The sequence below is a fragment of the Enterococcus raffinosus genome (assembly GCF_001886185.1).
In the GTDB taxonomy this organism is placed as follows: domain Bacteria; phylum Bacillota; class Bacilli; order Lactobacillales; family Enterococcaceae; genus Enterococcus_A; species Enterococcus_A raffinosus.
Genome location: NZ_JXLA01000021.1, coordinates 1 through 57,671 on the forward strand (window position 1 = coordinate 1; position 57,671 = coordinate 57,671).

47 protein-coding genes are annotated in these 57,671 nt (G+C 41.2%); 34 read left to right on the top strand and 13 right to left on the bottom strand.

Annotated elements, in window-relative coordinates:
• Positions 1 to 559: helix-turn-helix domain-containing protein (locus RV13_RS12125; protein WP_071875965.1), on the bottom strand; the 559-nt coding region annotated here is incomplete at its 3' end.
• A 177-nt stretch (positions 560 to 736) separates the two neighbouring features.
• On the opposite strand from RV13_RS12125, the gene RV13_RS12130 reads away from it, so the two are divergent.
• The 3 genes from RV13_RS12130 (at position 737) to RV13_RS12140 (ending at position 4,692) form a co-directional block, all read left to right on the top strand.
• Positions 737 to 1,516 carry a 4Fe-4S cluster-binding domain-containing protein gene (locus RV13_RS12130; protein ID WP_010743830.1) on the top strand — a complete coding sequence of 260 codons (780 nt, stop codon included), beginning with the start codon at positions 737 to 739 and terminating at the stop codon, positions 1,514 to 1,516.
• A 27-nt stretch (positions 1,517 to 1,543) separates the two neighbouring features.
• The gene (hypD, locus tag RV13_RS12135) at positions 1,544 to 3,946 is read left to right on the top strand and encodes a trans-4-hydroxy-L-proline dehydratase (RefSeq protein ID WP_060789554.1); all 2,403 of its coding nucleotides are present in this window, start codon (positions 1,544 to 1,546) and stop codon (positions 3,944 to 3,946) included.
• A 173-nt stretch (positions 3,947 to 4,119) separates the two neighbouring features.
• Positions 4,120 to 4,692, top strand: a complete 573-nt coding sequence (locus tag RV13_RS12140) for a GntR family transcriptional regulator (protein WP_010743828.1) — start codon at positions 4,120 to 4,122, stop codon at positions 4,690 to 4,692.
• Between the two features lie 239 nt (positions 4,693 to 4,931).
• On the opposite strand, the gene abc-f is transcribed toward RV13_RS12140, so the two are convergent.
• On the bottom strand, positions 4,932 to 6,425 hold the full coding sequence (gene abc-f, locus RV13_RS12145; protein WP_010743827.1) for a ribosomal protection-like ABC-F family protein: 1,494 nt from the start codon (positions 6,423 to 6,425) through the stop codon (positions 4,932 to 4,934).
• Between the two features lie 642 nt (positions 6,426 to 7,067).
• Between abc-f and RV13_RS12155 the strand changes: the two genes are divergently transcribed.
• The 7 genes from RV13_RS12155 to RV13_RS12185 all read left to right on the top strand — a co-directional run bounded on the left by RV13_RS12155 (position 7,068) and on the right by RV13_RS12185 (position 17,082).
• Positions 7,068 to 8,816, top strand: coding sequence for a glycoside hydrolase family 13 protein (locus tag RV13_RS12155; RefSeq protein WP_010743826.1), 1,749 nt, complete (start codon positions 7,068 to 7,070; stop codon positions 8,814 to 8,816).
• A gap of 145 nt (positions 8,817 to 8,961) precedes the next feature.
• A complete protein-coding gene (locus RV13_RS12160) occupies positions 8,962 to 9,264 on the top strand; it encodes a DUF1304 domain-containing protein (RefSeq protein ID WP_373278395.1) in 303 nt (100 codons plus the stop codon).
• Between the two features lie 108 nt (positions 9,265 to 9,372).
• Positions 9,373 to 9,873: a YehS family protein gene (locus RV13_RS12165; RefSeq protein ID WP_010743824.1), complete on the top strand. Its 501-nt coding sequence runs from the start codon at positions 9,373 to 9,375 to the stop codon at positions 9,871 to 9,873.
• A gap of 189 nt (positions 9,874 to 10,062) precedes the next feature.
• A complete protein-coding gene (gene ppdK / locus RV13_RS12170; protein WP_010743823.1) occupies positions 10,063 to 12,681 on the top strand; it encodes a pyruvate, phosphate dikinase in 2,619 nt (872 codons plus the stop codon).
• A 619-nt stretch (positions 12,682 to 13,300) separates the two neighbouring features.
• On the top strand, positions 13,301 to 14,719 hold the full coding sequence (pepV, locus tag RV13_RS12175; protein ID WP_010743822.1) for a dipeptidase PepV: 1,419 nt from the start codon (positions 13,301 to 13,303) through the stop codon (positions 14,717 to 14,719).
• A gap of 85 nt (positions 14,720 to 14,804) precedes the next feature.
• Positions 14,805 to 16,724: an OPT/YSL family transporter gene (locus tag RV13_RS12180; RefSeq protein WP_010743821.1), complete on the top strand. Its 1,920-nt coding sequence runs from the start codon at positions 14,805 to 14,807 to the stop codon at positions 16,722 to 16,724.
• The gene (locus tag RV13_RS12185; RefSeq protein WP_010743820.1) at positions 16,717 to 17,082 is read left to right on the top strand and encodes a PqqD family protein; all 366 of its coding nucleotides are present in this window, start codon (positions 16,717 to 16,719) and stop codon (positions 17,080 to 17,082) included. The genes RV13_RS12180 and RV13_RS12185 overlap by 8 nt, the downstream gene beginning before the upstream one ends.
• A gap of 219 nt (positions 17,083 to 17,301) precedes the next feature.
• On the opposite strand, the gene RV13_RS12190 is transcribed toward RV13_RS12185, so the two are convergent.
• The gene (locus tag RV13_RS12190; protein WP_010743819.1) at positions 17,302 to 17,577 is read right to left on the bottom strand and encodes a zinc ribbon domain-containing protein; all 276 of its coding nucleotides are present in this window, start codon (positions 17,575 to 17,577) and stop codon (positions 17,302 to 17,304) included.
• A 211-nt stretch (positions 17,578 to 17,788) separates the two neighbouring features.
• Here RV13_RS12190 and RV13_RS12195 point away from each other — a divergent pair, with 211 nt between their 5' ends.
• The 4 genes from RV13_RS12195 to RV13_RS12210 all read left to right on the top strand — a co-directional run bounded on the left by RV13_RS12195 (position 17,789) and on the right by RV13_RS12210 (position 22,995).
• On the top strand, positions 17,789 to 20,179 hold the full coding sequence (locus RV13_RS12195; protein ID WP_010743818.1) for a Xaa-Pro dipeptidyl-peptidase: 2,391 nt from the start codon (positions 17,789 to 17,791) through the stop codon (positions 20,177 to 20,179).
• A 198-nt stretch (positions 20,180 to 20,377) separates the two neighbouring features.
• A complete protein-coding gene (locus tag RV13_RS12200) occupies positions 20,378 to 21,286 on the top strand; it encodes a DMT family transporter (RefSeq protein ID WP_010743817.1) in 909 nt (302 codons plus the stop codon).
• Between the two features lie 88 nt (positions 21,287 to 21,374).
• Complete coding sequence (locus RV13_RS12205; protein ID WP_010743816.1) at positions 21,375 to 22,349, top strand: TMEM175 family protein; 975 nt, start codon at positions 21,375 to 21,377, stop codon at positions 22,347 to 22,349.
• Positions 22,350 to 22,446: 97 nt separating this feature from the next.
• Entirely contained in the window at positions 22,447 to 22,995 is a 549-nt protein-coding gene (locus RV13_RS12210) for a hypothetical protein (RefSeq protein WP_010743815.1), read from the top strand.
• An 81-nt stretch (positions 22,996 to 23,076) separates the two neighbouring features.
• Here RV13_RS12210 and RV13_RS12215 read toward each other — a convergent pair whose 3' ends face one another.
• On the bottom strand, positions 23,077 to 23,406 hold the full coding sequence (locus RV13_RS12215) for a hypothetical protein (RefSeq protein WP_010743814.1): 330 nt from the start codon (positions 23,404 to 23,406) through the stop codon (positions 23,077 to 23,079).
• Positions 23,407 to 23,643: 237 nt separating this feature from the next.
• On the opposite strand from RV13_RS12215, the gene RV13_RS12220 reads away from it, so the two are divergent.
• Together RV13_RS12220 and RV13_RS12225 are read left to right on the top strand one after the other, a co-directional pair.
• A complete protein-coding gene (locus RV13_RS12220; RefSeq protein WP_010743813.1) occupies positions 23,644 to 24,138 on the top strand; it encodes an Lrp/AsnC family transcriptional regulator in 495 nt (164 codons plus the stop codon).
• A complete protein-coding gene (locus tag RV13_RS12225; protein ID WP_010743812.1) occupies positions 24,135 to 25,304 on the top strand; it encodes an aminotransferase class I/II-fold pyridoxal phosphate-dependent enzyme in 1,170 nt (389 codons plus the stop codon). Before RV13_RS12220 ends, RV13_RS12225 begins: the two co-directional genes overlap by 4 nt.
• A 61-nt stretch (positions 25,305 to 25,365) precedes the next feature.
• Here the strand turns inward: RV13_RS12225 and RV13_RS12230 are convergent, their stop codons facing one another.
• On the bottom strand, positions 25,366 to 26,556 hold the full coding sequence (locus RV13_RS12230; RefSeq protein WP_010743811.1) for an AI-2E family transporter: 1,191 nt from the start codon (positions 26,554 to 26,556) through the stop codon (positions 25,366 to 25,368).
• A 234-nt stretch (positions 26,557 to 26,790) separates the two neighbouring features.
• On the opposite strand from RV13_RS12230, the gene RV13_RS12235 reads away from it, so the two are divergent.
• Positions 26,791 to 27,909: an AI-2E family transporter gene (locus RV13_RS12235; RefSeq protein WP_010743810.1), complete on the top strand. Its 1,119-nt coding sequence runs from the start codon at positions 26,791 to 26,793 to the stop codon at positions 27,907 to 27,909.
• Positions 27,910 to 27,989: 80 nt separating this feature from the next.
• On the opposite strand, the gene RV13_RS12240 is transcribed toward RV13_RS12235, so the two are convergent.
• Complete coding sequence (locus tag RV13_RS12240; RefSeq protein ID WP_010743809.1) at positions 27,990 to 29,384, bottom strand: amino acid permease; 1,395 nt, start codon at positions 29,382 to 29,384, stop codon at positions 27,990 to 27,992.
• A gap of 306 nt (positions 29,385 to 29,690) precedes the next feature.
• On the opposite strand from RV13_RS12240, the gene RV13_RS12245 reads away from it, so the two are divergent.
• Positions 29,691 to 30,668 (top strand): GumC domain-containing protein, encoded by a 978-nt coding sequence (locus tag RV13_RS12245; RefSeq protein WP_010743808.1) that lies wholly within the window; start codon positions 29,691 to 29,693, stop codon positions 30,666 to 30,668.
• Positions 30,669 to 30,684: 16 nt separating this feature from the next.
• Here RV13_RS12245 and RV13_RS12250 read toward each other — a convergent pair whose 3' ends face one another.
• Positions 30,685 to 31,650, bottom strand: a complete 966-nt coding sequence (locus RV13_RS12250; protein ID WP_060789582.1) for a helix-turn-helix domain-containing protein — start codon at positions 31,648 to 31,650, stop codon at positions 30,685 to 30,687.
• 272 nt (positions 31,651 to 31,922) lie between these two features.
• On the opposite strand from RV13_RS12250, the gene ptcA reads away from it, so the two are divergent.
• From ptcA to RV13_RS12290, 8 genes are all read left to right on the top strand, one after another.
• Complete coding sequence (gene ptcA, locus RV13_RS12255; protein ID WP_010743806.1) at positions 31,923 to 32,942, top strand: putrescine carbamoyltransferase; 1,020 nt, start codon at positions 31,923 to 31,925, stop codon at positions 32,940 to 32,942.
• Positions 32,943 to 33,057: 115 nt separating this feature from the next.
• The gene (locus RV13_RS12260) at positions 33,058 to 34,479 is read left to right on the top strand and encodes an APC family permease (RefSeq protein ID WP_010743805.1); all 1,422 of its coding nucleotides are present in this window, start codon (positions 33,058 to 33,060) and stop codon (positions 34,477 to 34,479) included.
• Complete coding sequence (gene aguA, locus RV13_RS12265) at positions 34,433 to 35,530, top strand: agmatine deiminase (protein WP_010743804.1); 1,098 nt, start codon at positions 34,433 to 34,435, stop codon at positions 35,528 to 35,530. Before RV13_RS12260 ends, aguA begins: the two co-directional genes overlap by 47 nt.
• Before the next feature lie 9 nt (positions 35,531 to 35,539).
• On the top strand, positions 35,540 to 36,469 hold the full coding sequence (gene arcC, locus RV13_RS12270) for a carbamate kinase (protein ID WP_010743803.1): 930 nt from the start codon (positions 35,540 to 35,542) through the stop codon (positions 36,467 to 36,469).
• Positions 36,470 to 36,636: 167 nt separating this feature from the next.
• The gene (locus tag RV13_RS12275) at positions 36,637 to 37,971 is read left to right on the top strand and encodes a PTS sugar transporter subunit IIC (protein WP_010743802.1); all 1,335 of its coding nucleotides are present in this window, start codon (positions 36,637 to 36,639) and stop codon (positions 37,969 to 37,971) included.
• Entirely contained in the window at positions 37,964 to 40,261 is a 2,298-nt protein-coding gene (locus RV13_RS12280) for a glycoside hydrolase family 3 N-terminal domain-containing protein (protein ID WP_010743801.1), read from the top strand. The genes RV13_RS12275 and RV13_RS12280 overlap by 8 nt, the downstream gene beginning before the upstream one ends.
• Before the next feature lie 63 nt (positions 40,262 to 40,324).
• Positions 40,325 to 41,287, top strand: a complete 963-nt coding sequence (locus RV13_RS12285; RefSeq protein WP_010743800.1) for a LacI family DNA-binding transcriptional regulator — start codon at positions 40,325 to 40,327, stop codon at positions 41,285 to 41,287.
• A 122-nt stretch (positions 41,288 to 41,409) separates the two neighbouring features.
• Positions 41,410 to 42,804: a glycoside hydrolase family 1 protein gene (locus tag RV13_RS12290; RefSeq protein WP_010743799.1), complete on the top strand. Its 1,395-nt coding sequence runs from the start codon at positions 41,410 to 41,412 to the stop codon at positions 42,802 to 42,804.
• Positions 42,805 to 42,862: 58 nt separating this feature from the next.
• On the opposite strand, the gene RV13_RS12295 is transcribed toward RV13_RS12290, so the two are convergent.
• Positions 42,863 to 43,297, bottom strand: coding sequence for a hypothetical protein (locus tag RV13_RS12295; RefSeq protein ID WP_010743798.1), 435 nt, complete (start codon positions 43,295 to 43,297; stop codon positions 42,863 to 42,865).
• Positions 43,298 to 43,361: 64 nt separating this feature from the next.
• Positions 43,362 to 45,929, bottom strand: coding sequence for a transglycosylase domain-containing protein (locus tag RV13_RS12300; RefSeq protein ID WP_060789583.1), 2,568 nt, complete (start codon positions 45,927 to 45,929; stop codon positions 43,362 to 43,364).
• 182 nt (positions 45,930 to 46,111) lie between these two features.
• On the opposite strand from RV13_RS12300, the gene RV13_RS12305 reads away from it, so the two are divergent.
• Positions 46,112 to 47,062, top strand: coding sequence for a hypothetical protein (locus tag RV13_RS12305; RefSeq protein ID WP_010743796.1), 951 nt, complete (start codon positions 46,112 to 46,114; stop codon positions 47,060 to 47,062).
• 438 nt (positions 47,063 to 47,500) lie between these two features.
• Positions 47,501 to 49,339, top strand: a complete 1,839-nt coding sequence (locus RV13_RS12310) for a fibronectin type III domain-containing protein (RefSeq protein ID WP_010743795.1) — start codon at positions 47,501 to 47,503, stop codon at positions 49,337 to 49,339.
• A 147-nt stretch (positions 49,340 to 49,486) separates the two neighbouring features.
• On the opposite strand, the gene RV13_RS12315 is transcribed toward RV13_RS12310, so the two are convergent.
• On the bottom strand, positions 49,487 to 50,023 hold the full coding sequence (locus tag RV13_RS12315) for a prolyl-tRNA synthetase associated domain-containing protein (protein ID WP_010743794.1): 537 nt from the start codon (positions 50,021 to 50,023) through the stop codon (positions 49,487 to 49,489).
• A gap of 71 nt (positions 50,024 to 50,094) precedes the next feature.
• Positions 50,095 to 51,546, bottom strand: coding sequence for a helix-turn-helix domain-containing protein (locus tag RV13_RS12320; protein WP_010743793.1), 1,452 nt, complete (start codon positions 51,544 to 51,546; stop codon positions 50,095 to 50,097).
• Between the two features lie 294 nt (positions 51,547 to 51,840).
• Between RV13_RS12320 and RV13_RS12325 the strand changes: the two genes are divergently transcribed.
• Entirely contained in the window at positions 51,841 to 52,095 is a 255-nt protein-coding gene (locus RV13_RS12325; protein WP_010743792.1) for a TfoX/Sxy family protein, read from the top strand.
• Positions 52,096 to 52,164: 69 nt separating this feature from the next.
• Positions 52,165 to 52,335, top strand: coding sequence for a hypothetical protein (locus RV13_RS21030; RefSeq protein ID WP_167325155.1), 171 nt, complete (start codon positions 52,165 to 52,167; stop codon positions 52,333 to 52,335).
• A gap of 83 nt (positions 52,336 to 52,418) precedes the next feature.
• Here the strand turns inward: RV13_RS21030 and RV13_RS12330 are convergent, their stop codons facing one another.
• Positions 52,419 to 52,787, bottom strand: a complete 369-nt coding sequence (locus tag RV13_RS12330; RefSeq protein WP_010743791.1) for a YccF domain-containing protein — start codon at positions 52,785 to 52,787, stop codon at positions 52,419 to 52,421.
• Between the two features lie 103 nt (positions 52,788 to 52,890).
• Between RV13_RS12330 and RV13_RS12335 the strand changes: the two genes are divergently transcribed.
• Positions 52,891 to 53,814 carry an alpha/beta fold hydrolase gene (locus RV13_RS12335; protein ID WP_010743790.1) on the top strand — a complete coding sequence of 308 codons (924 nt, stop codon included), beginning with the start codon at positions 52,891 to 52,893 and terminating at the stop codon, positions 53,812 to 53,814.
• A gap of 36 nt (positions 53,815 to 53,850) precedes the next feature.
• Positions 53,851 to 54,492 carry a carbonic anhydrase family protein gene (locus tag RV13_RS12340; protein WP_010743789.1) on the top strand — a complete coding sequence of 214 codons (642 nt, stop codon included), beginning with the start codon at positions 53,851 to 53,853 and terminating at the stop codon, positions 54,490 to 54,492.
• Positions 54,493 to 54,542: 50 nt separating this feature from the next.
• Here the strand turns inward: RV13_RS12340 and RV13_RS12345 are convergent, their stop codons facing one another.
• Entirely contained in the window at positions 54,543 to 55,355 is an 813-nt protein-coding gene (locus RV13_RS12345; protein ID WP_060789588.1) for a Cof-type HAD-IIB family hydrolase, read from the bottom strand.
• Between the two features lie 299 nt (positions 55,356 to 55,654).
• Between RV13_RS12345 and RV13_RS12350 the strand changes: the two genes are divergently transcribed.
• Both RV13_RS12350 and RV13_RS12355 read left to right on the top strand, forming a co-directional pair.
• Positions 55,655 to 56,509 carry a glycosyltransferase family 8 protein gene (locus tag RV13_RS12350; RefSeq protein WP_010743787.1) on the top strand — a complete coding sequence of 285 codons (855 nt, stop codon included), beginning with the start codon at positions 55,655 to 55,657 and terminating at the stop codon, positions 56,507 to 56,509.
• Positions 56,509 to 57,396, top strand: a complete 888-nt coding sequence (locus RV13_RS12355) for a glycosyltransferase family 8 protein (RefSeq protein ID WP_051095875.1) — start codon at positions 56,509 to 56,511, stop codon at positions 57,394 to 57,396. Before RV13_RS12350 ends, RV13_RS12355 begins: the two co-directional genes overlap by 1 nt.
• Positions 57,397 to 57,671 lie beyond the last annotated feature (275 nt).

Genomic DNA, 57,671 nt, shown 5'->3' on the forward strand with positions numbered 1-57,671 from the left:
ACCCGTTCTCACGGGTGGATGTGTTACTCGGGTAGTGTACGACAATAAATTTTACGACATTACTTGTTTGGTTATCCCAGTTATGATCAATCGTAGAGAAATAATGAGCAGAATCGCCAGGATAGAGCTGGTACGTTTTATCTTCAATCACCAGTGTCAAAATTCCCTCCAAAACGTAAACAAATTCTTCGCCCTGATGGGGATAAGTAGTAGGTAATTCTCGTCTTTCATGAGGCATAATCTCAATCATTTTCGGAGCAATTTTTTTATCCTGAGGCGTTCGACTTAGTTGCTTGTAGATCATGTTGTTCAATTCATGGATTACCGGCTGATCGTAGCCACGTATGATGGGTTCTACTTCTGTTTCTTCTTCAAAAAAATAATTCATTCGTACTTCAAATAAAGCTGCGATTGTTGATAAATGTTCCACTGCAATAGTGGTAATTCCTCGTTCGAATTGAGACAAGAAGCCCGTTGACAATCCAGTCGCTTCGGAAAGCTGCTTAAGAGTCATTCCCCGTTCATTGCGCAGACTTTTTACTTTTTCACCGATATTCATTCATTTACTCCCTTACATCTTTTTCGCTATTTTTAGTATACCCGAAAAAAGATCAAATTCCTAACCATCATTTAAATGAAAAATACAGATAAAAAAACCCGAAATGTTCATTATTGTGAATTAAGCGCTTGCAAGTGTTGACGAAGGACTTTATAATGAGAGATGGGAGGGAAGCACGTGAAAAAGCCTACGATATTTAATATACAAAAATTTTCGACCCATGACGGGCCAGGTATTCGTACAACGATTTTTTTCAAAGGGTGTCCCATCAGATGTGAATGGTGTCACAATCCAGAGAGCCAAGTGTTTGCACCAGAGGTTATGTTGAATAAATATGGGAAAGAGGAGCTGATTGGAAAAGAATACTCCATCCGCGAATTGGTAAAGAAAATTCAAGCAGATCAAATTTTTTATGATCAATCTGGCGGAGGAGTGACATTTTCCGGTGGAGAAGTGATGGCGCAAAATATGGATTACGTCATCGAGCTTGCGAGTGAATGCCAACGATTGGGGATTTCTGTAGCAATCGATACGTGTGGTGTTGCACCAACTGAGAATTATCGCCGGATTTTACCCTATACGGATTTATTTTTGTATGATCTAAAGTTCATAAATTCACATGATCACCAACTATATACCGGTGCAGGGAATCAATTGGTTTTAGAGAATTTACGTTTCTTATCGGAGCAGCAGGCAGAGATCAATTTACGCTTGATTTTATTAGACGAAATTAATGCAGAGGAAGTGGATGCGAAAGCAATCATCGATTGGTTAATAATTGAAAAAATTCATGTGAGTGAAATATCGCTCCTTCCATATCATGATTTCGGTCGGGATAAGTATGAGCGCTTGAAGCGGGTTTGTACACAAAATTTTATCAAACCTGCGGATGAAAAAGTAGAAATGGTAAAAAAAGTCTATCAAGAAGCTGGCTATCAAGTGACGATCGGCGGCTAAAAATAGTTTAAAACAGGAGGAAAAGCAATGACTGAATTAACACTGGAACCAACAAGAAGGGGAAGTACAGAGCGCATTAAACGATTGCGGGAAATCAGTGACAAAGAATGTACACCGAGTATTTCGATGGAACGAGCAGTTTTGCTGACTGAAGCATACAAAAAGTGGGAAGGCAAAGTTTCCGCACCGGTTTTACGTGGGTTGGCCTTCAAGTATATTATGGAGAATCGAACAAACTACATTGAAAAAGGCTCACTGGTTCTCGGTGAAAAGGGAGACAAACCTTGGGCGGCTCCGACTTTTCCTGAGCTATGCTGTCACACGTTAGAAGACTTCGATAATATGCACAATCGTGAAAAAGTTTTCTTCCGTGTAAGCGAAGAGGATCGTCGAATCCAAGAAGAGGTAATCATTCCTTATTGGCATGATCGTGCGATGATGACACGGATGAATCGTTTACTACCGGAAGAATGGCACTTATTGTTTGATGCAGGATTATATACAGAGTTTTTGATGCAGCGGGGACCAGGCCACACTGTAGCTGATGGAAAAATGTATCAAAAAGGATTCGCCGATTTTAAAGCAGACATTCAACAAGAAATTGATCAACTAGATTATAACAACGATATGGAAGCGTTAAATAAACGAGAAGAATTAGAAGGAATGAAATTAGTCTGCGAAGGCATGATCATTTATGGGAAACGTTATGCTCAACAATGCCGCGATTTAGCTGAAACTGAAAAAGATCCACAATGGAGGCAAGAATTGCTGGAGCTAGCTGAGGTCTGCGATGTCGTACCTGAACATGCGCCGCAAACCTTCCGTCAGGCGATTCAAATGTACTGGTTTACTCATATCGGTGTCACAGTAGAAATGAACAATTGGGATGCTTATTCTCCTGGAAAGCTAGATCAGCATTTAGAACCATTTTATGAAAAAGATATTGAAGAAGGGCGTTTAACTAGAGAAGAAGCTCGAGAATTATTAGAAAATCTGTGGATTCAGTTTAATAATCAGCCAGCACCACCTAAAGTAGGCATCACGCTAAAAGAAAGTGCGACCTATACCGACTTTTGTAATCTTAACACAGGAGCATTACGCCCCGATGGAACGAGCGGGGTGAGTGATGTCAGCTATCTGATTCTAGAAGTAATGGATGAAATGAAGCTGCTTCAGCCAAGTTCAAATGTTCAGATTTCTCGCAAATCACCGGAGAAATTTTTACGTGAAGCGCTAAAGGTTTCTCGCAAAGGCTGGGGACAGCCTGCGATGTACAATTCAGAAGCCATCTTGGCTGAATTAAGCTATTTAGGAAAATCGGTGGACGATGCCAGAGAAAGCGGTATTTGTTCAGGCTGTGTAGAGGTTGGTGTAGCAGGTAAAGAAGCCTATGTGTTGACTGGCTACCTTAATATTCCGAAAGTATTTGAATTAGCAATGAATCGTGGTTACGATCATTATACGGATAAGCAAGTAGGAATCGATGTAGGAGATTTCACGAAAATGAAAACCTACGAAGAAGTCTTTGAAGCTTTCCATAAAGAATTGCAGTATGTAGTGGATGTGAAAATCGCTGGGAATAATATGATTGAGAGAATGTACATGGAATTCATGCCAGTTCCTTTACTTTCAGTGATGTCTGATGATTGCATTTCAGTTGGTAAAGACTATAATGCTGGTGGTGCTCGTTACAACACAAGTTACATTCAATGTGTGGGGATTGCAACGATCACTGACTCATTAGCCGCGATAAAACACAATGTGTTTGAAGAAAAAACGATGACAATGCAGGAATTATTAGATGCATGCGAAGCGGATTTCGAGAACTATGATGAAATCTATGACCGAGTGTATAACGAGACTCCTAAGTATGGGAATGACGATGAATATGCAGATACTCTACTACGGGATGTAGCAGAATCTCTGCAGGAAGTAATCGCAGGACGTCCAACGCCGAAGGGCTCGAAAACAGTGGTTGAATTCTTACCGACGACTTGTCACGTATACTTCGGTCAAGTCATGGAAGCTTCACCAAATGGTCGACATAAGGGGATTCCATTACCAGATGGTATTTCACCAGAGAAAGGGGCTGACCGCAATGAACCAACAGCGGTAATCAAATCGGCCTCAAAAATCGATCAAACCAAAACAGGTGGAGCCTTATTGAATCAGAAGTTTACTCCTAGTGTAGTGGCAGGGGAAGAGGGAATTACCAATATGGCCTCACTGGTTCGTAGTTACTTTGCGTTAGATGGTCATCATATTCAATTCAATGTAATCAACCGCGAAACTTTGCTAAAAGCGCAAAAACATCCGAAAGAGTATGAGAACCTGATTGTACGCGTCGCAGGATACAGTGATTACTTCAATAATTTGGAGAAAGCCTTACAGGATGAGATTATCTCAAGAACCGAGCAGGCGTTTGGTTAAAGAATCGTTTTATTAAGTCAGAGAAAAAAATTCTCTGACTTTTTATAGTCCACTATAAAAAAGATGAGCGAGAAAATAAAGAAAAATAAGAACCATTTTACTGTCTAAGACTGAATGGGAGCTTTCTGATATAATTAGTTAACTAGATATTTTTGAGGGGAACTGATTTATTTATGGAGAGTGGGCCAAAATACGAAAAACAAAGTTTAAGTGATTTAGTTGTTTCCCATTTAAAAAACCGAATTTTATCAGGGACATTAAAAGGCGGCGACCGATTAATTGAAATGGAAATCTCCAATCATTTTAATATTAGTCGCGCTCCAGTAAGGGAAGCCATGCGTATCTTAAGTGAACAAGGGTTGATTACATTTTCTCCTCGTAAAGGAAATCAAGTGATTGAATTGAAACCAGCTGAAATATTGGAAGTTTTTGAAATTCGTACATCACTGGAAACGCAAATCTTACGAAAAATTCTTAGAAATCAAATGCTTAGCGAGGAAGATTTTCAACAGCTAACGGAGATTGCAATGGAGATGAAAGATGGAGAAGAGCGTTGTCGAAATGAGGAAGATAAAGCTTTTTTATTAAATGCATTGGATCTTTCTTTTCACAAGTATCTTTGGAATCTATCCGGTAGTGTGAAAAGGACTCAAATACTCGAGAGCATGTTTTATCAGCTGCTTATTGCTATGAATGAGGATTTGACCTCATTGGGTATCCTTGAAAAAAATCGAAAGAGCATTTAGCTTTTGTTGAGGTCTTACGGAAGAATGAACAGTCTATGGTGGTTCATTCGTTTCATAAGCATATTCAAGAATATGTGAGAGCAACCCTTCCTAACGAAGAAAAAAATTTCTGCTTGGATTGTTAACTAGTTGGCAGTCTGAACGAGCCCGTTCTGCTATAATCCGCCGTAGCTGGATAACCTCTACTTTAAATGGACAATTTTTAAAAAAGGAACCGCCCTTTTTCGGGACGGTTCCTTTTATTTTTTTAAAGCAATTTGCTGAGCTTGGATCGTTTCCAGGAAGGTTTGATCGTGTTCGACAATCAGCATCGTAGGTTTGATTTGCAGCAGGAGTTCTTCCAGCTGCTTTTGATTGAAGACATCGAGATAATTCAACGGCTCATCCCAGATATAGAGATCCGCTTGCTGAGCAAGGGATTTCGCTAATTCCACTTTCTTTCGTTGTCCCATACTCATTTCTTCAATGCGGTTTTGAAAAACATTTCGTTCCATGCCGAGTTTTCGCAGATTATTTAAAAAGGCAGAATAATCCAACTGATTTTTTTCAGCGAAGTCTTGTAAATTCCCGCTATTGTTTTCGTAGTTTTGGCGTACATAACTGACTCTAGCAGATGGTCGAAGAAGCTCACCGTCGGCCTCTCCTTCAAAGGTACCTAATAGGTAATGAAGGACACTGGATTTTCCTATCCCGTTTGGTCCAGTTAAAGCAGTGATTTCTCCACGTTTCAATTCAAAAGATAAGGGAGCAAAAAGTGGTTCCTGGTCCGCATATCGAAGTGTTAGATTATCTAATTTTAGTAATTGTCCATGTCGGCTAGGCTGATAGTTCATCGTTAAGCGATCAACATCTTCCAAGTCTTTTAAAAGCCCTTCTTTGGCTTCGATTTGATCATACATTCGCTGTTCGATTGTTTTGGAACGCTTCATTGTGCGCGCTGCACGAGCGCCAATGAAGCCAGTATCGAAAATACCGCCGCTGCCCTTTTCGGAGGGCTTACCGTATTTGTCGGTTTCACGAGAGCGAGACCATTCGGCTTTTTCAGCGGCTGTTTTCTTCAAACGACCCACTTCTTTTTTGATTTTTTTATTTTGAGCCAATTCAAATTCATCTCGTAGTTCTTTTTGTTCTTCGTAAGTGGCGAAATTTCCTTGGTAGAGCACTAACTGACTTTTTTCAATCGCTAAAGTGTGGTCGGTTACTTGATTTAAAAATTGACGATCATGGCTGACGACGATAAAGCCATCTTTCCGTTGCAAATACTCCGCAACATGCTGGCGACCCTGCAAATCCAAATGATTGGTTGGTTCATCAATTAATGGGAAAAAGTTCTCTTGAGTAAAGAGCAGTGCTAATAAAACCTTGGTTTGTTCGCCTCCAGAAAGGGTTTGGTACGGCTGCCATAAAATCTGCGGGTCTAATTGAATCAAGTTCATTTCCCGTTCCAATTCCCATAATTCAAAATCAGCCAGTTCCAGTAAGGCATAATAAGTCAGCTGTTCAGGCTCCTCAACAGCCGCTGGAAAATAGACCGGCTGCAGGGGAAACTGAATTTCTCCCTGATAGGCATGATTCCCTAGCAATAGCTGCAGTAATGTTGTTTTTCCGCGACCGTTCCGGCCAACTAAGCCCAATTTCCAGCTGCTATCAATTGTCAAATTAGCGTCCTCAAATAATAAATCTACTTGCTTGTCAAAGCCAAAGGTCAAATGTGTAATTTTAATTGTAGACATAAAAAATCCCCCCTCTTTGTTTCACTATGGAAACAAAAAAATCCGTTCCAATTTCAGGAAAGGACTAGGGGGTGGGTGGTAGCCTTTTTCTGAGTCGACTGCTAACAGCTAACTCATTGCTTAAGAATTCATTTTTCAAAAAGTGAAAAATGATTCTATTTTCTTGTGCACGCCATTCTGCTAAAAAGATTGTTCGCTACATTCACGAAAGGGTCATTTCCTTCTCATATGAAGCAAACTGCGAAAAGCATAACTGGCAAAAAAGAGACCTTCCCTTGAAACCCTAAGCCAATCCTGAAAATTTGCCCACTAATCCCTTTGATATACGTTAATCTAAGATTAGCTTGCAACTTCCAACATTCGCTTAGTTTTTCAATGGCATGATCCCTCGTTTCAATAATAATTATCTTTATTAAAGCAAAATTTACTGGCTTTGTCAAAAAAATACGGACGCAGCCGCTTCCCCAAACATGCTACGCCCTGGAGTGATCCTCGATATACGAGGCGAAGAAAAATTTATTCTTCTATTATTATAGTAGCATATTTTGGCTAAAAAATGGTTTTTGAACACTTAGGAATTGATTAGAGTGGAGGAGCTATTAGAAAATTTGGTATAATCGATCCAGAAATGGAGGTGGAGGGATGAACGATGCAGGAATTTATCATCGTCCCGAGAGTGAGTATGCGTTTCTATATAACAAAGACGTGATGCGGATTCGCTTACAAACCGCTCGTAATGAGATAAAAAAAGTGGGGTTAATCAGCGGCGATTTTTACACTTTTGCTGAAGAAAAATGGTACAAAAAGAATGAGCCCATGACCAAAACATATACGACAGATACCCATGATTATTGGGAAATTGAAGTTACCGCCCCTCATCGGCGTTTGGCGTATGCATTTTGTATTACAGATTATTCTGGCGATCAGGTTTTTTATACGGACCAGGGAATTTTTGAGAATGAGGAAGATCGGTTGGAGCGTGACTATTTATATTTCCGAATGCCTTATTTTCAAGAGATTGATCGATTTAAAGTGCCAGATTGGGTAGCTAAAACCGTTTGGTACCAAATTTTTCCAGAGCGCTTTTATAATGGCGATCCCTCTAATGATCCAGAGGATGTTGCTGCTTGGGGAAGTGAAAAACCAACGCGAGAGAATTTTTTCGGGGGAGATCTGCAGGGGATCATTGATAAATTAGATTATTTAGAGGATTTGGGGGTAAATGGGTTGTATCTTTGTCCGATTTTTACCTCGCCTTCGAATCACAAGTATGATACGGTAGATTACTATGAGATTGATCCGCACTTTGGAACGAAGCAGCTTTTTCGTGAATTAGTGGAAAAGGCTCATGAACGCGGCATTCGTGTGATGCTGGATGCGGTTTTCAATCATTTAGGGTCGAGTTCTCATCAATGGCAGGATGTCATTTTGCACGGTGAAGATTCAGCGTATGCAGACTGGTTTCATATTGATTCCTTTCCACCGCGTTATACAGCAATTCCTGATTCAGAATTTGCTAAGGAAATTACTTATGACACCTTCAGCTTCAATCCTAATATGCCGAAGCTCAATACGGCGAATCCTGAAGTTCAGAAATATCTATTGGAAATTGCCACTTATTGGATTCGGGAGTTTGATATTGATGGCTGGCGGCTAGATGTGGCAAACGAAGTGGATCATCACTTTTGGAAGGAATTTCATGAAGCCGTTTTACGTCAAAAGGAAGACTTGTACATTTTGGGAGAAATTTGGCACTCGTCACAGCGTTGGCTAGAGGGAGATGAGTTTCATGCGGTAATGAATTACGCATTTACCGACAATATCAAGGCGTTCTTTGTTGAGGAGACGATCTCGATCTCACAAATGATTTTTGGTATGAATCGGCAACAACTGTTGTATCGCGACCAAACCAATGAGGTCAGCTTCAATCTTTTAGATTCCCATGATACACCAAGAATTTTGACTTTATGTAAAGGAAACAAGGAATTAATGAAAGCGGTGCTGACCTTCATGTTTATCCAAAAGGGAACCCCCTGTATTTACTATGGGACGGAAGTCGGGATGGAAGGCGAGATGGACCCTGACTGTCGACGGTGTATGATCTGGGAGGATCAGGATGAAGACCTAAGAAACTTTTTCAAACAGCTGATTGCATTGCGAAAACAATTCTCTGAAATCTTCAGCTATAGAACAATGACTTGGCATTATGATGATGATAAAAAAACATTCTCACTAACACGTAGTTATAAAGAGACAACGTTAACCGCGACCTTTAATCAAGGAGAGTATTACGAAGTAGAAAAAGAGGGACGACGGGTATTTGGTCAAAATTACCATGAAAACAACGGCTACCAATTGCAACCAAACGGATTTATCATTGAAGAACGTTGATTACGAGTCGCTTTAATTGGAAAAAAGTAAAAAGATGAATATAGTAAATGAATCAAGGATAAAGGGGTTCTATTTATGGAAAGGATCATTTTTTTTACTTTCTGGACTTATTGGACTGCTTCATTTAGTCATCTTGGGGTTAGAAATGTTTGCATCAAAAGAAAAACAGGCGAAAACTTTTGATATGCCATATGAATTTGTCACTCAAGCAAATGCTCAAATAGCTTTGAAGAACATGGGAATCTATAATGGTTGTTTAGGATTAGCGATGCTGACAAGTTTGTTGCTGTTTCAAGGGGAAGTACGTTTGATGGTTTTATTGCTATTTAATCTTTTCGTAGTCATCGTCGGTGTTTATGGCGGAAAAACAGTTACCAAAACGATTTATTTGATCCAAGCATTACCCGGAACAGTAACAGCATTGCTTATTCTGTTTCAATCAATATAAAAGGGGTTCGGCTAAGAGTGATTTCTTAGTCGAATCTTTTTTATTTAGCGAAGGATTCCTGAAGGTATGGTATAGTTAGAAAACTAGTCAGAAGTATGGAGGAAAAAAATGAATAATAACGATTTATTGCTGCGGTTAAGATACGCGTTGGATATTAAGGACAGCGATATTGTAAAGGCTTTTCAATTAGGCGGCGTGGAGATTTCTAGAGAAGAAGAAAGAGCTCTCTTAACGAAAGTGTATGAACAAGACAAAGAGAATGCACCTTTTGAAAAGAATGTCTACGAGAAGATGCTGAACAATCAGGCATTCGATGCATTTTTAAATGGCTTTATTTTGTTGAAAAGAGGACAGCTAAAGAATCCAGCGCCGCAGCCGCAAAGCGGTGAAATTAGACATATCAACAATGTTTTATTAAAGAAGGTGAAGATCGCTTTAGCGCTGACCAGTGAGGATATGCTGGAGATCTTCGCGGAAGCTGGCGTTTACCCTTCAAAAGGAGAGCTTGGCGCGATCTTACGAAAGGAAGGGCATCGCAATTTTAAACCCTGTGGTGATAAATACGCTCGGAACTTTTTAAAAGGATTAGCCCTGTATTATCGAGAGTAAGCTTAGAAAGACCAATCTTTTAATAGAGAGGTCTTTTTTTATACCTAGATTCAAATCAATCCTATAGAATAGTTTTTAACACGGCTTATATGTGCGTAATAAAATTATATAAACATCTTATTGACTTTATATAATCATCGTATTACACTGGAATCAGGTTAAATAAAATTATTTTAAGAGGAGAAGCGCATGAATCGTTGGGTTTACTTATTTTCAGAAGGTTCAAAAGAACAAAAGGATTTATTAGGTGGCAAGGGAGCCAATCTTGCTGAGATGACAAAATTAGGTCTACCAGTGCCAACCGGCTTCACGGTTACAACAGAAGCATGCTTATATTATTTGAATCATGGCAATCAACTGATTGAAGAAATGAAGGATCAGGTGATGGAGGCTGTTGAGACTCTATCTGCTAAAACAGGGAAAAAATTTGGTGATCTGGAGAATCCGTTATTGGTTTCTGTTCGAAGCGGTTCTAAATTTTCGATGCCGGGTATGATGGATACTGTCTTGAATTTAGGCTTAAATGATCAGACCGTAGCAGCTTTAGCTGAAAATAGCCAGAATGAACGGTTTGCTTATGATTGCTATCGTCGTTTGCTGCAAATGTTCGGAAACGTCGTGATGGGAATGGACAATAGCGACTTTGAGAATCGAATTACTGCTTTAAAAAAAGTGAATGGCTTGTCTTTCGATAATGAACTGACAGCAGAGCATTGGAAACAAATTGTAAGCGAGTACAAAGAAATTTACCGCAAGAAACTGCAGCGTGATTTTCCGCAGGATCCGATTGAGCAATTGTATCTAGCAATCGAAGCAGTTTTTGGCAGCTGGAACAATCAGCGTGCGAAAACCTATCGCCGCCTCCACAGCATCAGCGATGATTTGGGAACTGCCGTAAACATTCAGGAGATGGTGTTTGGAAACTTTGGGGATACTTCGGGCACCGGGGTAGTGTTCTCACGGAACCCATCGTTAGGCGATCCCGGTCTATTCGGGGAATACTTGATCAACGCACAGGGAGAAGATGTGGTTGCCGGTGTACGAACACCAAAACCGATCCAAGTTTTAGCGGATGAATTGCCAGAACAATTCCAACAATTAAAAACGATTTGCGAGAACTTGGAAAAGCATTACCATGATATGCAGGATGTTGAATTTACCATTGAACGGGAAAAACTATTTATCCTGCAAACTCGTAGTGGAAAGCGGACATCAAAAGCAGCATTAACCATCCTATTGGATTTTTATAAAGAAGGGATCATTGACGAACAAGAACTAATCAGCCGAATCGAATCGAAGGATCTGGAAGCAGCACTGCATCCAAACTTTGATGAAAAAGAACTAAAACTGCATGAATCATTTTTATCCGGCTTAGCGGCTAGCCCCGGCGCTGCAACAGGAGCGGCATATTTTACTGCCGAAGCAGCGACCGAGGCGAAAGCCCGCGGAGAAAGAGTGGTATTGGTACGAGAAGAAACATCTCCAGAGGATATTGAAGGGATCGCAGTCAGCGAAGCGGTTATTACTAGTCGTGGCGGCATGACTTCCCATGCGGCAGTGGTTGCTCGCGGAATGGGCATTTGTTCGGTAGTTGGCTGTGAGCGTTTAGACGTATTAGAAGAAAATAAAGCAACTGTCGGAGACAAGGTGATCGAAGAGGGAACCATTCTATCTGTTGACGGAACAAGTGGCAATATCTATTTTGGTGAAATACCAATGGAGGAAGTGACTAATACAGTGGCTCTGGATGAGCTGCATGTGATTTGGGATCGACACGCGGAAATCAAGGTACGAGCCAATGCGGAAACACCGAATGATATCGAAACCGGGATGGCTTTAGGCGCAGTCGGTATCGGTTTGGCACGGACAGAGCACATGTTCTTCGAAAAGAGCCGCTTGTTGCAATTTCGTCAGTTGATTTTGGCGGATAGTCTGAAGGAACGTGTAGAAGTATTGAAGAATCTAAAGGAAGTGCAAAAGCAAGACTTCAAGTTTATGTATGAAGCAGCCAAAGGCAAAGCAACAACGATTCGTTTGCTGGATCCCCCATTGCACGAATTCTTACCAAAAGGTGCAGACGAGTGCCGCGAAGTAGCAAAAGAGCTAGGCAAGACTTTCAATGAAGTGAAACGCAAAACGGATAATCTAGCAGAGGTCAATCCAATGTTAGGCTTCCGCGGGCTTCGATTAGGTGTGGCCTATCCAGAAATCTATCAGATGCAGGCTGAGGCCATTATTGAAGCCGCCTGCGAGGTAACGAAGGAAAATGAGTTTACCATCCAACCAGAAATCATGATTCCATTTACGATTGACGCGGAGGAATTTGCTCGTGTTCGTGCATCTATCGAAGAGGCGATTCAAAGAAGCCTAAAAGAGTATAAACAGGTGCTGGACTATCAAATCGGAACGATGATCGAAATTCCAAGAGCCTGTTTTGTGGCTGCTGAAATCGCGAAACATGCAGACTTCTTCAGCTTTGGAACCAACGATTTGACTCAAATGGCTTTAGGGCTATCCCGCGATGACTCACCACGAATCATCAATCAATATATGGAAATGGGAATCTTTGCGGATGATCCGTTCCAAGTACTAGATGAAGCAGGAGTAGGTGCCTTGATGAAGCTTGCAATAGAAGGTGGAAGAAGTGTCAATCCGAAGCTGAAGATTGGCATTTGCGGGGAAGCAGCGGCCCATCCGAAATCCATTGCCTTTTTAAACAATCTAGCGATCGATTATATTTCTTGTTCGCCATTCAGAATTCCGCAGGCGAAGATGACGTTGGCACAAGCCGCAGTGAACGACCAGTAGGAAAATAAAAAAACAGTAATATGAGTTTTTGGTTAAAAAACAAGATGATTTTAGAAAGAAACAGCCTTTCGATAGGTTGTTTCTTTTTTGTTATTATCTGGAAAATTCAAAAATTTAATATTAATAATAGATAACAAATAAATGAGAAACAAAGCGGTTAAATTAATGAAATATAATTTGTAAACGGATACAACCTTCGTTATACTTCTTATAGGCTTTAAATATGTCATGTCACAATAAAATAGCCTCTTTTTTGATTAGCTTGAATAACAAAGGTTCTTTACGAGAAAACTTTATTTTTAATGAAAATCAACTTTTTTCTATTAAATGATGGTTTTTTCACAATGACTTATGAATAAAAATACGGTATAATGCTGACTTGGGAGGTGAAACAAACTGCGGAATTAGGAATCATAGAATAACATCTTGACATTCATGAGCGGTCTTTTCCGTTGATTGTTTTGACGTATTGCATCCTCAAAAGGGACCGTGAATTCGTCTTTTTAAGAAGGTTATTCTAAGCTGTCAAAATTTGAAAACTATATTTAGACATGATCTTTCTAATGAATCTAACAGGTTCTTGAACTTGTTACAAAAAAAAGAAAGCAGGGATTAAACAATGACAATTGATTGGCAAAAAGAAGTAGAAGCACGCAAAGACGACTTACTGAAAGACTTAGGCGATCTTATTCGTATCAACAGTATTCGCGACGTGGAACATGGAACAAAAGAAGAACCTCTTGGACCTGGACCAGCTGCCGCATTACGTAAAGTATTAGAAATTGGCGATCGCGACGGATTCGTTACGAAAAATATCGAAAATGTAGCCGGCCATATCGAATACGGTGACGGAGAAGAAATGTTTGGTCTTTTAGGACACGTTGACGTGGTTCCTGTCGATGATAACTGGGATACAGATCCATTCGAACCAGTGATCAAAGATGGGAAATTGTACGCACGTGGGTCAGCCGATGACAAAGGACCTTCAATCGCTGCTTATTATGCAATGCGCATCATCAAAGATTTAGAATTACCGATTTCTAAAAAAATTCGCTTTATCTTCGGTACCGACGAAGAAAGTGAATGGGTTGGAATCCACCGTTACATGGAAGTGGAAGAAATGCCAAAAGTTGGTTTTTCTCCAGATGCACAATTCCCAATCATTAACGGTGAAAAAGGAATCTTATCTTATGAAGTGACTTTCGCAAACAAAGACAACGCTGAAGCTGGTGATTTTGATCTTGTAAGCTTCAAATCAGGCTTGCGGACCAACATGGTACCAGGGGATGCAACAGCTGTACTTAAGGTTAACAACGAAGCAAAAGTTGCAGACATGAAAGCTGCATTTGATGCATTTGTTGAAAAATCTGAAATCAAAGGCGAGTTCGCGGAAAGTAACGGCGAAATCACTATTACAGTGATTGGTAAAGGTGCTCACGCACAAGAACCTAAATTCGGTGTAAACTCTGCAACATTCTTAGCAGCATTCTTAGCTGACTACAACCTAGACGGCAATGGTGCCAACTATATTCAAACAACCGCTGAATACCTTCACTTAGATTACAACGGTAAGAAAATCAATGCTTACACAAAACACGATGTAATGGGTGAAACCACTTCATCAGCGAACTTGTTCGATTATACTGCAGAAGGCGACAAGAAGATTACGATCAACGTTCGCCATCCAGAAGGCATCGACAAAGATACCATCTTAGCTAACATGGAAGAAGTCCTTAAAGCTGCAGACGTTTCAATCGCGATCATTGGTGACGTGAAAACTCCTCATTATGTTCCAGCAAGTGATCCATTAGTGAAAACCTTATTGGACGTTTACGAAGAACATACGGGTCTTGAAGGCCACGAAGAATCAATCGGCGGAGGTACTTACGGTCGAATCCTAGAACGTGGTGTCGCATACGGCGCGATGTTCCCAGGGGAAGAAAACGTAATGCATCAGCCAAACGAATTTATGCCTATTGATAGCTTGTTCAAAGCAACAGCTATTTATGCTGACGCTATTTATCGCTTAGTTAAATAGTCGGTAATGAGAGACAGGAATCCTGTCTTTACAGGATTCCTCATCTCGTTGGGGAAAAGATAGTAAGGAAGGAATTTCAAAGATAATGAAAAAACTCTCAAAAGACGCTTTTGGTGGAGTAGCAGGGAAAGATTATGTCCCGTATGTAGCTGATAAGCCTAAAAAATCAGGCTCACCAATCATCATGATTTTAGGTATTTTGCTAGCTGCGCTATTCGCTGCATCAACCGCTTATTCAGGTATGAAGGCTGGTTTGACTGTAGCCGCAGGTATCCCAGGTGCAATTATTGGATCAGGGCTAGTCGCTCTATTTGTAAAACCTAAAACTATTTTAGGGAAGAACTTATTGCAATTGATGTCAAGTGGTGGGGAATCTGTCGCATCAGGGATGATTTTCGTATTACCAGCCGTAATTTTAGTTGGCGGTAAAGTGAACTTCATCGAAGGTGTTGGGTTAGGTATCGGTGCTGTTTTACTAGGTGTCGGTGTTTTCTCAATCGTTCAAGATTACATGTTGGTTAGTGAACACGGTAAATTAGTTTACCCTGAAGCAATGGCTATTTCTGAAACATTGGTTGCTTCTGATACTGGTGGCGACTCATTGAAATACATGGGTATCGGTTTTGGTATCGGTGGGATTTTAACTGCTTTAACAGGTTCAGTGTTCGGTATTATGAACAATGTAATCAGCTATGTCAATGAAAGCTTCTATAAATGGAAATTTGAAACAGAAGTAAACCCATTATTAACGGGTATCGGATTCATCGTTGGGATGGATGTCTCTGTCTTGATGTTTGCTGGTTCAATCTTAGCGAACTTCGCGATCGCTCCATTACTTGGTTACTTCATGGAAATGGCTAACAGCAATGCCCATGTCTGGGACAATGCGGCTCAATTATTGAGTGCATCAGACTTCGCTGTCATCTCTGGTTCTTATGTTAAATACATCGGAGCAGGTATGATGATTTCTGGTGGATTGATCGGCGCGATCAAACTGATCCCAACCATCATTTCTTCTATCTCTGCAACCTTAAAAGGCCGTAAAGATGGAGTTGAACAAGAAGGCGGCGGCATGCTTCCATTAATCGTTGGTGCGGTTATCGGTATCGTAATGGGCTTCATCATTACTGGAAGTGTTGCAATGGCACTTGTTGGTGGTCTATTGTCAATTATCTTAAGCTTCCTGTTCGTTATCGTTGCAGGCCGTTTGACTGGTACGATCGGTACGTCAAACTTGCCAGTATCTGGTATGACGATCGCTTCAATGGTAATCTTGACCTTAGTCTTTGTTATGATGGGCTGGACTTCAGCTGAAAATACACAACAATTATTAATGTTTGGTACATTTATCGTACTTGCAATTTCAGTAGCTGGTGGTTATTCACAATCACAAAAAGTTACTTTCGTAATGGGCGGAAACTTCAACGAAGGCCGTCGCTACTTCTTGATCTCTAATATTGTCGGTGTGGTTATCGTTACTGGTATGATGGTGATCTTATCTCCACAATTAGCGATCACTGGTTCTAACCCTCCATTTGGTTTGCCTCAAGCGAACTTAATGGCCACATTGACTTCAGGTATTACATCTGGTTCATTGCCATGGCACATGGTAATTGCCGGTGCAGTAATGGGGATCGTGTTACACTTCATGAAAGTGCCAATCATGACATTTGCGATTGGTTTCTACTTACCAATTTCAACAACTTCAATCATCTTAGTTGGTGCGTTGATCCGTCAATTGATCGATGTATTGAACAAGAAGGAAACAGAAGAAGTTGCAGAAGAACGTATTACTTTAGGTGTCAGCTTGTCATCTGGTTTAATCGCTGGTGGTTCAATCATCGGATTGATCGGAATTATTTTACAAGTAACTGGTGTCGTAACACCTGGAACACCAACTGGCTTCTTAGGGTCTAACGGGTCCGCATTCTTATTGCTAGCGATCTTAATCGTTGCAATCATTGCGCCGTTGTTAAGTGTGAAGAAAGTGAAACACAATGACTAATCAACAGCCAAATGCTGTGAACCCTGAAACACAAGAGCTGTTAGAACGTGTCTATCGCATCAAAGAAGGCTTGCATTATGAAGTACGTGACGGCATCGTCTTTGTTATCACGGAACAAAATGCCTGGATCCAACGAGTCTTACGCAAGATTCATTACAAGATTCCAGAAACCACTGAGATGGAGCTGGACAAATATGGCAGTTTTATTCTTCAACAAATTGATGGGAAGCGTACAGTCAAAGAAATTGGCGAAAACCTTGGCGCAGCCATCGAGGAAGCCAATAATCAGTTGTACGATCGATTATTGATTTATTTACATCATTTAGAGAAGAATGAAAAATATATTGAGTTAGTATAAGGAAAACCACTTCAAGCAATCCGCTTGAAGTGGTTTTTTCCTTTATTGTTAGGTTTTTGTTAGAATGTTTTACGTTAGTCATTTTTCTTTAGTCGTTGTTCATATTCGTGGGCATCTTGCCGCTGTCCACGCTATTATTAGAAAAAAAGGTGGAGTCCAATCAATTTTAGTTGATCGGCCTTCACCTTTTTCAAGAGTTCAATAAATTATCTAAGTTGTTTAAGCTTTTTTCCAGCGCTTCAGATCTGGGAAGAAGCTGTTCAAAAATTCTAACGTTTCTTCTTCGGTTTTTCCTTGTTCTGCTAAGATTCCTGCTTCCTTCATATGGTTAATACTGATAGTGATCATATCCTCCATGGTGAGGTCATCTACAAAAGCCCCATGTTTGTAGCAATATAGACAGTACTCGCTGCTTTTTGCCCCATCATGCTCAGTCCCGTGTGTTCCTTCGGTTAAGGGCATCCCGCAGCTTTGGCAATAAGTCATTTCTGTCATTGATCATCCTCCTTAATAAAACTAGTAATCGTTTTCATTAAACTTTAACAAACCGGTCAAAAGGATTTGTTATAATTATTTTATCAGAAAAAAAGCAGAACTAATACAGCTTTTCTATTGTCTTTATTTTTTTTGTGCGAGTGATGAAGAAAAATGATGCTGCAGCTGCTTTATCTGGAATAAATGCAAAGATGAAAAAGGAGAGAAGTAAATGAAAATCAATCAATTTGGTTTAAAACGTGTCTCACTTGAAGAAGCGAAGAAGGAGTTGACCCAGGCGGGCTTTCTGACAATCGATTCAGCAAAAGACGCAACGAAACTGTGGTTTGAATTTTTACGTAAGAGCTTTTTGACTGTGAAGGAAGAGAGCGGATTTATTAGTAAGCTGGGCAATTTCTTAGCAGACGAAACGACAGATCTAGCCGCTTTTTATCAGATGAATACTCCTTTAACTAAGGAAGTTTTTTATACAATGGGGTTGCAGCAGTTAGATTTCGAACCGACGATTGATTTCGAGCCTAAAAAAGTTCTTGAAGAGGCTGAAAAAATTGGTATTTCCATGATCGACGGCGATTTTTCCGATGAAAATACAGTGATTGAGGCGTGGTATTTGTTATTAACCAGCCATACGAAAAATGGGTTGAACTATTTAGATAAATTAGCTTCTGAGGGCTTTTATGAGAACAAAGAAGTTAGCAAGCCCTTCTTCTTCAATGGAAAAGCACAAGCGGTCTTTGATACCTCACGCCTGATCCGCGAAGTTGTCTATGTGGAAGCCCCGTTAGATACGGATCAAGATGGCAAGCGTGATCTTTTGAAATTAGAAGTTTTACGACCAGCAGAAACAGAAGCAGGGCTGCAGGTCGCAACTTTATTTACCGCTAGTCCTTACAGCCAAGGAGTGAATGGTCCTGCTGGTGAAGAATTGACCTATGATGTGAATGTGCCATTAGAACGTAAAGAGCCGACTGAAACAACCTATGAAGAAATTCAATACCAACCAGTAGAGCCAGATCTACCTGCTGAACGAGAAGTGAAGGGGAAAGCGACTCATGCGACCGAAACCTTTGTTCGCGAGAACAATCATAGTTTAAATGATTTCTTCTTGGCACGCGGCTTTGCGGTAGTGTATGGATCAGGGATCGGAACGAGAGACTCTGACGGGATCCAAACCTGTGGCTCTGTTGAACAAACGACGGCGATGGTAGCTTATATTGAATGGTTGGCTGGCAATCGTCGCGCCTTCACCAATCGAACCGATAATATTGCCATTAAAGCGTGGTGGAGTAACGGAAAAGTTGCGATGACTGGGAAATCCTACTTAGGGACCTTAGCGACGGCATGTGCGACCCGCCAAGTGGAAGGACTTGAGACAATTATTTCAGAAGCGGCAATCTCTGATTGGTATCAGTATTATCGTGACAACGGCTTAGTCATCGCACCTGGCGGCTTCCCAGGAGAGGACGCGGATGTGCTGGCAATCGAGACCTTCAGCAAGATGCGTAACGCTGGAGACTACCTTCACAGCAAGAAATTTTTCTTAGATTATTTAAAGGAAATGGCGGAGCTGCAGGATCGCAAGACAGGCAATTACAATACCTTCTGGGATGAACGGAATTATCTGCCGTTTATCAAAGACATCAAATGCGATGTGGTGATGGTTCATGGGTTGAATGACTGGAACGTGAAGCCGCGTCAGGTTGCCGATCTGTGGGATGCCTTGAAAGAGGTGCCAGTGGCGAAGAAATTGATTCTTCATCAAGGACAGCACATTTATATCAACAATATGCCGTCATTGGATTTCCAAGATATGATGAACTTATGGTTGAGTCATAAGCTCTACGGCGTGGAAAACAAAGCCAAAGAAATCTTGCCTGATATCGTTTATCAAAACAATACCACTCCAGAAACTTGGGAAAGTCTAAAGGACTGGGCGCCAGTAAGTGAAAAAGTGTATCACCTAGGTGAAAAGGAATTATCTGAAAACACTGTGTCAGGTCAAGTTTCCTTCAATGATCAATTACCGGAAAAGCAATACCAAAGCTATACAAAAAATATTGATCTTTGGGAGAAGGAATTGAAGGAAGACGGCGCCATGAGCGGCCATCGCTATTTGGCGAAGACTGAGGCATTAGAAGAAGCTATCTTCTTAAATGGTCGGCCAAAAGTGAAAATCAAGGTATCCTCTAGTGTGGATCTTGGAATGTTAAGCTTTGAGTTGATTGATTTCGGTACGGCAAAACGTTTGAAGCCGGTGCCAGATGTAGTAGCACTCCATGGGTTGCCATTAGGCAGAAATTGGCGCGAGGATAATTTGGTTGAATTTAAGCTTGGGGCAGAGGATGATTACAAGCTGATCAGTCGCGGTCACATTAATTTACAGAATCGTGAAAACCCTTGGAAAAATGATGATCTGAAGGCGAATGAATTCGTTGAGGTGGAAGTGGCTCTTCATCCGACGATGTATCATCTGCCAGCAGGGCGTCAAATCGGTCTAACCGTTTATGGGACAGACTTTGGAATGACGGTTCGTGGCAATCAGAATATCACCTATACTCTAGAGTTAGCAGATTCACAGTTGATTTTGCCAATCGGGGAGTAAGTAAAAGCTTTCTAACAAGCCCAAATAATTGGGCTTGTTTTTTTTGGCAAAAAAAGGATCTGGAGGATTTGTATATGAATGCTATAATGAAGAGAATTCTTTGTTTCACCTAGTATTTTCATTTAAAAAGTAATAATTATCTATCGGTAAAATGAGAGAATGCAAATTATCATTAGATCCATAGTAAAGGAGCAGACGATGAAGCTTAGGGGGATTGGTTTGGCGTGTTCGGCGGGGGCTTTATGGGCGCTGTCGGGAATCATGTGTCAGATTCTTTTTGAAGAATATCAGGTTTCGCCAGAGTGGCTAGCGAGTGTCCGTCTTTTAACGGCGGGAGTGTTATTAACAGGATTGAATGCATTTCAAACAAAGGCGCCGCGAAGAAAATTTTCGGCACGAGATTTTATGGGCCTCTTGCTATTTTCTTTGATCGGCATGTTAGGGGTGCAGTATACGTATTTTAAGGCAATCCAATATAGCGGGGCTGCGATTGCAACGATTTTGCAATTTACAGGTCCGATCTTCATTTTTATTTTTTTGGTCTTTAATAAGGAAAAGAAAATCAATGTTTTAGAAGTCCTATTGATGGTAGCGACTTTCGTCGGTGTTTTTTTGATTGTGGCGGAAGGAAACCTTCAGACACTGAATATTTCAACGATGGGCTTTGCAATGGGAATGGCTTCAGCGGTCACGTTAGCGTTTTACACGCTGCAGCCGCGAAAGCTACTGGTAAGGTATGGCGAGATGCGAATTGCTGGCTTGGGCATGCTCATTGCAGGGGTGGCCTTTCAACCCATTCGCCCGATTTGGCATCCGGAATTTCAAATGGATGGTTACTCGCGTGCTTTAGTGGCAAGTATCGTTGTTTTCGGAACAGCAATGCCCTTTTTGTTTCAGTTATCGAGCTTACGTTTTATTGAGGCTTCGCTGGCAAGTGTATTGACAGTGGTAGAGCCAATTTTGGCGACGATATTAAGTGTTGTTTTGTTCAATAGTCACTTCGTCGCCGTTCAAATCATCGGTTTTGCAGTCGTTATTGGTTCTGTTCTCCTGCTAACTCGTTTGTCAGATAAACAGGTTTTGCCAAAGGAGGAACGAATCGAGTAAAAATAATTTCATAAGCTCCCCTTATCGTTATTCTTTTTTAGTTACTTGGTATATGATAGGTCAGAAGAACGAAAAGGAAGTGGAATAGATGAAGGAGCGCGTGGTTGTTTTTGGCGATGCCATCATTGCGATTATATTGACGATCATCGTCTTAGAATTACCGATTCAAACTGCTGCAAATGGGGCAGTTGATCTGTACTCGTTATTTAGAGCGGTGGGGATTTACTTTATAAGTTTTTGTTTTGTAGCAAATTTATGGTTTCAGACGGGGTATGCTTTTAACAAAATCGATCAGGTGAAGAATAAAGAGCTGGTCATTTATTTACTGCTGCTATTTTTCTTGTCATTAGTCCCATCGGCTACGCGGTTGATAATCGAGGATACGACAAAGCAAACGCTCTTGATTTATGGCGTTTTGACATTGATTGTTACAGGAATCATGCGTCGTTTGATAGTAGCATTGACAGCTCAAGCATTTAAAGAAGAGAAGCAGCGGAAACGGCGAATCAATGAGTTGAACAGGCAGGATTTACTGGCTATTGGTTTTCGGGTTCTCGTCTTGATTTTTGGTTTATTTTACGTAAGACCAGCATTGATCATCTATCTGATCTTACCGATTTTAGCCTTCTTGCAGAACATTATTGATCGGGAGGAGGACAATCTGGTTGCTGCTTTGGACGATCAGCAGCAAGCCGATTATTTTCAGGATCGGAATCAAGTCTGGGGGAACTCGATGCGCCGTTACTCAACATTACTACGGGATTCATTGATAGCGAATCAGGATCAGGATCCTGACCGTTGGAAGCAAGTAATGGCGGATTGGGAAGGCCGTATCAATAATGAGATCAATGATCGGAAACAGCGTCTATCTTCATTGGATGAAAAGGAACGGCGGCGAGTAGAAAATGAGATCGACCGTTTAGAAAAACAGAAGCAGCGGATGACCTTTCAGAAGGAAATGACGGAGCGTCGCCTAGATCAGGAAAAGACAAAGACGGAGCAGCGTTTAAATCAGGAGAAGGATAGGACAAATCGACGCTTAGGACGAAAAGAAGAAAAATAGGGACTAAGGCGGGATGTGAGAGACATTTCGCCTTGGTATTTTTTTAATCTTAATTATATAATGAAGTATAAATATCGCAGGAGAGATAGGTGGCAAAATGACAAGAGCATTCATTGAACATCCAATTAAAATGTATATTCGTCGCGATCTAGGCATCACTGTTGAACAATTTGGCAAACTTGCGGGGATTCCTCAATCCACCTTAGCTACTTGGATCAAACGGGAACGGCGTGTGGAAAAGCTGCCGATTGATTTTTATAGCGCACTGGCGACGGTTCGTCAACAGAAAATCGAAGTCGTCTATGGTGAGCTTTTGAAATGGCAGCAAAGATATGATCGCTATAAGCAGGAAAGTTTACAGGCGATTGCGGAGGAGCAGCCGCTGTTTTCGTTGGCTGCAGAAGAGGGACGAAGGATTTATCGTAAGTATCGAGGGCGGAAAATGGAAAGTCAGTTATTAGAGCCTGCTCGACGATTGCGAAAAGCGATTGATCAATTGAACGTACAAGCCTTTATTCAGGTCATGATTGAGATTTATAGCACAGTCGAAATCCCTATGCCTACTTGGATCGTGAAATCCTTTAATAAAAGTGAACTGAAGGAAATTGGACAAGCATTTTATAATGAGTTATTAATGAAGGGATAGATCTGGCGGGTTCGCTAGGTCTATTTTTTGTAAATGAGCTATAAAAAAAGAAGCGAGATTTCGCTTCTTTAAGGTTGGTTATTAAAGCTCTTCTTTGATTGTGTTGGTGATCTTCTTCAGTTCATCCGTCATTTCACCGGAATGCTTAATGATATCTGACACGCGCAAGAAGCTATTCTTGTACATCGCCACTTCGCGAAATTTCTTATATTTTTCTTCGATCTCGTTAAAGGTTGCAGGCTTTCGATCATCCTTCTCAACCGTTTCCGACCCATTCACATAATGCATCCCTAAAAATGAAAGGGCATCATTGATCCCATCTAAGAACGCCTCATATTCCTCTTGGCGAATCTTGCCATCTGCTAACCGCTGCCGCTGTTTTTCAATAAAAAGCTCAACTACTTGTTCCATTCCCAATCCTCCTGCCTCAACGCATTTTTCTTGTTGCTCATCCAGTTTATTGTACTATGAAACCGCCTCTTTGTGTTATAAAAAAATGTTTTTTTTATGATAGTTTGCATAGATAAAGAAATTTTATAGTGAGAGGAACAAATTTTCAAAATTATTTGACAGTTTAAATTTTTTTGGGAATAATAAATGAAAGATTAAAACTACCTAATAAATAGGTAAATTGAAGGAGACGTTCATATGGAACAAAGTAAACGCAAGCAATTATTAAAGCTGATCGAATCCGACTGTCGGTTAAGTATGGAAGAATACGCGGTGATGCTAGGCGAAGATGAAGTGATCGTTTCTGCAGAAATCAAACGACTGGAAGAAGAAAAAATTATTTGCGGCTATCGGGCCTTGATTGATTGGGATAAAGTAGAGGATGATTGGATTGAAGCGTTAGTTGAGGTACAAACGATTCCAAAAGGGGAGGATGGCTATCGTGAAATCGCGGAACGGGTACGTAAATTTCCTGAAGTGAAGTCCTTCTTTTTTGTCAGCGGCGGCTTTGATTTTATTTTGCTGCTGCAGGGGCGGAATATTAAAGAAATCTCGAAATTTATCTCTACCAATCTAGCGTCGATTCCTGATGTTTCAGGGACGCAGACGCATTTCTTACTAGACAAATACAAGGAGTGGGGCATTGATATGTATCAAGATGACTCCGACCCTAGAATTCAGGTGAGCCCATGAGAAACTTTTTAACGAAAAAAATTACGGATATTCAGCCTTCAGGCATTCGAAAATTCTTTGATATCGTTTCTGAACAACCTGACGCGATTTCCTTAGGGGTGGGGGAACCGGATTTTGATACGCCTTCTCACATGACACAGGAGGGGGTTCGTTCGATTCAAGAGGGACGAACATTCTATACCGCGAATGCTGGTCTAATCGAATTACGTGAAAAAATCAGTGATTATTTGCTTTTTCGGAACAAGGTTGCTTATGATCCCAAGACTGAGATTGTGGTGACAGTAGGAGGAAGCGAAGCGATCGATATCGCGCTCCGTACCTTTGTTGATCCAGGTGATGAAGTGATTATTCCTCAGCCGAGCTTTGTATGCTACGAGCCGATCACACAAATCGTTGGCGGGACACCAGTGACGATCGATCTGAAAGCAAAGAACCAATTTATGCTGACCCCTGAAGAGTTGGAAGCGGTATTGACCGATAAAAGCAAGATTTTGATCTTGTCTTATCCTAACAATCCGACAGGCGGTACGATGGATCGCGAGGCATTGATTAAGATCGCAGATGTCGTGAAAAAGCACGACCTACTAGTCATTTCAGATGAGATTTATGCGGAACTGGTTTATGATGAGCCTTTTACCAGTATTGCTGAATTGCCTGGGATGCGTGAACGGACGATTGTCATCAACGGGTTTTCTAAGGGCTTTGCGATGACAGGGTGGCGCTTGGGCTTTATGGCCGGTCCAGAAATGTTTATGGAGCAATTGTTGAAGCTGCATCAATACACGATCATGGCAGCACCAACAGCTAGTCAATACGCAGCACTAGCGGGATTGAAGAACAATTGGCAGGAGACGGTAGAACCGATGCGTCTGTCTTATGAAGAACGGCGGAACTATCTGCACCATGCGTTAGAGAAGATGGGCTTGCCATGCTATAAGGCGAAGGGCGCTTTTTATCTCTTCCCGCAAATCAGTCAATTCGGACTGACCAGCGAGGAGTTTGCGTTGCGTCTATTGGATGAAGAAAAGCTAGCAGTCGTTCCCGGTTCGGCTTTTGGAAAAAGCGGCGAAGGCTTTTTACGCCTTTCCTATGCCTATTCGATCTATGAATTAAAAGAAGCGATTCAACGTTTAGAACGTTTCGTGACACGGTTGAAAGAGCAGTAAAGAGTGGAGAAATCTGCTCTTTTTTTGCGAAAAAAAATCTGTCCAAAGCTGGACAGATTTCTTAGTTATTAGGGTATTCTTCTTGGGAAAACTCGGTATTCTCATATTCGCCTTCGTCCGCACCATAATAACGGTTGTAGCGTTGCTTGAATTTGCGGAAAAGGAACACACCAAAAGCTTTAAAAATCGTATAGGTTGGAATGCCAAAAACGAGGCCAAATAATCCAAATAGATTGCCCATCACCAGTAACACCAACACGATCGTGACTGGGTGAACCTTCAGTTGATCACCTAAAACCTTTGGCTCAATCACGTTTCCGTTCAAAATTTGTTCAACGATCCAGACAATGATTAAGCCAATTAGCATCTGGAAGGAATGAAGTACCGCGATCACTGCACAGGGAACAAAAGCAATGAACGGTCCAATGTAAGGGATCACGGAAGTAATCGTGACTAAAATTGCTAACGGTAAGCCATAGGGCATACCGATAATTAAAAAACCAGCGAATACAATCAAGCCATTTGCTAAAGCGACGATAAATTGCCCCTTCAAATAATCACCCACTTGACTGTTCAAAATCGCGCCCAGTTCATTAGAGTCTTCCCGAAATTTAGGCGGCAGCAGCTTTAAAAAGTAACGATGAAATTGCTTAGCATCCTTTAATAGAAAAAAAGCAATGATCGGTGAAGTAAACAAAATGACGAAAAAGCCACTAACGGTTGAAAACAAATCACCGACAATTCTTTGGATATCACCCAAAGAATCCGATAAGGTGTTGATGACCTGATACACGAGATCTTCTAACGAACCAAAAACCTCTTCGATAGGACTTTCCAATAGCGTCCCAGCGACCAAGTCCTGCAAGGTCAAATTAAAAGAATCAACATGCCTCGGAAAATCATTCATTAAATTAGCCGTTTGACTGTAAATCTTGGGAACGGCCCACACACTAAAAGCGGCGACAAGCAGCAACAAAACAATGGCGATTCCTAAGATGGAGAAGATTCTCTTGATGCCTTTTTTCTCAAAAAAATTGACGATTGGATCTAGTAGATAGTATAAAATCAAGGCCAACAGAATAGGGGCAAAGATTGTTTTGAAAATAATCAGCAGGGGATTGAAGATAAACCGTACATGGTAGAAAACAAAAATTAAAGCGCCTAATAAGACACCGGCAAACAAGGTAAAGATAAGGTTCCGGCCGCCGATAAACTTGATCCAACGGGTCGCTTTTGTCGATGGTCGTTCCATTTGTATCAAATCCTTTTTTCTTTTATTGTAACGGAGAAAGAAAACCTGTACAAAAAATAGGCTTACTAATCTTTTGCTTAACCAATAAATTGTAGGGACACTATTTTTACTGAAGAATTCTGAATTTTCTATAAAACTTCTTCTTTAATTTTACAAAAAGCATTCTTACTTGTTGCAAGAAATGATAAGATGAAGCCATATCCTTGGGGGATAAGAATTTTTAAGGAGGCGTTTATGCTGACACGTTTTAAACAATCGAAGTTGTTCTTTTGGACAGCCGAGGTTGTCTTGACTATTATTGGTATTTATTTTTTACTGCAAATGCCTAACATTTTCGAACCAGTGTTGGGGATGATTTCTGCAATCATTCTGCCACTATTAGTTGCGGGTTTTCTCTACTATATGTTCGATCCTATCGTTGTATTTTTAGAAGAAAGAGGCGGTTTGCCGCGGGTAGTAGGTTTTCTCCTGTCCTTTATTGTCATCGCCTTTATCATTGTTCTGATTATGATGAACGCCGTTCCGAAGGTCATTGAGCAAACTGTTCAACTAACGCAAAACCTGCCTGTTTATGCGGAAGAATCCGGTCGTTGGCTAACCGAGCTGGCCAAGCGCGATGAATTCAAAAATTTCAATCTTGAGGAGCAGCTTGCTTCAGCTAATTTGACGATCAATAATTTGATCAAAGTAGGAATTGTCAGTGTGACGTCTAGCTTGTCACGGATCGTTGGCTTTGCGATGAAATTTTTCGTGTTGCTGTTCACGGTTCCTTTTATTTTGATCTTTATGTTCAAGGATGGGCATAAGTTTTTGGATGCTGTGTCGCAATTCTTTCCATTGTCTATCCGAAAAGAACTGCGTCAAACGGTACGAGAATTGAATGAAACCTTATCTGCGTATATCAGCAGTACGGTTCTAGATGCTTTCATTATTGGAATCTTAAGTTTTATTGCTATGACGATCTTTAAGCAGCCCTATAGTTTGCTGTTGGCGTTATTCTGCGGAATTACAAACATCATTCCTTATGTTGGTCCTTTTATTGGGGCGGTGCCGGCAATCATCGTTGGATTATTTATTTCGCCGTTACAGGCGCTTTATATGGCCCTTTCTGTGTTGGTGATTCAACAATTAGATGGGAATTTGATCAAACCCTTGCTGTTTGGCAAGTCATTGAACATTCATCCATTGACGATTATTCTTGTTTTAATCGGTGCAGGAAGCGTCGCTGGTATAGTCGGGATGCTGATCTGTATTCCCGTTTATGCAGTGATCAAAACATTGATTATCAACATTCATAAAATCTACCAGCTTCGCCGAGAAAGTCATCTGTTCAAGGATGGCGGAGAAGGATAAAAATAAGATAGCCTTCCAAGTTTATAAACTTGGAGGGCTATCTTTATTGTAAGTGGTATATATAGAAAAAATAACTGATTTCACTTTTGGCTGTCAAAAAGATGAAAAATTTTATTGAATATCGGTTTCTTTTTTTCGAATTTCACATGGTAAATTCCCAAAAGAGCAAGAAACCAGAGGGGTGAGAAGATCAGTGCTTCCCGGGTATCTTCCGCCAATGCTAGAACGAACAAAACGAAGGCGAGAAATAAAAAGACTAGATAGTTCGTATAGGGGAAAAGTGGCAGTTTAAATGTATTTTTTTTCGCCAATTTCGAGTTTGTTTTCCGATAGCGCATATGGGTAAAGACGATCATTCCCCAAATAAAGAGAAAACAGATGGTGGCAATCGAGCTGATCATTGTAAAAATCCGACTTGGGACAAAGAAATTCATGACAACCGCGAGAAAAATGACGAGTGTAGAGAAAACCAACGCATTTCCTGGCACACGATTGCGTGTTAATTTTGTGAAATGACTCGGTGCACTGCCTTCTTGTGCCAACGAGCGAACCATCCGACTTGTACTGTAGATGGCGCTGTTGCAGGCGGACATGGCAGAGCTAAGGACAACTAAATTGACGATCGAGGCCGCTGCCGCAACTCCGATTTCGGAGAAAACTTGAACGAAGGGACTTTGATCCGCAGACAAGCTTGACCAAGGGTAGATCGACATAATCATGAAAAGTGATCCTAGGTAGAATAAAATGATCCGCAGCGGAATCGTATTGATTGCTTTAGGCAGTACGGATTTAGGATCAGAGGTTTCTCCACCGATCAGTCCCACCAGTTCAACACCACAAAAGGCAAAGGTTGCCATCTGAAAGGAGAGCATGAAGCCATTTGCTCCTTTTGGGAAGAAGCCGCCATGCTGCCATAGGTTGCTGATCCGCACGGAACCTGCGCTAGTCTTAAAACCGGTAAAGATCATAAAAGCGCCAGCGATAATGAGAGCGATGATCGCAACGACCTTGATCAAGGCAAACCAAAATTCCATTTCACCAAAAAGTCCTACGGCGACAAGATTCAAACCGAGTAGTAAAGCTAACGCAATGATTTCCGGCAACCATTGAGGAATATCTGGCAGCCAATAGCTGACATACATCCCAGTCGCGGTCAGGTCCGCCATGGCGATGGCGATCCAACAAAACCAGTAGGTCCAGCCAGTGACAAAAGCCGCTTTGTTTCCTAAATAATCTGCGATAAAATCTAAAAATGAATGGTATTTTAAATTTGAGAGCATCAGTTCCCCCAGTGCTCGCATGATCAAGAAAATAATACAGCCGGTGATAGTGTATGAAAGAAGAATGGAAGGACCAGTCAGCTGGATGGTTTTTCCGGCGCCGAGAAAGAGTCCTGTACCAATAGCGCCCCCAATTGAAATTAATTGGACATGGCGATTTTTCAATCCTCTATCCAATTCTTCATGTGTTTCCAATAGAATCAGTCCTTTTTTTAAGAATAGAATGAGTGTATCAGAAACCAATCTGAGGGTGAAACATTTTCTATGAGTACGCTGAAGAACTGGAATTTTCTAATAATTGTAAAATAACATAAAAATAAAAAGAGTTACTAAAGTTTTTCCTATCACTTGTACTTTGCCAGGATTAAAATGCTATAATATTGACAAATTGCCAAGATTTTTTTGCAAGATTAATCGAGAGAGAATGGAACATCAAATGAAGCGTTCTTTTTCGTGCTTTTCGAAAAAGGACTTTACTAAAACAAATAAGGGGGAGCCGGTTTGAACAAAAAAACAATCGGTTGGGTAGTATTAGGACTGGTTGTGTTTGGCGCCGTAAGTTTTGCAAGCTATCACATCTACCAAGAGAAAATGATCCAGTCAGAAAAAGAGACCAAGAAAGTGCTGAATGAGCGTTTAGCCGACCTGTATGAAGATCAAAAGGCAGGCTATTTTAAAGCGGACATCTCAAAGGATGCGTTTGATGATCTGGCGACAGAGGTAAAAAATCAACGAGGTGAGAGTCAAACGCTAGAAGACATTGACCATGCTAAGAAAAACTTTGAGATTCAAGAGGCATTGAACCAGCTTTTTGAAAGTGACGTGTTAAATGGATTAGACTTGTCTGCACATCCAATTTTGAAAGACCCTGAACAGGAAAAGATTAAAAATTTGAAGGACCAGTTGAGTGAAAGTACCGCGAAGGATAAGGACTGGGGACAAGATATCAGCATGCTTTTACGCATTGCGGAGACTCAGTCGAAGGATTTCACGAATGCGGAGAGCGACGTGACGAATCTGCTGAATAAGGGAGACAGCTTGACCTTGTCTGATTATTTAGCTGGCGTGAAAACATTAGCCGTTTTACCTGATGGAAAATACAAGCAGCAATTGCTAGATAAATTGGAACCAGTCAAAAATCAACTCTCCAACGAGAACAGCAGTTTTGCAGCTCAGATTCAGCAAAGTGATGCTTCAATGGCGGCAGCAGAGAAAAGCTATCAGGAACGCCAAGCGAAGGCACTAGCTGAACGAACAAAAGAACTAAATGAACTAAAAAAAGATTTGGCTGAGAAGCAGGAGACCTATGATTCCTATAAAGAGATCCTCGATTCGATCGAAGATAGCAAAAATGATGAGTCTTCTCGGAAAAAATCGGAGTCAGAGTCTCGTTCGCGAGAGTCTGATTCTTCTCGATCCTCTAGCTCATCAAGCTCAAGCTCCAGTTCTTCAGAGGAGCATCATCAAGACGGAGACTAAAAAAATAGCAGCGACCTTACATAAAGTCGTTGCTCTTTTTTAGTGTCATCTTTTCATTTGAAGAGGCCTGAAAGTCCTCAAACAATGCGAAAATCTGCGTTCGTTTTTTTATCTCCAGCTTAATAAAAATGTTGTGGACATGCGTTTTGACCGTTCCTAATGAGAGGAAGAGCTGATCGGCAATCTCCTGATTTGTATGATGGAACAGCAGCAATTCAAAAATTTCTGTTTCCCTTTGCGTGAATTGGTGAGCATGGCAAAATCTTTGGATCAGAATCGATTGTTCTTGTTCTTCTGGTGACGTTTCTCCGTCTACTTGACGCTCCTTCAAGAAGAAGTGCAGCAGTAAGAGACAAACGATGATAGAAAAAATATCTTCTGAGAGGCTCCGATTATTGATCTTCGTAGCAAGCGAGCTATATTGATCAACATTGAAGATGACGAAGCTGTCCTCGATCACGATTAAGATGCTAAATAGGATATTAATGATCGCGAGTTTCTTTAAATAGCCTTCGTTTATGTCAGGAAGCTCTTTCTTTGTGCCGCGCCAGCAGTAAAAGCCTAAATAAAAGAGAAACACTTGATTCCCCAAATAATAAAGCCAGACTTTAAAGGCTGAGTTGGGCATTAATGGCGTGGTGATCATCCATACTGCTAAGATGATTAATAAACCATAATGGAGTGTTTTCAGTTTTTCTTTTCGTAATTCCGCAATAATTGAGACAGAGAAAAAGGCATTTCCCATGAAAATGATGGTCTTGACAGCAGGTGCACTCATAAACGCTTGGTCATAGCTCTGAGCGAAGGAGTTGATGAACTCGGTCATATAAATAATGATATTGTCAAAAATGAAGAAGGCCAAATAGAGACTGATCAGCAAAAACAGCTTGTTCTTTTCTTTTAGATAGGAATTTATTGCAAACGCCATAGTGATGGAATATAGAATGATCAAAAGAATATTATAAACGAAGATAGCTATCATATTGAATCCCCTTTCATTTTAGAATCAAAAATCTCATTTCTCAACTTAAGTATAACATCATTTATTCTCTCTTCGTGCCAAAATACGCTAAACTTTTACCTAAACTTTTCTAAACCCTTGAAAAATAAAAGGTTTACATCCAAAAATAAACCAGCTTAAAACAGGTGATAAGCCAAATGATAGCGTTTACATCCTTTGGCTTATCGTAAACTTGGGATTTTCTCTCTAAAGTATAGGATGTAAAGCAAACAAATTACTTAGGAGGCGTCAACATGGCAAAGAGAGATTTTATTACAACAGAAAATTACACGAAGGAGGAGATTCAGTACATCGTTGATTTATCATTGAAAATCAAAGCTTCTATTAAGAACGGTTTTTATCCGCCATTATTAAAAGATAAAGTGTTAGGCATGATCTTCCAACAATCTTCTACGAGAACTCGAGTTTCATTTGAAACAGCGATGACGCAATTAGGCGGACACGCTGAATATCTAGCACCAGGACAAATCCAATTAGGCGGACACGAAACGATTGAAGATACAAGTCGTGTACTTTCTCGATTAGTCGATATTTTAATGGCACGTGTAGAACGTCATCATAGTGTCTATGACTTGGCAAACAATGCGACGATTCCAGTCATTAACGGTATGTCCGATTTTAATCACCCAACACAGGAATTAGGCGATCTTTGTACAATGATCGAGCATTTACCTGAAGGCAAGAAAATCGAGGACTGCAAAGTTTCCTTCATTGGCGATGCGACACAAGTATGTTTCTCATTAGGTTTAGTCGCAACGAAAATGGGCATGGAATTTGTACAATTTGGTCCAGAAGGGTTCCAATTGAATGACGACCATCGTGCAAGATTGGATGCCATTTGCAAAGAATCTGGCGGTTCATATACTGTTTCTGATCAAATCGAGGTTATTGAAGGTTCAGACTTCGTGTATACCGATGTATGGTATGGATTATATGAAGCAGAACTATCAGAAGAAGAGCGTATGAGCACGTTCTATCCAAAATACCAAGTAAATGACGAGTTGATGGCTCGTGCCGGTAAAGATGCGAAATTCATGCATTGTTTACCTGCAACTCGAGGAGAAGAAGTAACCGATGAAGTAATGGATGGACCAAATTCAATTTGTTTCGATGAAGCAGAAAATCGCTTGACTTCGATTCGCGGCTTGCTGGTGTACTTGATGCACGATTATGCAGAGAAGAACCCAATTGATGAAAAGAAAAAAGCAGCAGCCAAAGCAGACTTGGAAGTCTTTTTAGGCAAAGCACTATAGACTCAGAGGTGAGGACGGAAATGATCTGCGGCTTTACGTAAAAATCATCAAGATTATTTCCATTCGGGGATTGAGGCGATCCTCAATCCCTGTTTCTACCGGAAAGGAAGAAAAAATGGAAGAAAAAAAGAAAAAGTTTAGTTTGATGAGTGCAATATTATCCGTTATCTGTGTCGTATTCGTGGCAGAGGCAGCGGCGCCGGTTGCGGCGATCGGGAATTCCCAGTTTTTTTGGTGGATCTTCCTACTAGTCGCGTTCCTTTTACCCTATGGTTTGATTTCTTCAGAATTAGGGACTACGTATATTGGTGATGGCGGGATTTATGACTGGGTGACTCAAGCGTTCGGGCATCGTTGGGGTTCGCGAGTATCTTGGTACTATTGGATCAACTATCCGCTGTGGCTAGCTTCACTAGCTGTTGTTTGCCCAGATTTATTAACAACGATCACAGGGATTGAATTTTCAACATTACCGGCTATTTTGATTGAGTTGGTCTTTATTTGGGTCATTGTTTGGATTAGCTTTTATCCAGTGGCTGACAGTGTATGGATTTTAAATGGTGCGGCAGTGATTAAGATGCTGTTGGCGATCTTAATCGGGGCATTAGGACTGTATACATTTGCCACAAAAGGCGCGGCGAATGAGTTTACCTTGTCTTCGATGCTGCCAAGTTTTGATCTGAACAGCTTATCCTTTATTTCGGTTATCATTTTTAACTTATTAGGTTTTGAGGTTATTTGTACCTTTGCGGATGATATGGAAAATCCTAAGAAACAAATTCCGCAATCAATTATCGCTGGTGGTTTAGTGATTGCGGCGATCTATATCTTCTCAGCATTCGGAATCGGTGTGGCGATTCCAACGGATCAAATCAGTACCGGTAGCGGCTTGATGGACAGCTTCAAACTATTGACGGGGTCAACTGGCGGTTGGTTCATTATCGCGATGGCCTTCCTGTTCTTACTGACGTTGTTCGGCAACATGATTTCGTGGTCCTTAGGGGTTAACAATACCGCTTGTTACGCGGCTGAAAATGGCGATATGCCAAAAATTTTCGCAAAACGCGGCGGAAAAGATGAGATGCCAATTGGTGCGGCAATTATGAATGGAGTGGTTGCTTCAGTTGTCGTTGTGATTGCACCGATTTTACCGAATCAAGATTTATTCTGGGCATTCTTCTCATTGAACCTTGTAATGTTCTTAATGTCCTATGTACCAGTTTTTCCAGCATTTTACAAATTACGTCAAATCGATCCAGATACACCACGTCCCTTCAGAGTGGGCGGAGGCGATGGTTTCTTGAAGCTTTTGGTTGTATTACCAATGATTATGATCGTGATTTCATTGATCTTTACCGCATTGCCGTTGCAGTTTGATGCTGAAACGTTAAGTCAACAACTACCGATTACGATCGGAGCTGTCGTCTTCACGCTCTTTGGTGAAGCGATTATATGGGTGAAAAAAATCAAGAAAAAAGGAGTAATTTACAATGGCGAAGAGAATCGAAAAGACAACACCGAAACAAGACGGGTTTAGAATGCCTGGCGAATACGAACCACAGGAAAAGGTTTGGATGATTTGGCCGGAGCGTCCAGATAACTGGCGTGACGGTGGCAAGCCAGCACAGGAAGCCTTCACAGAGGTAGCAAAAGCGATCAGCAAATTCACACCGATGAATGTGGTGGTTTCCCAGCAGCAATTCCAAAACTGTCGTCGTCAATTACCGGAAGAGATTACGGTCTATGAAATGTCCAACAACGATGCCTGGATTCGTGACTGTGGTCCAAGCTTTGTCATTAATGGCAAAGGAGAATTACGCGGAAATGACTGGGGCTTCAATGCTTGGGGCGGTCTTGTCGACGGCTTGTACTTCCCATGGGATCAAGATGATTTAGTGGCACAAAAAATTTGTGAAATTGAACATGTGGATTCTTATCGCACAGAAGATTTCATTTTAGAAGGCGGTTCTTTCCACGTAGATGGAGAAGGTACGGTGTTAACGACGGAAATGTGTCTGCTAAGTGAAGGGCGCAATCCTCACATGACTAAAGAAGAGATCGAACAAAAATTATGCGATTATTTGAACTGTGAAAAAGTTCTTTGGTTAGGTGATGGGATCGATCCTGAGGAAACAAATGGTCACGTAGATGACGTTGCCTGCTTTGTTCGACCGGGTGAAGTGGCATGTATCTATACAGAAGATGAAAACAGTCCATTTTATGAAGCCGCTCAGGATGCATACAAACGTCTAAATGAAATGACAGATGCTAAAGGGCGTAAGCTAAAAGTTCACAAGATTTGCTGCCCAATCGAAACAGTGACAATTGACGGCAATTTCAAGATTGACTATGTAGAAGGAACGATGCCGCGTGAAGACGGCGACATCTGTATCGCTTCTTACATGAACTTCTTGATCACCAATAACGGCGTGATCGTACCGCAATATGGAGACAAAAACGATGCTCTCGCATTAGAACAATTAGAAATGATTTTCCCAGATAAAGAAATTGTGGGTGTAAATACAGTTGAAATCGTCTACGGTGGCGGAAACATTCACTGTATCACGCAGCAGCAGCCACAAAGATAGGAGAGACACATGTCAAAAATCGTTATCGCGTTAGGCGGAAATGCATTAGGAAATTCTGCCAATGAACAATTAACCAAAGCTGAATTAGCGGCAAAATCCATCGCGGATCTGATCACAGCGGGACATCATGTGGTTATCGCTCATGGGAATGGCCCACAGGTCGGAAAAATCCGCTTGGCCTTTGAGGAAACCAGCCAAAAACCAGAGGATACAATGCCGTTTCCAGAATGTACGGCGATGAGTCAAGGCTATATCGGCTACCATCTGCAACAAGCCATCGATGAAGAACTGGTGTCACGGGGAATGTCGGACATCCCGGTAGTGTCTATGTTGACGCAGGTAGTGGTAGATCCCAATGATCCGGCCTTCTCTAATCCGACAAAACCGATTGGAGGCTATTACAGCGAAGAAGAAGCCAAAAAGCTGATGGAAGAAACGGAGGATGTCTATGTAGAGGATGCGGGAAGAGGCTGGCGTCGTGTGGTACCTTCACCGAAGCCTGTTGATATCTACGAAAAAGTCAGTCTGCAAACCTTAGTCGACGCGGGGCAAGTCGTGATCGCCTGTGGTGGAGGAGGTATTCCGGTAGTATATGAAGGTACCCGATATAAAGGCGTCGATGCAGTCATCGACAAAGATTTCGCGGCAGCGAAAATGGCGGCACTGATTGATGCGGATGTCTTCATTATTCTAACCGCAGTGGATCATGTCTTCGTCAATTTCGGCAAGCCAGAACAAAAAGCACTAGAAACAACCAGTGTGGCGGATATGCAGAAATATATCGAAGAAAAACAATTCGCTCCAGGCAGTATGCTGCCGAAAGTTGAAGCCGCTATCGACTTCGCTGAATCAAAAGCAGGTCGACAAGCCATTATTGCTTCTCTTGAACAAGCGTCAGAAGCAGTGAAGGGCAATAGTGGAACGATGGTACAAATGTAAAGAATCAAAGCTCGTATGCTTGGTAAATATCACCCAGTATACGAGTTTTTTTACAAAATAATTGAACCGGTTCAATTATTTTTCAAAACCTATTGTAATTATTGAAATCGTTTGCTATTATTCTTTTTGAACCGGTTCAAAAAAAGAAAATAGTTAGGAGTTTTATTATGAATCTCGTAGATAAGCTGTCTGAGAAATTATTGCCGATTGTGTCAAAAATCAATAATCAGCGTCATCTTCTGGCCATTCGTGATGCCTTTATTATTACGATGCCGTTAGTAATGGCCGCATCCTTCATGGTCTTATTGAATGCCTTAATTTTTTCGAATGCCGCCGTACAGAAAATAGTTGATTTGAGCTTTTTGTCAGAATTGGCTGTCATTGTTAACAATGGGACAATGAGTATTTTAGCGATCATCGTTTGTTACAATATTGGTGTGAATCTGGCAAATTTTTATGTTCAATCAAAAGCGATTGATGATCCAGCCTTCAATTCTGTTCACGCTGGGGTATTAAGCTTAGCGACTATGTTTATTTTAATGCCTGTAAATACCTTAGTGACTCTTGCTGATGGTGCTACAGCTGAAGTAGGAGGCGTCTTCTCACAAGCCTTAACCTCTAGTTCCGGTTTATCAACTGCAATGATCTGCGCACTGGTGAGTACCGAGCTGTTTGTTCGGTTCGCAAAATTCAAAAAGCTGAAAATAAAAATGCCAGATGGTGTTCCCCCAGCAGTTGCAACGTCATTCAACTCTTTGGTTCCAGAAGTACTCGTTGTGTTGATTTTTGGACTGTTCGTTTTTGTATTGAAGAAAGCGACGGGGTTAAATGTTCCCGATTTGATCAATTTAGCTATTCAAACGCCCTTAAAAGGATTTGTGCTATCTGTACCAGGAATGCTGTTCATTCAATTCTTTTCTGATTTTCTTTGGGTATTTGGAATGCACGGCTCTAGTATCTTGGCACCAATCAAGCAAGCACCGATGCTGCAGTCAATCGAAGAAAATATGCTGGCCTTTCAAAATCATCAGGATATCCCCAATATTATTACCGAGCCCTTTGCCAATGCCTTTGGCTTGATTGGCGGAGGCGGCTGTATTCTTCCTTTAGTTATTGCTATTCTGTGGGTATCTCGCAGAAAGGATCAACGTCAAGTAGCGAAGCTTGGATTGACTACCTGCATGTTCAATATTACAGAACCGGTGATGTTCGGCCTGCCAGTCGTGATGAATCCAATCTTTATGATTCCTTGTGCGATTATCCCGTCTATTAATTTGATTATCGCCTATTTTGCCACAAGTATCGGTTTAGTAGGAAAAACAGTGGCGGCAGCACCGTGGATCACACCACCGGTGATTCAATCCTTTATCGCAACTGGTGGAAATATCATGGCGAGTGTTTTGACAATACTACTAATCGTATTGGATGTTTTCTTATTTATGCCTTTTGTGATCGCATCAAATAAGGAAGCTCAATTGAGAGGAGAAGAATTGCTTGAGTAAGTATCCGTACCAAGATCCAGCCCTGCCTATTAAAGAACGTGTGGCGGATCTGTTAAGCCGAATGAGTATAGAAGAAAAAGCTGGTCAGGTGAATCAACACCTGTATGGTTGGGAATGCTATGAAAAGAAGGCGAATGGACAGGTCTCATTAACAGACAAATTCAAAGCACATGTAGAATGGGGCGGAGGATTGGGGGCCTTATACGGCCTGTTTCGTGCCGACCCATGGTCAAAGGTTGGATTTGAAAATGGGGTAGCTGCAGCAGATAGCTGGAAGCTTGCCAACCAAGTACAAGAATATGTGATCAATCATTCCCGCTGGAAAATCCCGGCTCTACTCGTGGAAGAATGTCCTCATGGTCACCAAGGACTAGAGGGGACGTCTTATCCAACCAATATCGGGCGCGGCAACAGCTTCAATACAGAGCTTACGAAAAAATCCAGTCAGTTAATGGCACAGGAGCTTGCAGCAAAAGGCGTTCACTTAGCACTTGTATCGACGTTGGATTTAGTGAAGGACCCGCGTTGGGGGCGATCGGAAGAATGCTTTGGAGAAGATCCGATACTAGCCGCAAAAATGAGCGAAGCGGTAGTTACAGGTTTTCAAGGAGATTTAATCACAGATGAAAAAAGCTATCTCGATCTTACCGTTGATGAAATCAATCGACAACCGGATCAAATCGGAGTGGTATTAAAGCATTGTATTGCACAAGGTGAGGCGCTAGGGGGACATAACTCTGGAACTGTGCCGCTTGGAAGAAGAGAATTTCAAGACGTGTACTTTCCATTACTAGCAAGTACAAGAAATGCCGTAGGAGTAATGGCAGCCTACAACGATGTGGACGGTGTTCCTTGTCATATCAATGGGCAATTGTTCCAAAACATCCTGCGTAAGCAGTTGGGCTATCAGGGGATCGTCATGGCTGACGGAATTGCGCTAGATCGATTACAGGATGTTTTTTCTGACAAGGTAACCAGTGCCAATGCTGCATTGAAGGCTGGTGTTGACTTGAGTTTGTGGGACGAAACATATTTGCAGATCGCTGATGGAGTAAAAGCAAAAAAAATTACGGAATCGGCTCTTGATGCCGCCTGTGCCCGCGTTTTAGGTATCAAGTTTCTATTAGGGTTATTCGAGCAGCCGTATGTAAAGGATCCTAGCCAGAAACTGACGAAAGTACTCAGTGCTGCAAAAAAAATCAATGCTCAGGCTGCTGAAGAATCATTGACGCTGCTAAAAAACAATGGTCTTCTTCCACTGGATCGGTCTATAAGAAAATTAGCTGTAATAGGTCCAAACGCAGATAGTGTCTATGCGCTATTAGGCGATTATTCAGCACCGCAGTCGTCAGAAATGGCTGAGAAAACAATCTATCAACAAGTGAAACAGGCATTTTCTGAATCAGAAGTTGTTTACGCAGAGGGCTGTGAGGTCCGCAACAAGGAGAACCAGCATGAAAAAATTGAAGAAGCGATAAAAGTCTGTCGAGGCGCAGATACGATTCTCATTGTTTTGGGCGGGTCTAGCGCGCGGAATTTCGATATGGAATTTTTAAACAATGGCGCTGTTTCTTCTAAAGGAATTAACATGGATTCTGGCGAAAATGTAGATGTGGCTTCCTTGTCTTTGGGTGGGGAGCAGTTAACGTTACTAAGAAAGCTAAAAGAAATAGGAATACCAATTGTAACTGTGATGATCCAGGGTAGACCCTATGATCTTCAAGAGGTTCAACAGCTTTCTGACGCTGTTTTAGTTGGGTGGTTTCCTGGTCAAGAAGGAGGAGGCGCTATTGCTCGAACCTTGCTGGGTATCAACAATCCTAGTGGTCGCTTAAGCGTCAGCTATCCACTGAATTCAGAACAATTGCCCGTTTATTACTATCAACGAGCGGCTTCAAAAAAAGACGATTATTATGATGAGCCGGGCGCGCCGCTACATGCGTTTGGCTATGGATTGAGTTACACGAGTTTTTCCTATGAGAACTTGCATGTCACCCCAGAGTCTGACAAAATAATTATAAGTCTTACTGTCAAAAATGACGGAGAAATTGCTGGGAAAGAATCGGTGCTCGTGTTTGTTCGTTTACTGGGTGGAGCCGTGATTCAACGACACAAGCTGTTGAAGGAATTTATCAAGGTAGAATTAGCACCGGATGAGTCAACAGAGGTAACCTTTAGTGTTCCTTTAGAGGCGCTTTGCTTTACAGATTTCGATGGAAACTATAAGCAGGCGGAGAGCTGTCGAATTATGGTGCAGGAGCTCTCGCAGGAAGTGTCGCTTACTAGCTGATTCTCTTTGTCTAGTTAACTTTTCAGGCAGTAACAATAGCAGAACAGGAAAGGAATCAATCAGATGTCATCTATTCGAAAAGTTGCTGAGTTGGCGGGTGTTTCATTAGGAAGTGTCTCGCGCTATCTTAATGGTCATCAGCTGAAAGAACAAAATATGAAAAAAATTGCTGCTGCCATAAAGGAGCTGGATTACAAGGAAAATATCATTGCTAAAGGGCTTAAGAACAATCGCAGTTTTTCTGTCGGCCTTTTGATGAATAGCATATCCAGTCAATTTGGTGCTGAAATTGTCAGTGCGATTGAAGGTGTGATGGAGCAAAATGGTTATTCTGTTTTGTTAAGCGGGTTCAAGGGTGACGTTTCTCTGGTTGATCAAAAAATTGATTATCTTGTCCAGCATGCGGTGGATGGGTTGATTGTATTTATGTCAGAACAAGATTGGGACGGAATGGAGCGCTTAGCCGAGCTGCCGATTCCTGTACTGACTATAAACAGTCCAATCCAACTGCCGGGCGTGGATCGTGTACAGGTAGCGGACCGAAAAAGCGTCCATGAAGTAGTAGAGCATCTTATTCAGGAAGGCCATACAAAGATTGGCCTTTTAGCGGCCCCGCAAAATGATTATGTGGCAAGAGAACGCTTATCGGGAGCGAAAGAGGCAATTGCGAATCATCCTGAGGTGTCATTAGAAATTGAATATGGCGATTATTCTCGGATCAGCGGGTATCGAGGCGGAAAGAAATTGATCGCTAAAGAGATAACGGCCCTGATAGTGACCAACTACAATATGATGACGGGAGTCCTTGAGTATCTGTCCTCAGTCCCATCCGATCAAAGGGAGCTGGTCTTGGCTCATTATGATTATACGAGTGAGATGGCTGCGCTGTTGGAGAATCGGATAGTGATCAAAGCACCTACTAAGCTGATTGGTCAACGCGCTGCACAGCTGCTGCTAGATCGAATGAATGAAGACGCGGAGGCAGGGAAAGAAGAAATTATTGAGAATGAGATTTTTGGACTGTAATCGCCCGTTCTTAACCTATCTAAACAGAGAATATATCGCAGCGATTCATAAATAGATGAATCGCTGTTTTTATGAACAGAAGCAATCGAAAAACGTAAACTTATTAAAAAGGGGAGTTATTTATGCATCAATTTCCAAAAGATTTTTTATGGGGAGCAGCGACAAGCGCACCGCAATCAGAGGGGGCTGCGTTGAAGGATGGAAAGAGTCCTTCGACTTGGGATAAATGGTTTGAAATGGAGCCAGAGGCTTTTTATGATCAGGTCGGACCAGAAAATACGTCAAACCTTTATGAAATGTATCGGGAAGAAGTCGCCAATATGAAGGCAATGAACCTAAATTCTTATCGGACATCAATTGCTTGGACACGATTACTGCCAGATGGGAAGACCTTAAATCCCAAAGCTGTTTCCTTTTATCGTGCCTATTTTCAAGCGCTTATTGATAATGGGATCGAGCCGATAATCAATCTATTTCATTTCGATATGCCTTGGTGGTTGATGGAGAAGGGAGGCTGGGAAATTAGAGAATCTGCGGATTCTTTTGCCTACTATGCTAGTGTGGCGTTTGAGCAGTTTGGTGATATTGTAAAAAAATGGGCGACATTCAATGAACCGCTGGTACATATTGAATGCGGGTATTATGGGGACGCTCATTGGCCGAGAGTGCGAGATTTTAAGCGTGCCTTACAAGTAGGGTACCATACGATGCTGGCTCATGCGAAAGCGGTAGAAGCTTTCCGAAAAGCCGCCCTTAAGGATGGGAAGATAGGGATTATCTTGAATTTATCGCCGGTTTATCCTAAAAGTGAGTCACCAGAGGATAGAGAAGCCGCTAAATGGGCAGATCATCTGTGTATTCGAAGCTTTTTAGATTGCGCTGTTAAGGGCAGTTTCTCTGAGGAATTTATAGATATGTTGAAAACTTCAGACTTATTGCCTAAGACAAACGAGGGAGATAAGCAGCTCTTTTCAAAAAACACGGTTGACTTCATTGGCTGTAATTATTATCAGCCATTACGCGTACAAGCTGTATCAAAAGAGATGAAAGCAACAATAGAAGGGCCGCAGGATCTGTATCAAGGGTATGATTGGCCTGAAAAACAGATTAATCCTCATCGAGGGTGGGAAATTTATCCAAAGGGCATCTACGACATCGCGATGCGGCTGAAAAATGATTACAGTGAGATTCCGTGGTATATCTCTGAAAATGGCATGGGCGTCTCTCAAGAGGAGGTCTTTGAAAATGAAGAAGGAATCATCCAAGATGACTACCGTATCGAATTTATAAAAGACCATTTAGTAGAATTGCATCGAGCGATCACAGAAGGCGCCAATTGCTTTGGCTATCATTTATGGACATTTTCCGATTGCTGGAGCTGGTTGAATGCCTTCAAGAATCGTTATGGTTTTTACCGAGTTGAACTAGAAGAAGAGTATAAGCGAGTGCCTAAAAAGTCCAGCTTCTGGATGGCAGAAACAATCCAAAGAAACGGTTTTGAGAACGTGGAACGCTAAAAAGAGAAAACTCCTGAATACTTGGCAACAATCGTCCAAGTATTCAGGAGTTTTTGGTCTACATTATCAATGTTGGCAATATCTTCTCAATGTCTCGCTGAATCAAGCTTTGCATGCTTTCTTTATAGTGATCGAGGGTCAAATTTTCTAGCTTATGGCGAATATGGGGAATTGTTTTGGGCTTTGCCTTAGCTAAATAGGTCAAATAGGGAATACATTGACGTACGACTGGAGCTTTAGAATCGTCTAAAACGCCTAAAATATCTTCCAAGTGTTTTTCGATGACGCCTTGCGTATCCCAGCGGGCATTGATCATAAAGAATTTGAAGGTGCGTCCTCGCCCACACGAAGCTTCCGTTTTAAGGGCAGGTAGAAATTGTTCCAGCTTATCCGCGAAAATAGGTTCGTTCAGACATTCTGTTTGCAATTGATTGAACTTAGCCAAGGCTTCTTTCGTATCCTTTGCGGTTAAGAGTGCATAAACTTTTTCCATCGACTTCAGTCCTTTCTCCTAGTATAAGTATAGTAAAACAGTCGCCGATTTGGCGACTGTTTCTTTAATCTTCTTCCTCTTCAAGCTGTTTCTTTAGCTCATTGATCCGCTTATCAAGGTCCTTGCTTTGATTTTTTGTCTCATTGATTTGATCTTTGACCGTGTTGATGGCAGAATCACGAGCAGCTTTTTCGTGGGCGTACTCGGCCTCTTTGTTGCGATAGACACTGGTGTATTGTTCTGAAAGAGTGCCGCCAGAAGGCTCGACTTGCTGAACTAGCGCGAAGACCTCTTGTGCATATTGATCAAAGGTTTGCCAGTTGTCCTGTGTATCGGTCACGATGATTTCAAATTGACTCAAGGTGTCGATTCGCTCAGAAATCAATTGGTTGCTGAAGGTGGAGGCTTCTTCCACCATTGGTGTGCTCAGCTTCGCTGCTGTCAGCTCATTGGCCTTTTGCTTAGCTAAGGTATCAATGTTTGTTGTAGCGGTTTGAAGCGCGTTTTTCCGTGTCGCCAATACCTGTTTGGTTTGACTGGAACGGGTAACTAGTTGACCGCCGGCTTTTTGTACCGAAGACGGCATCTGAAAATCAATATCTTCTTTGCCATTATTCAGAAGATCCATTGTTTGCTTAAAGATTTCTTTTGTTGCTTGTCCTACGCTGGTATTGTCCTGTGGCTGAGGCGTGTCATCACCGGCCCAGACCGCTACCGTGTAGTAAGGGGTCGCTCCGACGGTCCACAGATCCTTCGCTTCATCCGTCGTTCCCGTTTTGACAGCCCAATATTGATTATGAGCCAAGGTTAGTCCAGCAGCGGTTCCGTCAGCGTTCTGATGAACAGCTTTCATCGTATCAATGGTCAAGTACGCCGCGTCATCGCTGTAAACCTTTTGTTGAGCGATGTCATTTTGCGAGAAGATTTCCTGCCCTGTGTCTTTGCGCTTGATCGTTTGGATATTTATGGGTGCGCGGTAATTTCCTTGGTTTACCAATGTTGCAATACCACTGGCCATTTCTTGTGTTGTCGCTCCATAGGTCATTCCGCCCACTGCGATGATTGGGTTATCATCTTCCACATCGAGTCCGGTAAATTGCATTTGCGCCAATGGCTGATACACCGGTTCCTTCAATTCATTTCGGTTTTCATCCGCCAGTTTATAGGCGACGACGTTGGAGGAAATCGCCAAGGCATTGCGTAATGTCAGGTTTCCTTTCGAACTGTTGTATACATTGTTTGGATACGTATTATTTGGTCGATCATCCGAAACGGCACTGCTTTCTAACAACCCCCGTTCGTAGGCGGGAGCATAGGAGACCAACGGTTTAATCGCCGATCCCGGCTGACGATAGGAGAGAAAGGCTCGATTATAGTGGTTACCTTCTTCACCGCGACCGCCAATACTTGCCACCACGTCTCCTGTCTGATTGTCAATCACGGTCATAGCCGCCTGTTTAGTGTAAAAATTATTTTCCCCATTTTGATCTTGCCAAGCATTCATGACGTTGCTGACGATCCCTTGCAATTGGTCATGCAAAGCGGGGTCAATGTTGGTGTTGATTTGATAACCGCCGGAAAGAATTCGCTGATATACTTTGTTGTACGCAGATTTGTACTCTTCGTTGTAGCGATCCTCTTCTTCTTTGGAATCAAATTGGTATTGGAAACGGAAGTCCTGCTGTCCCATCAAAATCTTGGTGGCATTGTCCACTGCCAAAGCGACTTCGTTATTGTCCAGCTGATTGTTCAGTGCATTGCTGTGGACTTTTGCCGAAATATCATCCGCCACAGCCTTGTCGTATTGATCTTTAGTGATGTAGCCTTGCTGATTCATTTGTTTAAGAATTAGCTTCGCCCGTTTTAACGCATTTTTCTTATTGGTCGTAGGATCGAAAATTCCCGGGTTATTGGTGATTCCTACAAGCGTTGCTTTTTCCAGCAGGCTGGTATCATTGATGGACTTACCAAAATAGACCTTTGCCGCAGCATTGATCCCATAGGCACCATGACCGAAGTACACATTGTTCAAATAATATTCTAAAATTTGGTGTTTGGTGAAGCGTTTTTCTAGTGCTTGTGCCATCACCATTTCTTCGATCTTCCGTGAAATAGAAACCTCCGGCGTTAAGTAAATATTTTTTACTAGTTGCTGAGTGATGGTAGAGGCCCCACGGACACCGCGTCCAGTCGCTGCATTTATCCCAACGGTCAACAGCCCTTGGGTATCTACCCCGTGGTGGTCGTAAAACCGTTTATCCTCGATAGAAATCAATGCTTGAGAGACGAGAGGGTCCATCTTGTCATAGGTGATGTAGTCCCGTTCTTGGGTCTTTAATTCCTTGATGACCTGCCCATTTTTATCCAAAATCGTCGTTGGATGGTATTGCTTAAAGTCACTTTCTTGGATTTTCGCCGCATGTTCTTCACCAGCATCGATCGCCGCTGTGACTTCTTTTCCATATTTTTGGAAGAAGAAAATGGTCCCTGCGATGAGCACTAAAAGCATTGCCGCCAAAATACTCAGGGAGACCTTCGTTGATCGAGATAATTTTCCTCGTGACGATTTTTTCCGAGTGGGTTTTATTCTCTTTTCTTTTTTTTGTTGATGTCGTTCTTGTCTGTTTGCCATATCCGCCTATCCTTAAAAAAATCATTTCCTCTAGTGTAATAGAAAATGACGAGAATAACTATCATATTCATATTTTTCCAAGAAAAAATTTAGATTATTTCATAAAAATAGGCTGAATTTCACTAGAAATACTTGACGCTTGCTTAATTTGTCGCCACAATGTAAAGGAGATGAGGTGACCTATGGAGACAAAGAAAAAATGGTTGATCTTTTGGGGGATTCTGGCCGCTTTGTTTGTTGGGACATTTGGGATCGTTTTAAGCGGCAATTTTCCGCAATTCACGATACCCTTTAGTGTTTTTGCCAGCGATGACAAGGTGAAGAAAAAGGAAGAACTACCGAAATTAAACGTATTGGCGTTGAAGGATGTCAACGATCAATCATTATTAGAAGAACAAACGGAGAAAATCGATGCTTTGAATAAGGCATTTGAAGACAATAACAGCTTTTCCAGCTCTCAAGCGATGGCTGACGCGATCGAAAAAGTCTACGGGAAGGCGAAAGACGGGAAGAATATCTTTAACCTTTATCGTAAAATTTATCCGATGGTGAGTTCGGAGGAAAGCGGCTTTGTCAGTGTCAGTTTAGTTGGATTTGGGCAGCGTCTTGTAGACGATCAGACGATGACGACGCAGCGACAGGTTTGGAGCTTTACCGATACTAGCGGTTCGCGTCACGATTACACCATTAACATACGTTATAATCAAAAGGGGCTGAACGAATTAACCTCTGAAGACGGCAGCGAGTTAAAGTCGGTCATCACCAAAGAGGATACTTATTTAGACAAGTCAGCAGATTTTGAAACGGCATGGACGGAACTGGTACGACGCGGAACAGATACTCAGCTTTATCGTCAAATGCAAAAGGCGGGAATGGACAGCAATCAGACAGAATTCAAAGCGTTGGAAAAAAGCATCAATGTGACGGATCAGAATGGGTTCTTTGATTTATTCAAGGATACTCGAGGAGATATTGCTCATGCGTATCTTTCTGGTTTTTATCATACGAATACACCGACGGATGGGCAATCGGATTATTATTTCCGAGTACCTACCTCTGAAAAAGACGTGGCGACCTTTGTAGTGGTGTATGATCGTCTGCAACAGAAAATTGTTTCTATTAATAAGCAGTAATCATCGTAAGACCATCCATGTGGATGGTCTTTTTTGAGGAGGAAATCATACAAAACAATCGAAATATTAAATATATTATAAAATATATGGTATGTGGCAAAAATATTTCGTCATAAAATGAATAATATTTTTGAATTTTGATGGAATATAGAAATATATCACAATAATTGTTATATTTTGTTTAACAGGAAAATTACCCAAAGATCACATTTCTTAGAGGCGGGGAAACATGAGAGAGCAATTCCTGTAATCGAGCATACTTGCTGTGCTTACTTGATAGGGGGTGGTATATGAGAAGCTGCTTCTGTTTTTGGCCAAAAACAAACTCCGAAAAAAATCGACTACTGTCTTCCTTTCGAAGGCAGTGGTTTCAATCGTTAGGGTAGGTTTATTTGTTATGCACTTTTGCATAGGGCAAAGAACGAAAAGGAGAGCGAAATGAAAAGAAAAGGGTTAATGAAAAAGTTAAAGGGGATCATGTCGTTGGTAACGCTGTTGATTATGACAGTGTCTTCGTTAGGAATACCAGCACAAGTTTTTGCAGCAGATGAGGGAAATGTTCCTGCGAATCTGACAGTCAAACATAATGATACGCAGAAATGGACAGTAATTCAGTTCGATAAAGTCGAAGATGCCGACAGCTATAAGATTTATCGAGCAGAAGAGCAAGATGGACAATTTGAACATATTCAAACATTGAAGAGTGATACCACTTATGCGGTCGATCCTTATACGGAATTGAAGACCGATGGAACTCTGAAGGCTGATTATCTTTACTACTATAAAGTGTCAGCAGTTGTCGAGGGTAAGGAACAAGAAGCTGCTGGTCCAGTAGCTAATCAAGACGTTGCAACAAAAGCTAGTGATGATCAAATCGAAGAGGCTGCAGCAGCACCTTCAGCAGTTACTGAAGAAAAAACAGAAGAAGTGACAGAGGAAACAACAGAAGAAAAAGCGGCTGCACAAACATACGGCTCATCTAAACATGACAAAGACTGTGATACTAAGCACAGCAGCAAAAAGAAATGCAATTCAAATAACTGGAAACACGGCGACTACTGCGACAAGAAGCACAGCGGTAAAAACTGTAATGAAAATAAATGGCAGCATGGAAAAGATTGCGATAAAAACCATAGTGGTCACAACTGTAACGAAAACAAATGGCAGCATGGAAAAGATTGTGATGAAAACCATAGCGGCCACAACTGCAACCATAACTGGAAGCATGACGAAGATTGTGACAAAAAACATGACGGAAAAGAATGTAACCAAAATAATTACAAAGAAAAATGGGATGCAGTCAAAAATGTTTGTATCACAGAAACACAACACCACTGGTTGAAGCTAAGCTGGGAATCAAAAGGCAGTGATGCAGAATACAAAATCTTCCGCGCAACGAAAAAATGTAACGATTACAGCTCAAAAGATTTTAAAGAAATCGCTACGGTAAAAGGACAAACCACGTATAATGATACCAAGTTGAATCACAATACGACTTATTGCTATAAGGTAATGGTGAAACGTCCGAAGGTTTGCCCATACACGATCGAAACGGTTAGCAGTTCAAATATTGGTAAATTTACAGTTTGCGGAACAACGTTGAATCCAATGATTAAAGCCACTGCCGTTTCTGATAAGGCGATCAAAGTAACATGGACAAATACGAAGAGTGACAATGCGTCCACACGTTACGCAACAAGCTATACATTGTACCGCAGTACAACAAACAACATCAACAAAGCAACTGCGATTACAGTTGCCGGCAAACAAGACGGCTCTGAAATGAGCTACACAGATGACTGCTTGAACCAATACACAACCTACTACTACTGGGTTAAGGCAAATTATGGTCAATGGAGCAACTGGGTGAGTCCGCAATGGGGACCAAGCTGTGCAACAACGTTGAAGAAGAAGGACATTGGTACGGACTTGAAGGGTTGTGTTAAGAATTACCTTAAATGCGGTTGCATTCCAACTCGCTACTATGGGGCACAAATCTTCTTAGGAACGAAGAAACCAACAGATTATACAAAAGTTCGTGTGTATCGTCGGACGAGCTCAGGAAAATATACCTCTGCCTACAAAACGATTGATGTTCGCTATGCGAAATATATGAATGGTTCATTCGGTAAAGGTTACTACTTGGATTACACATTAAGCAAAGTGTGCCTATCTAGAGGAACGTACTATTTTGCAATTCAAGCTGTTGGCTATGATGGCGGCAAAGAAATCACCGGACCAATGAAAGAAATTGGCTGTGCTTACGTAAAATGGTAAGCCGACCAAAAAGCAGTCAGATTAGAATGAGGCGCTAAAACGGCAGTCAAAAAAAGAAATCGCTGTTTTTGATATACCTTCATGCAGCTAAGATCGTCCCAAAAAAGTGTTAGGAGAGGGGGTCTCCTAACACTTTTTTGTTGATCATTAATCAATGAAAATAGCTTCATGCCCAGTATACGGCAAGAACTTCTCAAATAGATCCGCTGTTTTCACCTTCATATAATTAGTGACAGATCCAGAACTACAGCCATACCATTCTCGTTCGGCCACTGATTTGTCAAAGACCAGCTGAATCTCATGTTCAGGGTCCATCAATAAACCGAAGATTGTTGCTGCACCAGGGATGACGCCTAAGCGTTCTTTCAGTAAATCCGCTGAAGCAAATGACACTCGGGGAATTTCTAATTTCTTACCGAATTCCTTTGTGACGAACTTGAAATCGGCTGGTGTAATGTACAGGTAAAATTTGGTTTTCTTTTGATTGCATAAAAAGATGGTTTTAACCACTTCGATCCCTAGACGATTATCGATATCGATACAATCTTCCATCGTCAATGCCTTGCCCGTGGCCACTTGATAAAAGGGAATCTCAAGCTTTGCTAGGGTTTCGTAGGTCTTTTCCTCTAATTCAGATCCAAATTCGGTTGGTGGGGTAGTCTGCATCTCACTAACGTAAACCATGATGGCCTCCTTGTTGTCTGTAATACCTACTACGATACCTTTTTTTAATCAAATTCACAATATGTTTTCATTTATTTCTCTGATTGAGCTAAATTTTTCTTTACAAGTTGTTTAAGAATCTCTTCGACGTCCATTAAATCTGTCGACGTGATGTTTGAACGAATGATCACGGCTTCTTGACCTTCAGAGATAAAATTTTTACAAGTAGGTGAAGTTCCAATGATCAACTGAGCCTCTTGCGGTGTTTTTACAAAGGATAGATGATAGCGATTTTTAAAATGCAGATTTATTTTTTCTTGGATAAAAATGCTGAAAAGATCACTATGCTCGGAAAATGCGTAAACAGATATTTTTGGTAAGCAGTTTTCTAATGAATAGAGTGTTACACAGGTCAGGAACGAGTAGACTCGCAATTGGCGATGATCATAACTTGGTACTGCTTGAATAAAGTCTTTCCAAAAAGCTTCAAAGCGTCGATAATAGTAAGGAAACTGCTGCTGGACGTGGTTTAACGCTACGCTGTTTCTAAGCTCATCAATCATTGGATCATTTAAGCGGAAGAAGGACAACGCCGCATAATGCTGCTTGATTTTTCGACCAACAAATCTTTGCTCGCGACTGCTTAATTGTCGGAAATGAGCAGAAAAAGAGCCGATCCAATGGGCAGTAGCTTGATTGAAAAAAAGTTCTCTGGAAGAATTTTTCGGTTGAAGCTCGAAATCATTTAACAGTGAGCTGTATATCGCATATAGGAAAAAACGCCACTCATTTGTATTCCAAGTTTTTAAAAAGCTTGGTTTTTTAGGATATTTAAAGCGATTTAATCGCTCTAGTTCGACAGCGTTGAAAACAAGTTCTCCTTTTTTACTGAGAGATTTGTTCGTGATCAGTAACCAAAAGCAGATCATCTCCAAATTTGTTGGGTTATGGGCAAGCTTTAAGTATTCTTCTATTTGATTCGCTTGTTGCGTATAACTGTCGGTATTAATCCATTCTACCTGAGTAAATTGATGGTATAAACCGCGAACAAAGATATAATAAAAACGGCGAATGTCCACTTCACGCCCCTTTAGACTAATCTTTGTTGAACAAGAGATGTAAAGATTATAATCCAGAAGTTCTTTATTAATCTCTTTGATTTTACGCCGTAATTTAGACTCACTAATATTTTTATTCATACAGAACTGAATTGCAGAGATTTTTCGTCTTGCTAAGATCTCACGAATGATTTCACAGGCGAGATCGTGTTGATATAGATAACTCGTCAATGATTGGAGGTTGGTGGAAGAACGGTATAACTGTATTCCGCGTCCATTATCCATGCGAAGTTTCAAAGAATAGTCCTTTTCCGTATAAATCTCTTCAATGATCGTTTGCAGCTCTTTGCAGTTCACACGAATCGTGCCGAGACTGGCATAGCCAATCTTTCCCTGCAATTCCTTCAAAGAAATCGGCGCCTGCAGCCCATCTAGCGTATCAATGATCTGAATTTTTAATAACGTATTCTTATCCATCCCCAGCATGAATGACCCCTCCATTCTTAGTTAATAAAAATTAATCGCATCTTTTTATATAATAAAGTGAAATATCATTTAATACAAATAATAACCTAATAAACGGCGAAAAATAAAGCCTTTTCCTAAAGAATTCATAAAAAACTCGCTTTTATTAAAAATAACTTAGGTTATATTATTTAAGTTTTCTTATCCTGTAAGGATATTTGGCGAAAATCATGACTTCTCAAACTTTTTATGAAAGCGGTCGTTTCCGCATTTATTCTAAGGTATAATGGATCTAAAAGGAGTAAGGAGTCAGCGATGAAAATCTCAGAGATGAAAAATATTGGTGTAGTGAATGAGGAAAAGTTGGAGCAGGTAGGAATCACAACGCCGGATCAGTTGCGGGAGCTGGGAACAGAGGCGGCTTTTTTAAAGATTCGTCATCTAGTAGATGATGGGGCATGCTTGCATTTATTGTACGGACTAGAAGGAGCTATTCAGGATATTCCTAAGCGAGAATTAAGTGAGCGCCGAAAAGCAGAGCTGCGTGATTTCTTCAAAAAATTAGATTAGATTTTAGCGGCTTTGCTTGCTGCGAGAAATAATTCACGTTACACTAAATACAAAAAAGAAGGTGGCTTTTTGTATTTAATCGCATTATTGATTTTTGTTATCCTTGTCGGCTCGTATAATATTTTTATCAACCTTGCCCGCCGGAAAAAGAAGAATGTGACCCCATTGATGGTGAACATTCAGGTAACGCTGAATTTGATTTTGATTGTAGCAGGTCTGGTATACTTATTTTTTGGATAAAAAGAGAGGAAGACAGCTGTCGTTCCTCTCTTTTTATCGATAATTTCCATTTTGACAGCGATCGTAAGGGAACGAGGCTCTTCTTAGCGGATTGAGACAATCTGGGCGCCAAAAGGCATCAGAGCTAAGCGAGCAAGCTTGAGGGATTGTGCAGCAAAGGGGATTCCAACAATGGTGACACATAACAAAGCAGCGCTAATTAGATGACCGATTGCTAAAGGAACTCCCGAAACAATCAACCATATAAGATTGACGAGAAAGTTTACCCCTGTGGTGTGGTACACGATATCCTTACCAAAAGGGGCAAAGCTCAGACTTGCGAACTTAAAGCATTGGAGCCCGATTGGAATACCGATAATGGTGATACACCATAAAACGCCGGCGAGACACCAAGTCAATCCACCGACCAAACCGCCGAAGATGAACCAAATGATATTTCCTATACAAGACATAAGTCATTCCTCCATTTTGTTTAAGTGTACCATTTTTAAGAAAAGTTACCTCCAACTTTAGATGGATTTCAATAATTTACGTTTTTTTAGAAAGGAGACAATTATGGCAGAAACATTTGAATTATATTCCGTTGATCAAAAAACAGTACTTCAGGGCTATCATTGGCCGTGCGAAGAACCACGAGCAGTCTTGCAATTGACGCATGGAATGGCTGAACACTTGAGGCGATACGAGCCACTGGCGAATTATTTGAATGATCACGGCATTGCAGTAATCGGTCATGACCATTTAGGACATGGTGCCTCTGTAAATGAGAATCCTCACGGTTATTTTCATGATGAGACGATCAAACATGGGTTGGTTCAGGACTTGTATCAAGTAAGCCAGTGGGGAAGAGAAAAATACCCAGAATTGCCTTTTTTTGTACTGGGGCATAGCATGGGCTCCTTTGTATTAAGAAACTATCTTTATGAATACGCTAATGAAATAGCGGGTGTGATTGTCGTCGGAACCGGTCAGCAGCCGATCTGGTTGACTCGTTTTGGTCGAACCTCTGCGAAGCTGCTAAGTAAAATCCAAGGAGACAAGCATCCTAGTAAGTTGATCGATCAGCTTGCTTTCGGAAACATGAATCGCAGAATCACTCACAAACGAACAGATAAAGACTGGCTGGTCAGTCTATCAGAAGAGGTGGATAAGTATATCGCCGATCCCATGTGCGGCTTTTTATTCACACTAAGTGGCTATCAGGAGCTCTTTTCTTTGATTATTCGCGCGCAAGACCCAGAGCTTTTAAAAAAAGTACCTAAAGAGCTGCCGATGCTCTTTTTGTCTGGTAAAGAGGATCCTGTGGGTGATTACGGCAAAGGAGTAATGGCGGCAGCGAAATCATACCAGTTAGCTGGTGTAGAGAAGGTAACCGTTCAGCTATACGAAAAAGCTCGCCATGAGCTCTTAAATGAAACCCAAAAACTTACAGTTTTTCATGATATTTGCAAATGGATGGAAAATATTTTTGAAAAATGATATCATTGTAAAAATTTTAGGTAATTGAGGGATCATATGAAGGCAGAATTTTTGATCGATTATTGTCACCAAGGAGATTGGGCGCCTCAAGGAGGTCATCGACAATCACCTATCGATATCCAAACATCTCAAATTGAAAACAATGATACTCTTGCAACTATAGAAGTAAATTTTTCGGAATCCACTGCTACGTTTCTAAATAATGGGCAGAATCTGCAACTTTTGGCAGCGGGGCAAGCATGTTTCAACCATCGCTTGTTTCAATTTGTCCAAGTCCATTTTCATGCAGACTCCGAGCACCGTCTCAATGGGAAGAGCTTTCCATTGGAAGGCCACTTTCTTTTCCAAGCCCCCAACGGTCAATTAGGTGTGATGGGGGTGTTCTACGAGATTGGTGTTTTTAACCCTGATTTTGAGCAAGTCTTGAATCAGTATGAGCAGGAAAAAGGGGAAGGGATCTTCTCCGCCTCAGAATTGATTCCTAAGGATAAAAGCTATTATCACTATATTGGTTCGTTAACGACTCCGCCTTTGACAGAAGGTGTAGAATGGTATGTCTTGAAAAACACGGTAGAAGTCTCTGATGAGCAGATTCAGCGATTTATTTCTATTCATGGAAAAAATAATCGTGACTGTCAATGTATGAATGAGCGCAAAGTTTTAAGCTATAACGAATAAAGTCGCCGCCAGATCATTTCTGGCAGCGACTTTTTTTGCGGTTAAAAAGCTCAAGAGAGGTAGTCATTTAGTAGATAAGCGACGCCGGATTCGTCATTTGATTTTGTCAAAGTATCAGCGACTTTTTGAACTGCGGGTGCGGCATTTTCCATCGCGATGCTTTTACCGCTGAGTTTTAACATTTCCAGGTCATTTTCCTGATCGCCAAAAGCCAATACCTCTGATAAATCTACCCCTAAATACTTCGTCAAAAAGTTTAACGCGGCTCCTTTATTAACCCCCTCAGCCATGACTTCCAACCAATATTTATCGGAATAAGAGCTGTTGATTTGCTTTTTTCCTAATTGTGAACGTAGTTTTACTAATTTGCTAGTATCCCCATCAGTAAAGGTCAGCTTAAAATAGCTGATTTCTTCCTGTTCTATCTGTTCCAAAAGCTCGTCAACCTTTGATTCCTTCAAATTGAATTGAGCATAGTAAGGACTATTCACTTCATTCTTATCCTGTGCAAAGGAGATGTGGTCGTCTTGAGTCGCGCGACTTGCTACCACCGTCACCTCCGTTTTCATCGCAAGAGAAAGCGCTGTGTTGACCGTTTCTGGAAGAATAGTATAGCTTTTTAATACGTCTTGAATTTCTCCCTTTTCAATGCGAGCAACGTATGCGCCGTTTGAGGCTAAGGTGTAGCCACTAAGTTCTAACTCAGCAAAAACTTCTTTCGCTGATTGAATAGATCGTCCTGTTGCTAGTACAACAGTTCCTCCTTGACGATCAAATTCTTTTAATGCCTTCGCGTTTTCCTCTGATACGACACCCTCTTTGTTCAGCAGGGTGCCATCGAGATCTATTGCTGCTAATTTCATCTCTATCCGTCCTTTTTTTCATTAATCTAGTATAAGGGTAGTCCAATTTTCAGAAAATGAACAATTAAACGCTCATGTGATTACAAGTTCAAACTATATGCAATAATTAAAAACTATTCTTTATAAAAAATTAATAATTATCGAAAAGATGCAGATGACAAGTCTTTTCATCGATTTTTTGAAGAAATGAGAGGGGTGTCAAAGCATTAATTTTGATTAATCCTTGGAAGGAGTCTAATCTGAATTTTGTAAACAACTGTTATTAATTCGAATAAAAAAAGAGATAGGAGTGAAAGAATATGTTCTCAAAAATTGAGGAAATCCCCGTAGTCACAGCAGCTGATGAAAATTACGCTCCTTATCTGAGTGTAATGATTTCAACATTGCTAGACAAAACTTCAAGAACTACACCGATTCGTTTCTTTATTATTGACGATGATCTTTCCATTTCAAGCAAGGAAAAGTTAATCGAAACCGCCCACAAACATTCAGAGACGGCTGTTATTCAATTTGTGAAAGTCGATGAGGAAGTTTATGAAAACTTTTTAGTAAGCGACCATATTACGACGACTGCTTACTTCAGAATTTCCATGCCTAAGATGCTGGCTGGTAAAAATTATCGAAAAATTCTGTATATTGATTCGGATACATTGATTCTCGATGATATCCAGAAATTGTATCAACAAGAGTTAGATGGAAAAACGATCGGCGCTATTATCGATCCGGGTCAAACGAAAGCACTAGAACGCTTAGGTGTAGACTCCCAAGATTATTACTTTAATTCAGGCGTAATGGTCATTGACGTAGAGCGCTGGAACCAACAGCACATTACCGAAAAAACCATTGAGTATCTAAAAAAACATGGCGATAAGATTATCTACCATGACCAAGACGCGTTAAATGCGGTGCTGTATGAACAATGGCATCCATTCCATCCGCGTTGGAATATGCAATCGTCGCTTATTTTCGACAAGCATCCAGCACCAACAAAACACTACGATGATTTATATAAAGAAGGACGGGAAAATCCGGCCATCGTTCATTTTACAGGCCATGACAAGCCTTGGAATACGTTAACAGGACATCCTTATCAGGATTTGTACATGGAGCTATTAAATAAAAGTATATTGATGAAGACGGTGAGGGTAAAATGATGAAAAAAGAGAAGATTACGGTAGTATCAAGCTGCAACGACGCATTTGCTGAACACGTGTCTGCATTATTTGTTTCAGTCCTAGAAAATGCTGAGCAACCAACAGAAAATTTTGATTTTTACGTGATTGATGATGAGATCACGATTGCAAATAAACGCTTAATGCGAGAAACAATTAAAGGATACGATGCATCCTTGCACTTTATGACGATCGATAAAAAGTATTTTGCAGATGCGGTTGAGAGTGATCGTATCCCGGAAACCGCGTATTATCGCATCGCGATTCCAGAATTATTCCGAGACAAAGGTCTTGAAAGAATTCTCTATCTTGATTGTGACATGATCGCTCTGACGGATATTTCCGAACTGTGGGAGGTTGATCTATCCGGTTATATCTTAGCTGCGGTAGAAGATGCTGGCTTCCACCATCGTCTAGAGAAAATGGCTGTCGCTTGTGACTCAACAAAATATTTCAATTCGGGCTTTATGCTGATCAACATGGAAAAATGGCTTTCGGAAAACGTGACGAAACGCGTCCTGCGGTACATTCACGACAATCCTGAAAAATTGAAATTCCATGATCAAGACGCATTGAATGCGATTCTCCACGATCAATGGCTACAACTGCATCCAAAATGGAATGCCCAAAGCTATATCATGAAGCGTGAAGTCGAACATCCAGATCCAGAGGGTGAAAAGGAATATTTCCAAACCCGACGCGACCCTAAGATCATCCATTATTCTGGACATATCAAACCTTGGAGTAAAGAGTGTACCTCTTCCTTGAAAAAGTATTATGAAGAATACGAAGAATTAACGGCATTTTCAGAGGACAATGAGGAAGAAAAGACTTCGACGAATACAGTCTCAACAAGAAAACTAGGATAAAGAAGGAGCATATCTATGAAGGCTATGATGAAGAGTAAGTGGGAACAGCCTAAGAGCCGTTTTTCTACTAAGAATAAAGCAACGAAAAAACAATCTACGCAAAAAAATAGCGCAGTCCGTTCATTGTTAATGAAGCTTCTGTCTGTTTTTATTATAGGTTTTATCACAAAGAAGCTTAACAATCGAAAAAATAAATAATTGATTGAGGCCTATCAGCGAAAGTCTGGTATGGCCCGATGAAATAGACAAGCAAAGCCTTAGAAGAAAAATAATCT

Bases quoted from the DNA above. Each gene is read 5' to 3' on its own strand.
- RV13_RS12345 (WP_060789588.1), bottom strand. From the start codon at position 55,355: ATGAAATTAGCAGCAATAGATCTCGATGGCACCCTGCTGAACAAAGAG.
- RV13_RS12310 (WP_010743795.1), top strand. From the start codon at position 47,501: ATGAAAAGAAAAGGGTTAATGAAAAAGTTAAAGGGGATCATGTCGTTG.
- RV13_RS12155 (WP_010743826.1), top strand. From the start codon at position 7,068: ATGAACGATGCAGGAATTTATCATCGTCCCGAGAGTGAGTATGCGTTT.
- RV13_RS12195 (WP_010743818.1), top strand. From the start codon at position 17,789: ATGAAAATCAATCAATTTGGTTTAAAACGTGTCTCACTTGAAGAAGCG.
- ppdK (WP_010743823.1), top strand. From the start codon at position 10,063: ATGAATCGTTGGGTTTACTTATTTTCAGAAGGTTCAAAAGAACAAAAG.
- RV13_RS12260 (WP_010743805.1), top strand. From the start codon at position 33,058: ATGGAAGAAAAAAAGAAAAAGTTTAGTTTGATGAGTGCAATATTATCC.
- RV13_RS12305 (WP_010743796.1), top strand. From the start codon at position 46,112: ATGGAGACAAAGAAAAAATGGTTGATCTTTTGGGGGATTCTGGCCGCT.
- RV13_RS12340 (WP_010743789.1), top strand. From the start codon at position 53,851: ATGAAGGCAGAATTTTTGATCGATTATTGTCACCAAGGAGATTGGGCG.
- ptcA (WP_010743806.1), top strand. From the start codon at position 31,923: ATGGCAAAGAGAGATTTTATTACAACAGAAAATTACACGAAGGAGGAG.
- RV13_RS12230 (WP_010743811.1), bottom strand. From the start codon at position 26,556: ATGGAACGACCATCGACAAAAGCGACCCGTTGGATCAAGTTTATCGGC.
- RV13_RS12295 (WP_010743798.1), bottom strand. From the start codon at position 43,297: ATGGAAAAAGTTTATGCACTCTTAACCGCAAAGGATACGAAAGAAGCC.
- RV13_RS12165 (WP_010743824.1), top strand. From the start codon at position 9,373: ATGAATAATAACGATTTATTGCTGCGGTTAAGATACGCGTTGGATATT.
- RV13_RS12235 (WP_010743810.1), top strand. From the start codon at position 26,791: ATGCTGACACGTTTTAAACAATCGAAGTTGTTCTTTTGGACAGCCGAG.
- RV13_RS12190 (WP_010743819.1), bottom strand. From the start codon at position 17,577: ATGACAGAAATGACTTATTGCCAAAGCTGCGGGATGCCCTTAACCGAA.
- RV13_RS12250 (WP_060789582.1), bottom strand. From the start codon at position 31,650: ATGATAGCTATCTTCGTTTATAATATTCTTTTGATCATTCTATATTCC.
- pepV (WP_010743822.1), top strand. From the start codon at position 13,301: ATGACAATTGATTGGCAAAAAGAAGTAGAAGCACGCAAAGACGACTTA.
- RV13_RS12220 (WP_010743813.1), top strand. From the start codon at position 23,644: ATGGAACAAAGTAAACGCAAGCAATTATTAAAGCTGATCGAATCCGAC.
- arcC (WP_010743803.1), top strand. From the start codon at position 35,540: ATGTCAAAAATCGTTATCGCGTTAGGCGGAAATGCATTAGGAAATTCT.
- RV13_RS12355 (WP_051095875.1), top strand. From the start codon at position 56,509: ATGAAAAAAGAGAAGATTACGGTAGTATCAAGCTGCAACGACGCATTT.
- RV13_RS12335 (WP_010743790.1), top strand. From the start codon at position 52,891: ATGGCAGAAACATTTGAATTATATTCCGTTGATCAAAAAACAGTACTT.
- RV13_RS12315 (WP_010743794.1), bottom strand. From the start codon at position 50,023: ATGGTTTACGTTAGTGAGATGCAGACTACCCCACCAACCGAATTTGGA.
- RV13_RS12205 (WP_010743816.1), top strand. From the start codon at position 21,375: ATGAAGGAGCGCGTGGTTGTTTTTGGCGATGCCATCATTGCGATTATA.
- RV13_RS12275 (WP_010743802.1), top strand. From the start codon at position 36,637: ATGAATCTCGTAGATAAGCTGTCTGAGAAATTATTGCCGATTGTGTCA.
- RV13_RS12300 (WP_060789583.1), bottom strand. From the start codon at position 45,929: ATGGCAAACAGACAAGAACGACATCAACAAAAAAAAGAAAAGAGAATA.
- RV13_RS12350 (WP_010743787.1), top strand. From the start codon at position 55,655: ATGTTCTCAAAAATTGAGGAAATCCCCGTAGTCACAGCAGCTGATGAA.
- RV13_RS12200 (WP_010743817.1), top strand. From the start codon at position 20,378: ATGAAGCTTAGGGGGATTGGTTTGGCGTGTTCGGCGGGGGCTTTATGG.
- aguA (WP_010743804.1), top strand. From the start codon at position 34,433: ATGGCGAAGAGAATCGAAAAGACAACACCGAAACAAGACGGGTTTAGA.
- RV13_RS12140 (WP_010743828.1), top strand. From the start codon at position 4,120: ATGGAGAGTGGGCCAAAATACGAAAAACAAAGTTTAAGTGATTTAGTT.
- RV13_RS12185 (WP_010743820.1), top strand. From the start codon at position 16,717: ATGACTAATCAACAGCCAAATGCTGTGAACCCTGAAACACAAGAGCTG.
- RV13_RS12215 (WP_010743814.1), bottom strand. From the start codon at position 23,406: ATGGAACAAGTAGTTGAGCTTTTTATTGAAAAACAGCGGCAGCGGTTA.
- RV13_RS12180 (WP_010743821.1), top strand. From the start codon at position 14,805: ATGAAAAAACTCTCAAAAGACGCTTTTGGTGGAGTAGCAGGGAAAGAT.
- RV13_RS12320 (WP_010743793.1), bottom strand. From the start codon at position 51,546: ATGCTGGGGATGGATAAGAATACGTTATTAAAAATTCAGATCATTGAT.
- RV13_RS12160 (WP_373278395.1), top strand. From the start codon at position 8,962: ATGTTTGCATCAAAAGAAAAACAGGCGAAAACTTTTGATATGCCATAT.
- RV13_RS12285 (WP_010743800.1), top strand. From the start codon at position 40,325: ATGTCATCTATTCGAAAAGTTGCTGAGTTGGCGGGTGTTTCATTAGGA.
- RV13_RS12325 (WP_010743792.1), top strand. From the start codon at position 51,841: ATGAAAATCTCAGAGATGAAAAATATTGGTGTAGTGAATGAGGAAAAG.
- RV13_RS12330 (WP_010743791.1), bottom strand. From the start codon at position 52,787: ATGTCTTGTATAGGAAATATCATTTGGTTCATCTTCGGCGGTTTGGTC.
- RV13_RS12210 (WP_010743815.1), top strand. From the start codon at position 22,447: ATGACAAGAGCATTCATTGAACATCCAATTAAAATGTATATTCGTCGC.
- RV13_RS12225 (WP_010743812.1), top strand. From the start codon at position 24,135: ATGAGAAACTTTTTAACGAAAAAAATTACGGATATTCAGCCTTCAGGC.
- RV13_RS12290 (WP_010743799.1), top strand. From the start codon at position 41,410: ATGCATCAATTTCCAAAAGATTTTTTATGGGGAGCAGCGACAAGCGCA.
- abc-f (WP_010743827.1), bottom strand. From the start codon at position 6,425: ATGTCTACAATTAAAATTACACATTTGACCTTTGGCTTTGACAAGCAA.
- hypD (WP_060789554.1), top strand. From the start codon at position 1,544: ATGACTGAATTAACACTGGAACCAACAAGAAGGGGAAGTACAGAGCGC.